The 56308-nt window shown below is 73.0% G+C and carries 53 protein-coding genes, 1 tRNA gene and 1 riboswitch (2 of these 55 cut by a window edge); of the genes, 35 read left to right on the top strand and 19 right to left on the bottom strand.

Annotated elements, in window-relative coordinates; genetic code table 11:
• The 3 genes from ACWCQK_RS16840 to ACWCQK_RS16830 all read right to left on the bottom strand — a co-directional run.
• Nucleotides 1-838 carry the 5' portion of a 3-oxoacyl-ACP reductase gene (locus tag ACWCQK_RS16840; RefSeq protein ID WP_451155898.1) on the bottom strand. It extends 107 nt beyond the left edge of the window, so only the first 838 of its 945 coding nucleotides appear in the window; the start codon lies at nt 836-838; its stop codon lies beyond the left edge, outside the window.
• A gap of 39 nt (nt 839-877) precedes the next feature.
• Nucleotides 878-1954, bottom strand: coding sequence for a Zn-dependent alcohol dehydrogenase (locus ACWCQK_RS16835; RefSeq protein ID WP_451155897.1), 1077 nt, complete (start codon nt 1952-1954; stop codon nt 878-880).
• 170 nt (nt 1955-2124) lie between these two features.
• On the bottom strand, nt 2125-2985 hold the full coding sequence (locus ACWCQK_RS16830) for a MaoC/PaaZ C-terminal domain-containing protein (RefSeq protein WP_451155896.1): 861 nt from the start codon (nt 2983-2985) through the stop codon (nt 2125-2127).
• Nucleotides 2986-3399: 414 nt separating this feature from the next.
• Between ACWCQK_RS16830 and ACWCQK_RS16825 the strand changes: the two genes are divergently transcribed.
• The 9 genes from ACWCQK_RS16825 (at nt 3400) to ACWCQK_RS16785 (ending at nt 13257) form a co-directional block, all read left to right on the top strand.
• Entirely contained in the window at nt 3400-4305 is a 906-nt protein-coding gene (locus ACWCQK_RS16825) for an ABC transporter ATP-binding protein (protein ID WP_451155895.1), read from the top strand.
• Nucleotides 4302-5018, top strand: coding sequence for an ABC transporter permease (locus tag ACWCQK_RS16820; RefSeq protein WP_451155894.1), 717 nt, complete (start codon nt 4302-4304; stop codon nt 5016-5018). The genes ACWCQK_RS16825 and ACWCQK_RS16820 overlap by 4 nt, the downstream gene beginning before the upstream one ends.
• A 16-nt stretch (nt 5019-5034) precedes the next feature.
• Nucleotides 5035-6387 (top strand): sensor histidine kinase, encoded by a 1353-nt coding sequence (locus tag ACWCQK_RS16815; RefSeq protein ID WP_451155893.1) that lies wholly within the window; start codon nt 5035-5037, stop codon nt 6385-6387.
• Nucleotides 6388-6439: 52 nt separating this feature from the next.
• Entirely contained in the window at nt 6440-7072 is a 633-nt protein-coding gene (locus ACWCQK_RS16810; RefSeq protein WP_451156034.1) for a response regulator, read from the top strand.
• Between the two features lie 398 nt (nt 7073-7470).
• Entirely contained in the window at nt 7471-9210 is a 1740-nt protein-coding gene (locus tag ACWCQK_RS16805; RefSeq protein ID WP_451155892.1) for an MFS transporter, read from the top strand.
• 108 nt (nt 9211-9318) lie between these two features.
• Complete coding sequence (locus ACWCQK_RS16800; protein ID WP_451155891.1) at nt 9319-9969, top strand: class I SAM-dependent methyltransferase; 651 nt, start codon at nt 9319-9321, stop codon at nt 9967-9969.
• A gap of 240 nt (nt 9970-10209) precedes the next feature.
• Nucleotides 10210-11142, top strand: coding sequence for an N-acetylmuramoyl-L-alanine amidase (locus tag ACWCQK_RS16795; protein WP_451155890.1), 933 nt, complete (start codon nt 10210-10212; stop codon nt 11140-11142).
• A gap of 159 nt (nt 11143-11301) precedes the next feature.
• The gene (locus ACWCQK_RS16790) at nt 11302-12147 is read left to right on the top strand and encodes a hypothetical protein (RefSeq protein ID WP_451155889.1); all 846 of its coding nucleotides are present in this window, start codon (nt 11302-11304) and stop codon (nt 12145-12147) included.
• A gap of 99 nt (nt 12148-12246) precedes the next feature.
• Nucleotides 12247-13257, top strand: a complete 1011-nt coding sequence (locus tag ACWCQK_RS16785; protein WP_451155888.1) for an LLM class F420-dependent oxidoreductase — start codon at nt 12247-12249, stop codon at nt 13255-13257.
• 27 nt (nt 13258-13284) lie between these two features.
• Here ACWCQK_RS16785 and ACWCQK_RS16780 read toward each other — a convergent pair whose 3' ends face one another.
• Nucleotides 13285-13839: a hypothetical protein gene (locus ACWCQK_RS16780; protein ID WP_451155887.1), complete on the bottom strand. Its 555-nt coding sequence runs from the start codon at nt 13837-13839 to the stop codon at nt 13285-13287.
• A gap of 155 nt (nt 13840-13994) precedes the next feature.
• Here ACWCQK_RS16780 and ACWCQK_RS16775 point away from each other — a divergent pair, with 155 nt between their 5' ends.
• The gene (locus ACWCQK_RS16775) at nt 13995-14288 is read left to right on the top strand and encodes a hypothetical protein (RefSeq protein ID WP_385781309.1); all 294 of its coding nucleotides are present in this window, start codon (nt 13995-13997) and stop codon (nt 14286-14288) included.
• 13 nt (nt 14289-14301) lie between these two features.
• Here the strand turns inward: ACWCQK_RS16775 and ACWCQK_RS16770 are convergent, their stop codons facing one another.
• The 3 genes from ACWCQK_RS16770 to ACWCQK_RS16760 are packed head-to-tail and all read right to left on the bottom strand — an operon-like array spanning nt 14302 to nt 17560.
• Entirely contained in the window at nt 14302-15372 is a 1071-nt protein-coding gene (locus ACWCQK_RS16770) for a prenyltransferase (RefSeq protein ID WP_451155886.1), read from the bottom strand.
• Nucleotides 15369-16139, bottom strand: a complete 771-nt coding sequence (locus ACWCQK_RS16765; protein WP_451155885.1) for a class I SAM-dependent methyltransferase — start codon at nt 16137-16139, stop codon at nt 15369-15371. Before ACWCQK_RS16765 ends, ACWCQK_RS16770 begins: the two co-directional genes overlap by 4 nt.
• On the bottom strand, nt 16133-17560 hold the full coding sequence (locus ACWCQK_RS16760) for a glycosyltransferase family 4 protein (protein WP_451155884.1): 1428 nt from the start codon (nt 17558-17560) through the stop codon (nt 16133-16135). Before ACWCQK_RS16760 ends, ACWCQK_RS16765 begins: the two co-directional genes overlap by 7 nt.
• A gap of 210 nt (nt 17561-17770) precedes the next feature.
• On the opposite strand from ACWCQK_RS16760, the gene ACWCQK_RS16755 reads away from it, so the two are divergent.
• Nucleotides 17771-18409 (top strand): TetR family transcriptional regulator, encoded by a 639-nt coding sequence (locus tag ACWCQK_RS16755; protein ID WP_451155883.1) that lies wholly within the window; start codon nt 17771-17773, stop codon nt 18407-18409.
• Between the two features lie 275 nt (nt 18410-18684).
• Here the strand turns inward: ACWCQK_RS16755 and ACWCQK_RS16750 are convergent, their stop codons facing one another.
• Both ACWCQK_RS16750 and ACWCQK_RS16745 read right to left on the bottom strand, forming a co-directional pair.
• Nucleotides 18685-18918, bottom strand: a complete 234-nt coding sequence (locus tag ACWCQK_RS16750; RefSeq protein WP_451155882.1) for a ferredoxin — start codon at nt 18916-18918, stop codon at nt 18685-18687.
• Between the two features lie 6 nt (nt 18919-18924).
• Nucleotides 18925-20382: an aldehyde dehydrogenase gene (locus ACWCQK_RS16745; protein WP_451155881.1), complete on the bottom strand. Its 1458-nt coding sequence runs from the start codon at nt 20380-20382 to the stop codon at nt 18925-18927.
• 168 nt (nt 20383-20550) lie between these two features.
• On the opposite strand from ACWCQK_RS16745, the gene ACWCQK_RS16740 reads away from it, so the two are divergent.
• From ACWCQK_RS16740 to ACWCQK_RS16705, 8 genes are all read left to right on the top strand, one after another.
• On the top strand, nt 20551-21579 hold the full coding sequence (locus ACWCQK_RS16740; RefSeq protein WP_451155880.1) for an MBL fold metallo-hydrolase: 1029 nt from the start codon (nt 20551-20553) through the stop codon (nt 21577-21579).
• Between the two features lie 135 nt (nt 21580-21714).
• Nucleotides 21715-21785: riboswitch (cobalamin riboswitch) on the top strand.
• A 132-nt stretch (nt 21786-21917) separates the two neighbouring features.
• A complete protein-coding gene (locus ACWCQK_RS16735; RefSeq protein ID WP_451155879.1) occupies nt 21918-23159 on the top strand; it encodes a prenyltransferase/squalene oxidase repeat-containing protein in 1242 nt (413 codons plus the stop codon).
• The gene (locus tag ACWCQK_RS16730) at nt 23156-23818 is read left to right on the top strand and encodes an SCO2322 family protein (RefSeq protein ID WP_451155878.1); all 663 of its coding nucleotides are present in this window, start codon (nt 23156-23158) and stop codon (nt 23816-23818) included. The genes ACWCQK_RS16735 and ACWCQK_RS16730 overlap by 4 nt, the downstream gene beginning before the upstream one ends.
• Nucleotides 23819-23975: 157 nt before the next feature.
• Nucleotides 23976-25013, top strand: coding sequence for an energy-coupling factor transporter transmembrane protein EcfT (locus ACWCQK_RS16725; protein ID WP_451156033.1), 1038 nt, complete (start codon nt 23976-23978; stop codon nt 25011-25013).
• Nucleotides 25010-26833: an ABC transporter ATP-binding protein gene (locus ACWCQK_RS16720; RefSeq protein WP_451155877.1), complete on the top strand. Its 1824-nt coding sequence runs from the start codon at nt 25010-25012 to the stop codon at nt 26831-26833. The genes ACWCQK_RS16725 and ACWCQK_RS16720 overlap by 4 nt, the downstream gene beginning before the upstream one ends.
• Nucleotides 26830-27648 carry an ECF transporter S component gene (locus tag ACWCQK_RS16715; protein WP_451155876.1) on the top strand — a complete coding sequence of 273 codons (819 nt, stop codon included), beginning with the start codon at nt 26830-26832 and terminating at the stop codon, nt 27646-27648. Before ACWCQK_RS16720 ends, ACWCQK_RS16715 begins: the two co-directional genes overlap by 4 nt.
• A 336-nt stretch (nt 27649-27984) precedes the next feature.
• The gene (locus ACWCQK_RS16710; protein WP_451155875.1) at nt 27985-28398 is read left to right on the top strand and encodes an aggregation-promoting factor C-terminal-like domain-containing protein; all 414 of its coding nucleotides are present in this window, start codon (nt 27985-27987) and stop codon (nt 28396-28398) included.
• Between the two features lie 98 nt (nt 28399-28496).
• Complete coding sequence (locus ACWCQK_RS16705) at nt 28497-29186, top strand: YoaK family protein (RefSeq protein WP_451155874.1); 690 nt, start codon at nt 28497-28499, stop codon at nt 29184-29186.
• Nucleotides 29187-29264: 78 nt separating this feature from the next.
• Here ACWCQK_RS16705 and ACWCQK_RS16700 read toward each other — a convergent pair whose 3' ends face one another.
• Nucleotides 29265-30500: a cytochrome P450 gene (locus ACWCQK_RS16700; RefSeq protein WP_451155873.1), complete on the bottom strand. Its 1236-nt coding sequence runs from the start codon at nt 30498-30500 to the stop codon at nt 29265-29267.
• 194 nt (nt 30501-30694) lie between these two features.
• Between ACWCQK_RS16700 and ACWCQK_RS16695 the strand changes: the two genes are divergently transcribed.
• The 3 genes from ACWCQK_RS16695 to ACWCQK_RS16685 all read left to right on the top strand — a co-directional run bounded on the left by ACWCQK_RS16695 (nt 30695) and on the right by ACWCQK_RS16685 (nt 34774).
• The gene (locus ACWCQK_RS16695; protein ID WP_451155872.1) at nt 30695-31864 is read left to right on the top strand and encodes a steroid 3-ketoacyl-CoA thiolase; all 1170 of its coding nucleotides are present in this window, start codon (nt 30695-30697) and stop codon (nt 31862-31864) included.
• A gap of 84 nt (nt 31865-31948) precedes the next feature.
• On the top strand, nt 31949-33583 hold the full coding sequence (locus ACWCQK_RS16690; protein ID WP_451155871.1) for a hypothetical protein: 1635 nt from the start codon (nt 31949-31951) through the stop codon (nt 33581-33583).
• A gap of 60 nt (nt 33584-33643) precedes the next feature.
• Nucleotides 33644-34774, top strand: coding sequence for an acyltransferase family protein (locus tag ACWCQK_RS16685; protein ID WP_451155870.1), 1131 nt, complete (start codon nt 33644-33646; stop codon nt 34772-34774).
• A 17-nt stretch (nt 34775-34791) separates the two neighbouring features.
• Here the strand turns inward: ACWCQK_RS16685 and ACWCQK_RS16680 are convergent, their stop codons facing one another.
• Nucleotides 34792-36834 (bottom strand): bifunctional glycosyltransferase 87/phosphatase PAP2 family protein, encoded by a 2043-nt coding sequence (locus ACWCQK_RS16680; RefSeq protein WP_451155869.1) that lies wholly within the window; start codon nt 36832-36834, stop codon nt 34792-34794.
• 373 nt (nt 36835-37207) lie between these two features.
• On the opposite strand from ACWCQK_RS16680, the gene proP reads away from it, so the two are divergent.
• Both proP and ACWCQK_RS16670 read left to right on the top strand, forming a co-directional pair.
• Entirely contained in the window at nt 37208-38581 is a 1374-nt protein-coding gene (gene proP, locus ACWCQK_RS16675) for a glycine betaine/L-proline transporter ProP (protein ID WP_451155868.1), read from the top strand.
• 157 nt (nt 38582-38738) lie between these two features.
• A complete protein-coding gene (locus ACWCQK_RS16670; RefSeq protein ID WP_451155867.1) occupies nt 38739-39428 on the top strand; it encodes an O-methyltransferase in 690 nt (229 codons plus the stop codon).
• 109 nt (nt 39429-39537) lie between these two features.
• Here the strand turns inward: ACWCQK_RS16670 and ACWCQK_RS16665 are convergent, their stop codons facing one another.
• Entirely contained in the window at nt 39538-39930 is a 393-nt protein-coding gene (locus ACWCQK_RS16665; RefSeq protein ID WP_451155866.1) for a hypothetical protein, read from the bottom strand.
• Nucleotides 39931-40029: 99 nt separating this feature from the next.
• Here ACWCQK_RS16665 and ACWCQK_RS16660 point away from each other — a divergent pair, with 99 nt between their 5' ends.
• Nucleotides 40030-40455: a DnaJ family domain-containing protein gene (locus ACWCQK_RS16660; protein ID WP_451155865.1), complete on the top strand. Its 426-nt coding sequence runs from the start codon at nt 40030-40032 to the stop codon at nt 40453-40455.
• 46 nt (nt 40456-40501) lie between these two features.
• On the opposite strand, the gene ACWCQK_RS16655 is transcribed toward ACWCQK_RS16660, so the two are convergent.
• Complete coding sequence (locus tag ACWCQK_RS16655; RefSeq protein WP_451155864.1) at nt 40502-41194, bottom strand: hypothetical protein; 693 nt, start codon at nt 41192-41194, stop codon at nt 40502-40504.
• 5 nt (nt 41195-41199) lie between these two features.
• Complete coding sequence (locus ACWCQK_RS16650) at nt 41200-41898, bottom strand: hypothetical protein (protein WP_451155863.1); 699 nt, start codon at nt 41896-41898, stop codon at nt 41200-41202.
• A gap of 210 nt (nt 41899-42108) precedes the next feature.
• Here ACWCQK_RS16650 and ACWCQK_RS16645 point away from each other — a divergent pair, with 210 nt between their 5' ends.
• Nucleotides 42109-42627, top strand: a complete 519-nt coding sequence (locus ACWCQK_RS16645) for a GNAT family N-acetyltransferase (protein ID WP_451155862.1) — start codon at nt 42109-42111, stop codon at nt 42625-42627.
• On the opposite strand, the gene ACWCQK_RS16640 is transcribed toward ACWCQK_RS16645, so the two are convergent.
• A complete protein-coding gene (locus tag ACWCQK_RS16640) occupies nt 42620-44656 on the bottom strand; it encodes a DHA2 family efflux MFS transporter permease subunit (RefSeq protein WP_451155861.1) in 2037 nt (678 codons plus the stop codon). The genes ACWCQK_RS16645 and ACWCQK_RS16640 overlap by 8 nt on opposite strands.
• A gap of 161 nt (nt 44657-44817) precedes the next feature.
• Between ACWCQK_RS16640 and ACWCQK_RS16635 the strand changes: the two genes are divergently transcribed.
• Nucleotides 44818-46038 carry a peptidoglycan-binding domain-containing protein gene (locus ACWCQK_RS16635; RefSeq protein WP_451155860.1) on the top strand — a complete coding sequence of 407 codons (1221 nt, stop codon included), beginning with the start codon at nt 44818-44820 and terminating at the stop codon, nt 46036-46038.
• A gap of 175 nt (nt 46039-46213) precedes the next feature.
• On the opposite strand, the gene ACWCQK_RS16630 is transcribed toward ACWCQK_RS16635, so the two are convergent.
• Both ACWCQK_RS16630 and ACWCQK_RS16625 read right to left on the bottom strand, forming a co-directional pair.
• A complete protein-coding gene (locus ACWCQK_RS16630) occupies nt 46214-46882 on the bottom strand; it encodes an HAD family hydrolase (protein WP_451155859.1) in 669 nt (222 codons plus the stop codon).
• A 161-nt stretch (nt 46883-47043) separates the two neighbouring features.
• Entirely contained in the window at nt 47044-47625 is a 582-nt protein-coding gene (locus ACWCQK_RS16625) for a TMEM165/GDT1 family protein (protein WP_451155858.1), read from the bottom strand.
• 400 nt (nt 47626-48025) lie between these two features.
• On the opposite strand from ACWCQK_RS16625, the gene ACWCQK_RS16620 reads away from it, so the two are divergent.
• The 5 genes from ACWCQK_RS16620 (at nt 48026) to ACWCQK_RS16600 (ending at nt 54041) form a co-directional block, all read left to right on the top strand.
• Nucleotides 48026-48670 (top strand): HNH endonuclease family protein, encoded by a 645-nt coding sequence (locus ACWCQK_RS16620; RefSeq protein WP_451155857.1) that lies wholly within the window; start codon nt 48026-48028, stop codon nt 48668-48670.
• 109 nt (nt 48671-48779) lie between these two features.
• Nucleotides 48780-50420: an alkaline phosphatase D family protein gene (locus ACWCQK_RS16615; protein ID WP_451155856.1), complete on the top strand. Its 1641-nt coding sequence runs from the start codon at nt 48780-48782 to the stop codon at nt 50418-50420.
• A 180-nt stretch (nt 50421-50600) separates the two neighbouring features.
• A complete protein-coding gene (locus tag ACWCQK_RS16610) occupies nt 50601-52610 on the top strand; it encodes an FAD/NAD(P)-binding protein (RefSeq protein WP_451155855.1) in 2010 nt (669 codons plus the stop codon).
• 96 nt (nt 52611-52706) lie between these two features.
• A complete protein-coding gene (locus tag ACWCQK_RS16605; RefSeq protein WP_451155854.1) occupies nt 52707-53162 on the top strand; it encodes a DoxX family protein in 456 nt (151 codons plus the stop codon).
• Nucleotides 53163-53426: 264 nt separating this feature from the next.
• The gene (locus ACWCQK_RS16600; RefSeq protein WP_451155853.1) at nt 53427-54041 is read left to right on the top strand and encodes a DedA family protein; all 615 of its coding nucleotides are present in this window, start codon (nt 53427-53429) and stop codon (nt 54039-54041) included.
• A gap of 36 nt (nt 54042-54077) precedes the next feature.
• Here ACWCQK_RS16600 and ACWCQK_RS16595 read toward each other — a convergent pair whose 3' ends face one another.
• Nucleotides 54078-54308: a DUF2277 domain-containing protein gene (locus ACWCQK_RS16595; protein ID WP_451155852.1), complete on the bottom strand. Its 231-nt coding sequence runs from the start codon at nt 54306-54308 to the stop codon at nt 54078-54080.
• Between the two features lie 163 nt (nt 54309-54471).
• On the opposite strand from ACWCQK_RS16595, the gene ACWCQK_RS16590 reads away from it, so the two are divergent.
• On the top strand, nt 54472-54819 hold the full coding sequence (locus tag ACWCQK_RS16590) for a hypothetical protein (protein ID WP_451155851.1): 348 nt from the start codon (nt 54472-54474) through the stop codon (nt 54817-54819).
• Between the two features lie 167 nt (nt 54820-54986).
• On the opposite strand, the gene ACWCQK_RS16585 is transcribed toward ACWCQK_RS16590, so the two are convergent.
• A tRNA-Val gene (locus ACWCQK_RS16585) sits at nt 54987-55061 on the bottom strand.
• Nucleotides 55062-55243: 182 nt separating this feature from the next.
• Between ACWCQK_RS16585 and ACWCQK_RS16580 the strand changes: the two genes are divergently transcribed.
• Nucleotides 55244-56020 carry a DUF4097 family beta strand repeat-containing protein gene (locus ACWCQK_RS16580; RefSeq protein WP_451155850.1) on the top strand — a complete coding sequence of 259 codons (777 nt, stop codon included), beginning with the start codon at nt 55244-55246 and terminating at the stop codon, nt 56018-56020.
• Between the two features lie 73 nt (nt 56021-56093).
• Nucleotides 56094-56308: the 5' portion of a hypothetical protein gene (locus ACWCQK_RS16575; RefSeq protein ID WP_451155849.1), read on the top strand. It continues 1168 nt past the right edge of the window; 215 of the gene's 1383 nt are visible here — the first part of the coding sequence; its start codon is at nt 56094-56096; the stop codon falls past the right edge of the window.

The following is a 56308-nucleotide window of genomic DNA, read 5'->3' as shown; positions in this document are numbered from 1 at the left end:
TGTCCTGCTTGCTGTCGAACTGCGCCCGTACCCGCGGCCGTTCGACGATCGCCACCATGCCGCCGTGCACGACGAGCAGTTGTCCGTTGATCCGCGCGGCGGCGGGCGAGGCCAGATAGCCGACGAGCGGGGCGACGTGCTCGGGGGCGAGCGGGTCGAGGCCCTCGGCCGGGGGCTCGAACCCGGCGCCCGCGAAGACGTCCTCGGTCATCCGGGTGCGGGCGCGCGGGCAGATCGCGTTCGCCGTGACGCCGTACCTGGCCAGGGCGAGCGCCGTGGAGGTGGTCAGGCCGACGATTCCGCCCTTCGCCGCCGCGTAGTTGGGCTGTCCGGCCGAACCGGCCAGGAACGCCTCCGACGAGGTGTTCACGATCCGCCCGTACACCGGGCCGCCGGCCGCCTTCGACCGCTCCCGCCAGTGCGCGGCCGCGAAGCGGGTGGTGTTGAAGTGGCCCTTGAGGTGGACCCGCAGCACGGAGTCCCACTCCTCCTCGGACATCGAGAAGACCATGCGGTCCCGCAGGATGCCCGCGTTGTTGACCAGGATGTCCAGCGCGCCGAACTCCGCGACCGCCAGCTCCACCAGGTCACGGGCCTGCCCGAAGTCGGCGACGTCCCCGGTGTGGGCGAGGGCGCGGCCGCCGGCCGCCCTGATCTGCGCGGCGACCTCCTCGGCGGGCCCGGCGCACGCCGTGCCCGAGCCGTCGCGGCCCGGCTGTCCGTAGTCGTTGACGACCACGGCGGCGCCGAGCCGGGCGAGTTCCAGCGCCTCGACCCGGCCGAGTCCGCGGCCCGCGCCGGTGACGACCGCGGACCGCCCTTCGAGTGGCAGTGCCATCAAGTCCCCTTCCCCAAGTGCTCTCGCACGCCGCCGGGTTCAGATCTCGATGCACGTACGCAGGGCCGTGCCCGTGCGCATCTGGTCCAGTGCTTCGTTGATGTCGGCCAGCGGCACCCGGTGGGTGATCAGGCCCGCCAGGTCGATCCGGCCGGCCCGCCACAGGGCGATGGTGCGTTCGTAGGAGCGCAGGACGTCACCGCCGCCGTACATCGAGGGCAGGATGCGCTTCTCGTCGAAGAACAGCTCGAACATGTTGAGCTGAAGCTGGTCGTCCATGGCTCCGGCGCCGACGACGACGAGCGTGCCGCCGCGCCGTGTGTTGTCGTACGCCGTCCGGGCGGTGGCGGACCTGCCGACGACCTCGAAGACGTAGTCGAAGCCCTCGCCCGCGGTGATCTGCTGCTTGGCGTCGGCCAGTTCGTCCGGCGGGACGGCCTTCGTGGCGCCGAACCGCAGGGCCGCCTCCCGGCGGGCGGCGACCGGGTCCACGGCGACGATCTCGGCGGCGCCCTTGAGCCGCGCCCCCTGGATCGCGGAGATGCCCACTCCCCCGCACCCGATCACGGCGACCGACGAACCGGCCTCCACCTGCGCGGTGTTGAGGGCCGCGCCGAGCCCGGTGGTGACCCCGCAGCCGATGAGGGCGGCGATGTCGAAGGGCACGTCGTCGGGGATCGGGACCGCGCATCCGGCGTCGACGACGACCTCCTCGGTGAAGGTGCCGGTGCCGGCGAAGCCGAAGACGTCGCCGCCGGCCCGGCGGAAGTTGGGCGTGCCCGCGTTCATGAACCCGGCCAGGCACAGTTCGGTCTGGCCGCGCTTGCAGGCCGGACACGCGCCGCAGGCGGGCAGCCAGCAGACCACGACCCGGTCCCCGGCCTTCACATGGCGCACGCCCTCGCCCACTTCGAGGACCTCGCCCGCGCCCTCGTGCCCCGGCACGAACGGCGCGGGCTGCGGCAGCACCCCGCTCATCGCGGACAGGTCCGAGTGGCACAGGCCCGTGGCCCGCACCCGGATCCTCACCCTGCCGGGGCCGAAGCCCACCGCCTCGACGTCGTCGAAGACCTCCAGCTTGTCCTGGCCGATCTCGTGCAGTACGGCTGCGCGCATGGTGCGGCTCCCCTCGGCGGGCGGGTTCGGGAATGACGGTGGGCGGGGCTGGGAGTGGTGACGGCGGGCTCGGAAGTGGTAGTGGCGGGCCAGGTAGTGACGGTGGCGGGCTCGGGAAGGGCGGTGGTGGGCTCAGGGGTGGTGACGTGGTGGTGACGGCGGAACCGGGTTCAGGTGTGCCGGACGACGGTGTCGACGAGGACGGGTGACTCGCCCCGCTCGACGGCGCCCACCGCGACGCGGATCTCCCCGTCGCCGTGCCGCCACATCCGGACGCGCAGGGTCTCGCCCGGGTACACGACCCCGGCGAAGCGGGTGACATAGCCGCGTACCCGGGTCACGTCGCCGTCGAGCAGGGTGTCGACGACCGCCTTCAGCGTCATGCCGTAGGTGCACAGGCCGTGCAGGATGGGCCGTTCGAAGCCGGCGACCTTGGCGAACTCGGGGTCGGCGTGCAGCGGGTTCCAGTCGCCGCAGAGGCGGTAGAGGAGGGCCTGGTCCTCGCGGACGGACCGTTCGACGACCCGGTCCGGCGGCCCGGCCGGGGGTTCGAGGCGCGTGGACGGACCGCGGTCGCCGCCCCAGCCGCCCTCGCCTCGTACGAAGATCTGCGCGTCGTTCGTCCACAGCGGGCCGTCGGCGTCGGCGGCCTCGGTGCGCATGACCAGGACGGCGGCCTTGCCCTTGTCGTACACGGCGGCGATCCGGCCGGTGGTGGCCGCGGTGCCCTGTGCGGGCACCGGGCGGTGGACGGTCAGCGACTGCCCGCCGTGCAGTACGCGGGCCAGGTCGACCTCGATGCCGGGCAGGGACAGTCCGCTGATCACGCCGGGCTTGCCGCCGCCGGCGACGGTGGCGAAGCTGGGCAGGACGTGCAGCCGGGACTCCAGGGTGTAGCGCAGTTCGTCGGGGTCGGTGGCGGGGGTTCCGGCGCCGATGCCGAGGTGGTAGAGCTGGACGTCCTTGCTGTCCCAGGTGATCTCGCCGGAGCGGGGGGCGGCGGCGACTGCCTTGGCTGCGTCGATGGGCATGGGACTCCTGAGGGTGACGGCGGCTGACGCTCGTGGCGGCTGACGCCGGGCGACGGTTGACGCTGGGAGGCGGTTGAAGCTGGGCGGCGGTTGACGCTGGGGGCGGGCGGGCCCCGTACGGACCCTCGTTCGGACTCCCGTACGGACCCGCGGGACCTCGGCAAGACCCCGGCACGGCCGTCCGCACCGTCGGCCGCACCGAGGTCGTCACGGGGCCGCGGAACCCGCCGGTTCTAGAACGCGTTCCAGTACGGCGTCCCCCTGTATAGCCCAGGCCCCAGCACTTGTGAAGACTCCTGACACCGCGTCAGTTCCGGTCCGGCGACCGGTCGTCGCGGGCCGTGACATTTGTCCCGCCGGAGTCCGTACAACCGCATCTGCCCGGCGGCCGTCCGGCTCCGTAGCGTCGAGGGCATGACACAGACTCAGTCGGCCGTGTCCTGCACGGGGGTGGTCAAGGCCTTCGGCGCCGTACGCGCCGTCGACGGCCTCGACCTGGAGATCGCGCGCGGCGAGACGGTCGCGCTGCTGGGCCGCAACGGCGCCGGGAAGTCCACGGCGATCGCGCTGCTGCTCGGCCTGTTCGAGCCCGACGCGGGCACGGTGCGACTGTTCGGCGGCCCTCCGGAGTCGGCCGTGCGCGCGGGCCGGGTGGGCGCCATGCTCCAGGAGGCCCGGGCCGTCCCCCGGGTCACGGTCCGTGAGCTGGTCTCCTTCGTGGCCGGCCGCTACCCGGCGCCGCTGCCCGTCGCCCGCGCCCTGGAGCTGGCCGGGGTGGCGGAGCTGGCCGGGCGGCGGGTGGACCGGCTCTCCGGCGGCCAGATCCAGCGGGTGCGGTTCGCGGTGGCGCTCGCCGGGAACCCCGCGCTGGTCGTCCTGGACGAGCCGACCGCGGCGCTGGACGTGGAGGCGCGGCACGCCTTCTGGGACTCGATGCGCGGGCCGGCCCGCCGCGGGCACACCGTCCTGTTCTCCACCCACTATCTGGAGGAGGCCGACGCCTACGCCGACCGGATCCTCGTCGTCGACCACGGACGGATCGTCGCGGACGGCACGGGCGAGCAGCTCAGACGGGCGGCCGGCGGCAACCTGGTCTCCTTCGACCTGGCCGGCCGCGACACCGAGGGCCTGCCCCTGCTGCCCGGGGTGCGCACGGTGGAGGTGCGCGGGGACCGGGCGCTGCTGCGCTGCGACGACTCCGACGCGACGGTGGTCGCGCTGGCGGAACTGGGGGCGGTGCGTGGTCTGGAGGTCGTCCCGGCGTCGCTGGACGACGCGTTCCTGGCCCTGACGGCACGGACGACGGAGAAGGTGCGATGAGGGACTACCTGTGGCTGGAGGTACGGCGCACCCTGCGTGACCCCGGCTTCGTGATCGGCGGGGTCGCCATGCCGGTGCTGATGTACCTGCTCTTCACCAACCTCGGCGCCCAGGACGGCGGCTGGCGGACGGCCTCGATGGTCGGCATGGCCGCGTACGGCGCCGTCGGCTCCGCCCTCAACACCGGCGGCGGGGTGGCCGAGGACCGGGCGATCGGCTGGCTGCGGCAGCTGAGGGTGACCCCGATGACCCCGCGCGAGGTCGTCACCGGGCGGACGCTCACCGGCTCGGTCACCGTGCTGCCGGCGATCGTCGCGGTGCTCGCGGCGGGCGGCCTGGTCAACGGGGTGCGGCTGGCGGCCTGGCAGTGGGCGGCGCTCGCGGTGCTGCTGTGGCTGGGCTCGGTCCCCTTCACCCTGCTCGGTCTCGGCAACGGCTACCGGCTGACCGGACAGACGACGGGGGTGACGAACATGGCGTGCAACCTGGGTTTCGCGGTGCTCGGCGGCCTGTGGTTCCCCGTCGCCCTGTTCCCCGGCTGGCTGCGCGCCCTGTCCGCCTGGACGCCGACCAACCGCTTCGCCCAGCTCGGCACGTCCGTCGCCGACGGCCACGCGCCCCCGCCCGGTGCGCTGTGCGTGCTGGCGGCCTGGCTCGTGGTGTTCGGTTCGTACGCTGTGCTGTCGTACCGACGGTCCGGCCGGACCGTCTGAACGGGGGAACGCGATGATGTCCTTGCTCCACCAGGCCGGGAACCGGCTCGACGCGCTGCGGACGGCGGCCGGACAGGCGCGGGAGCGGCGGCGCCACCACCGGCGGAACAGCGAACGGCTGACGGCCGGGTACCGCGCCGCGCGCAAGGACGGGAAGGCGTCGGAGCACCCGGGGCCGCCGCCGACGGGCTTCAGCCTGCTGCCGTGGCTGCTGATGGGGATGGGCGCGTTCTCCAACCTCTTCCAGGGCGAGACACCCAATCCGTGGATCGGCGGAATGGGACTGTTCACCTTCAACTCCCTTTACATCTACGTGGTGTTCCGCGCCTTCCACAAGGAGGTGCGGGAGGCCGTGTCGACCCGGGTGGCGCTCGGCCTGCTGGCCGTGGTGACCTGCGGACTCGCCATCGGCTACGGCGGCAACTGGCTGCTGTTCTTCCCGTTGCTGGGCCTCGCGACCGGAGCGGCGCTGCGGCTGACGCACCTGCGGTCCGTCGGTACGGCGGTGGCGGTGCTCGCGGGCGTGGTCTCCTGCGCCCGCGACGGCTGGAGCGGGCTCAACATCGCCTATGCCACCTGGATCTCGACGATGGTGACCGCCGCGATCCTGTCCCTCTCCGAGGCCGTACGCGAACTGCGCGCCGCCCGTGAGGAGTTGGCCCGGCGCGCGGTGGAGAAGGAGCGGCTGCGTTTCTCCCGCGACCTGCACGACCTGCTCGGGCACACGCTGTCGGTGATCGTGGTGAAGTCGGAGGCGGCCCGGCGGCTGGCGCCCCGGGACATGGCGGCCTCGCTGGCCCAGATCGCGGACATCGAGTCCGTCGGCCGTCAGGCGCTGACGGAGATCCGCGAGGCGGTCACCGGCTACCGCGACGGCAGTCTGGCCACCGAACTGGACCGGGCCCGGTCCGCCCTGACCGCGGCGGGCATCGAGCCCTCGGTACGGCAGTCGGGGCCGCCCCTGGTGTCCCAGGCCGAGGCGCTGCTCGGGTGGGTGGTGCGCGAGGCGGTCACGAACGCCGTCCGGCACAGCGGCGCCACCCACTGCGAGATAGCCGTCTCCGGCGGCGAGGACCAGGTCCGCTTGACGGTCACCGACGACGGAACGGGCCCGGCGACCGACCCGGCCACCGATCCGGCCACCGATCCCTCGTCCGCCTCGGGGACGGGTCCGGCGTCCGTTCAAGGGACCGGTCAGGTCCCCGAGATCGGAGGCACCGGTCTCAAGGGACTGACGGAACGCCTCGCGGCGGCGGGCGGCTCCCTGTCGGCCGGTCCCGGACCCCGGGGCGGGTTCGTGGTCCGGGCGGAACTCCCGGTGGACGCGGCGGAACCGGACGAAGTGACGGCGGGACGCACGGGGGCATGAGCGAACCCGCGCCCGGGCGGGCCCCACGACCTACCCTTGCCCCGTGAACGAGATGCCCCGGGACCACCGGCCCGCGAAGTCCATCAGGGTTCTGCTCGCGGAGGACCAGGGAATGATGCGCGGGGCACTGGCCCTGCTGCTGGGGATGGAAGCGGACATCGAGGTCGTGGCCCAGGTGTCCGCCGGGGACCGGATCGTGGACGCGGTGCACCTGCACCGCCCGGACGTCGCGCTCCTCGACATCGAACTGCCGGGCCGCAGCGGCCTGGACGCCGCCGCCGAACTGCGCGACGAGGCGCCCGACTGCCGGGTGCTGATCCTGACCACCTTCGGGCGGCCCGGCTATCTGCGGCGGGCCATGGAGGCGGGAGCCGCGGGCTTCCTCGTCAAGGACGGGCCGGTGGAGGAACTGGCCGTCGCCGTCCGGCGGGTGCTGACCGGGGAGACGGTGATCGACCCGGCGCTCGCCGCGGCCGCGTTGAGCGCGGGACCCAACCCGCTGACCGCCCGCGAGTGCGACGCGCTCAACGCCTCGGCGGACGGCGCGACCGTCGCCGACATCGCCGCCCGGCTGCACCTCTCCGAGTCCACCGTGCGCAACTACCTCTCCGCCGCCATCGGCAAGACCGGCACCCGCAACCGCATGGAGGCGATGCGGGAGGCCCGCCGCCAGGGATGGCTCTGACCGACCCGGACCCACACCCGCACCGGCACCCGCACCAAGGCGGGCGGGGCGCGCGAGACCGGAGAGGCGAGAGAGACTGTAGGGACGGGTGGTGTCAGCGGCCACCGCCGTGGGTGCCATGCCCACGACCGGCCCGCGCCTCTCCTCTCGCATCCGGATGCCGGCCGGGACACGACCCGGGCCACGAGAACCGGGGGGGGCCGGCGGGCGGTCGGGGCCGCTCCGGACCGGCCGCTTCCCCAAGAGAAGGTCAAGAATTCGTTAGTAATCCGAAGCATCGGAATAGTTGCCCCGGTACACGGGTTCGACGTGCACGTATCCCCGCACGGGTCCTCTTACCGCGATCCCCGCACGGATCACTCTCTCTCGACGTTCTTCCGGCCTGGAGGCCTCACTCAATGACGCACACGACGACCGACCAGCCCACCCGGAGAGCGGGCGGGGCCGTCGTCCCGGTCCTCGCCTTCGCGGGCATCGTTGTCGCGGTGATGCAGACCCTGCTCGTCCCGGTGATCAAGGATCTGCCGCAGCTGCTGGGCACCGCGCCCAGCAACGCCACCTGGGTCCTGACCTCGACGCTGCTCTCGGGCGCCGTGGCCACGCCGATCATGGGCCGCCTCGGCGACCTCAACGGCAAGCGGCGCATGCTCATCCTGAGCCTTGCCGTGATGGTGGTCGGCGCGCTGATCAGCGCCCTCACCAGCGACCTGATCACGATGATCGTGGGCCGTTCGCTCCAGGGCTTCGCGATGGGCGCCATCCCGCTCGGCATCGGCCTGATGCGCGACATGCTGCCCCGCGAGAAGCTCGGCTCGGCGATGGCCCTGATGAGCTCCTCGATCGGCGTCGGCGGCGGTCTCGCGCTGCCCGGCGCGGCCCTCGTCGCCCAGCACGCCGACTGGCACGCCCTCTTCTACGGCGCCGCCGGACTGGGCGTGCTGGCCATCGCGCTCACCCTCTTCGTCGTGCCCGAGTCCCCGGCCCGCGCCGCCGGCACCTTCGACCTGCCGGGCGCGATCGGTCTGTCGACCGGCCTGGTCCTGCTCCTGCTGCCGATCACCAAGGGCAGCGACTGGGGCTGGACGGCCGGCACCACGCTCGGTCTGTTCGCCGCCGCGATCGTGGTCCTGCTCCTGTGGGGCCTGATGGAGCTGCGCGTCAAGGCCCCCCTCGTGGACCTGCGCACCACCGCCCGCCGCGAGGTGCTCCTGACCAACCTCGCCTCGATCATGGTCGGCGTCAGCTTCTACGTCGTCTCCCTCGTCCTGCCCCAGCTGCTCCAGCTGCCCACCGCCACCGGCTACGGTCTCGGCCAGTCGATGGTCGTCGCGGGTCTGTGCGTGGCCCCGCTGGGCCTGACGATGATGTTCACGGCACCGGTCTACGCCCGTCTCTCGGCCCGCTACGGCCCGAAGACCACCCTCATCCTCGGCATGCTGATCATCGCCCTCGGTTACGGCGGCGGCCTCGGCCTGATGGACGCGGCCTGGCAGACCATCATCACGTCGGTGGTCCTGGGCGCCGGTATCGGCCTCGCGTACTCCTCCCTGCCCGCGCTGATCGTCGGCGCGGTCCCGGCCTCGGAGACGGGCGCGGCCAACGGTCTGAACACGCTGATGCGCTCCATCGGCACGTCGGTCTCCAGCGCCGTGATCGGCATGGTGCTGGCCAACACGGCGAACAACGTCGGCGGTACGGCGGTCCCGACCCTGCACGGCTTCCACGTCTCCTTCCTGATCGCGACCGCCGCCGTGGCCGTCGGCGTCCTGCTGGCCCTGTTCCTGCCCGGGCAGCGGGCGTCGGCGGTGCCGCGACTGCGGGCGAGCAGCGAGGAGGACGCCAACCTGGAGCGCGCCGAGGAGGTGCTGCGCGGCTTCCGCGGACGCGTCCTGGGCGCCGACGGCGCTCCCGTGGCCCGTGCCAAGGTCACGCTGATCGACCGCCGGGGCCGCCAGGCGGGCGCCACCCTCTCCGCGGAGGACGGCAGCTACACCCTCGCCGTACCCGCCCAGGGTCCCTACGTCCTCGCCGCCAGGGCCGCGGGCCACGCCCCGCTCGCCTCGGCGGCGACCCACCCGGGCGAGGACCGCGCGGTGGACCTGGACCTCTCGCTGCCGGGCGAGACCGTCCCGGCCTGACCCCTTCCGTTCCCTTCCGCCGCACCCCCCGTCGCTCCCGCGCCGGGGGGTGCGGCAGCATGAGCGTCCTCCGCGCCCGGAGCCACCCGTACGACCGAAGAGGCCCCCATGCCCGCAGCACCCAAGCCCGAGACCCTGGCCGCGTTCGAGGCCGCGAAGGGGTTCATGCCCGTGCACGAGGGGCTCGCGCTGTACGCGGCCGCCGTGGCGGCGGGCACGCTCGGGCTGCCGCTGCTGGAGGTCGGCACCTACTGCGGCCGCTCCACGGTGCTGCTCGCCGACGCGGCCCGCTCGGCCAGGGTCACCGCGATCACGGTCGACCACCACCGTGGCAGCGAGGAGCAGCAGCCGGGCTGGGACTACCACGACCCGCAGACGGTCGACCCGGAGATCGGTCTGATGGACACGCTGCCCACCTTCCGGCGCACCCTGCACCGGGCCGGCCTGGAGGACCACGTGGTGGCGGTGGTCGGCCGTTCCCCGCAGATCGCGGCCTTCTGGCGGTCGCCCCTGGGGCTCGTCTTCATCGACGGCGGCCACACCGACGAACACGCCGGCGCCGACTACGAGGGCTGGGCGCCCCACGTCGCCGAGGGCGGCCTGCTGCTCATCCACGACGTCTTCCCCGACCCGGTTGACGAGTTCACCGGCCAGGCGCCGTACCGCGTCTATCTCAGGGCGCTGGAGTCGGGCGCGTTCACCGAGATCTCGGCGACGGACTCCCTGCGGGTCCTGCGCCGCACGGGCCCGGGGATCTGAGGACCCACGGGCCGAGGCCGACGCGGGCCCGCGGACCGGAAGCGGGTGTGGAACGCGACACAGCCGCCCGCCCGGCACCCGGGCTCCCCTGACGGACGGCTCGTGTCCGCGACCCGCGCACCTGGACGGCCACCACGCCGTCCGGACGCGGTCGTGCGGGCACCCGGTTTCCGCGCCGTCCCGCGCGCCTGCGGCGCCGCAGGACCGGGCGCCGGGGACGAGGCGGTTAGGGTGACTGTCGTGTCGTATCAAGGCCCGGAGTTCGAACCCGCACAGCCCCGCCGCTCCCCGCTGCGCCGCCCGCTGGTCGTGGTGCTCGCCGCGCTGGTGCCGGGGACACTGCTCGGCTGGGGGGTGTACGCGGCGACCGGCGGTCCTGGGGATTCGGGCGGCGCGGACACCACCGCGGTGGGGACGCCGACGGGCGGCCCCTCCCCCTCCTCCCCCGTCGGCGCGGGCGACGAGAAGCCCACGCCGACGTCGGCCGCCACGGCGTCCCGCCCGCTCAAGGGCAAGGTCGTCGTCATCGACCCGGGCCACAACCCGACCAACCACCTGCACACCGCCGAGATCAACCGCAAGGTGGACATCGGAACGAACAGCAAGGAGTGCGACACCACCGGGACGGCCACCAACGCCGGTTACGCGGAGGCCGAGTTCACGCTCGACGTCGCCCATCGCCTGCGCGCGCTCCTCCAGTCGCAGGGCGCCACGGTGAGACTGACGCAGGACGGCGACCGTCCGTACGGGCCGTGCGTGGACGAGCGGGCCCGGATCGGCAACGCCGCCCACGCCGACGCCGTCGTCTCCCTGCACGCGGACGGTGCGGCGGCGGGCGACCGCGGTTTCCATGTGATCCTCCCGGCGTCCGTGCACGCCGGGGCCGCCGACACCCGCGCGATCGTCGGCCCTTCGCGCGATCTCGGCGAGCGCGTCGAGGGCGCCTTCGTCCGGGTCACGGGCAGCGCGCCCGCCAACTACCTCGGTGGCGGTACCGGTCTCGTCACCCGTGACGACCTCGGCGGTCTCAATCTGTCAACGGTTCCCAAGGTGTTCATCGAATGCGGCAACATGCGCGATACCAAGGACGCGGCGCTGCTCACCAGTGGCGCCTGGCGGCAGAAAGCGGCACGGGGCGTCTCTGAGGGAATCGTGAGTTTCCTGCGCGGGTAGGCATCAGGGCGCTGCACCAAGCGGACAGCCCGATCGTACGGACGATAATGTCGTTCTTACGATGAGGGGCCACCCCCGCGCTTCACACCAGCGCCTGACGGCGACATGGTGTACAGCGACGCCTCTACCGACGACGTGACGACTGACGAAGGACCTGAAGTGAATATCCGCTCCCTCACTCGAGGCGACGGCGTGGTGATCGGAGCAGCGGTATTGCTGTTCATCGCGTCGTTCTTCGACCTGTACTCGATCGACGGGATCCCTGACAGCTACGACCTCCCGAGCCTGTGGGGCAGTGGAGGGGTCGTCCTCGGGGTCGTACTGGCGGGAATCATCGGCGCCGCGCTCATCGTCGTCTCCCGGGGCCTGCCGCAGCCGCCGAAGGTCGTCGGTCTCGACCTCGGCCAGTTCGGCGTCGCCTTCGCGGTGTTCGCCGTGTGGGCCGCGCTCGGCAACGTCTTCGACCCGGCCGGCGGCTACGACAACGTGGGCAACGACTCCAGCGGAGTCAGCGCGGGCACCGGCCTGGTGCTGGCTCTGGTCGCGACGCTGGTCCTGGCCGGGGCGGCCGTCGCCACCCCGATGGTCCCCGCCCTCCAGGCCCCGCTCGTCCCGGCCCCCACGCCCCAGACCCCGCAGCCCTACGGCGCCCAGCCGCCCGGCGGTTACGGCTACCCGGGCGCGCCGCAGCCGCAGTTCGGCGGCGGTCAGCCCTCGTTCGGCGGCCAGCCGCCGCAGCCGCAGGCCCAGACGCCGACCCCCGCCCCGGCCCCGGCTCCGGCGCAGCAGCCGGCGCCGTCGGGCGGGGACTTCTCCCCGTTCTGGTTCGCCGTGCCGGTGCCGCGTCCGCTGTTCGCGGAGGACGGCTCGCCGACACCGATCGCCGAACTCGCCCCGGGCACCTGGTACCTGGCGGTCGAGCAGAACGGCGCGGCGCTGGTCGCGCAGACGCAGGACGGCCGCCGTGGCGTGCTGCGGGACACCTCAGGGATCCAGCGCGGCTGACCTGTCGGTCGTGAGCGGCCCCTCGCCCTTCCGGGCGGGGGGCCGTTGTCGTACAGTCGCAGCCCTTGACTGACACCCCATCAGGCGCCTGGAGGCGGTATGCGGCTCGGTCTCGCACTCGGCTACTGGGGGCGCGGTCCCGGCGCGGACCAGGTGCCGCTGGCCCAGGAGGCGGAGCGGCTCGGCTACGACTCGGTGTGGACGGCCGAGTCCTGGGGCTCGGACGCCTTCACCCCGCTGACCTGGATCGCCGCGCGGACCTCCCGGATCAGGCTGGGTACGGCGGTCGCGCAGATGGCGGCCCGGCCGCCGACGACGACCGCGATGCAGGCGCTGACCCTGGACCACCTCTCCGGCGGACGCGTGCTGCTCGGCCTCGGTCTGTCCGGCCCGCAGGTCGTCGAGGGCTGGTACGGCCGCCCGTTCCCGAAGTCGCCGCTGACGGCCACCCGCGAGTACGTGGACGTCGTACGGCAGGTGTTGCGGCGCGAGGCGCCGGTGGAGCTGGACGGCCGCTTCCACTCCCATCCCTACCGGGGTGCGGACGGCACCGGCCTCGGGAAGCCACTGAAGCCGATCACTCATCCCCTGCGCGCCGACCTGCCGGTCCTGCTCGGTGCCGAGGGGCCGAAGAACGTGGCGCAGACGGTCCGGATCGCGGACGGCTGGCTGCCGCTGTACTGGGCGCCGAACCGGCCCGAGGCGTACGGGCCCGCGGTCGCCGGCCTGCCCGAGCGCTTCCTCGTCGCGCCGCTGGCCCAGGTGCGGGTCTGTGACGACGTCGGCGAGGGGCTGCTCCCCGTCAAGGCCATGCTCGGCTTCTACATCGGCGGGATGGGCCACGCGGCCCGTAACTTCCACGCCGATCTCATGGCGCGCATGGGCTACGAGGAGGAGGCGCGGCGGATCCAGGAGCTGTTCCTGTCCGGGCGGCGCGAGGAGGCGGTCATGGCCGTGCCGGACGCCTTCGCCGACGAGATCTCCCTGGTGGGACCGCGCGGCCGGATCGCCGAGCGGCTGGAGTCGTGGCGCAAGGGCCCGGTCACGGACCTGCTGGCGCTGGTGCGGGATCCGCACACCCTGCGCGTCCTGGCCGAGCTCAACTCCTAGGGCGCGCGAGGGTCTGTGCGGCGCCGCTCAGCCGCCGGCCAGCTGGCCGGCGGAGGGTACCTGGTTCTTCACGTTCGCGCCCGCGCTCTGGCCGGCGGACTTGACCTGGTTGATGATGTCGTCGAAGGAGCCGACGACCGCGTCGGTCGAGTCGCCCTTGCGCAGCTTGGACGAGAGGCCCTTGAGCGCCTCGATGCCCGCGCCGAGGGGGGCCACGGCCTTGGCGAGCGTGGGGTCGCCCTGGGCGTTGCGCACCGCCGCCTTGAGCCGGTTGTAGGCGAAGGCGCCGGCGACGCCCGCCTTGATCAGGGCGAGCCGTCGGCCCTTGGTGCCCTTCTTGAACTTGCCTGCCTTCCATGGCTTGACGATCCACTGGTAGGTGGCGCCGGCCGCGAGGCCCGCGTTCGCCACGAAGCGGGTCTTGGCGAGTTTCTGCCGCTCGACGGTCGCGCTGGGACTGGCCGCGGCGACGGCGGCGGTGTTCTGGACGGAGTTCCCGGTGCTGCCGCAGGCGGTGGCACCTGCGAGCAGGGCACAGCAGAGGGTGAGTGCCACCGCAAGGCGGCGTATCGGCACAGGCACGGAGTTCTCCCTACGTGTGGGGGTTCTTCCAGCAGGTTCACCCCGTGGCGCCGACTACGCCACTTGGGGGACACCGGCCCGGCCGGCCCCGGACGCCCCTGGGCACTCCGGGATTCTCCAGGTTTCAATCAGGGATCCGGGGCCAGACGGTAGTCATGTCCACTCGATATCGCACGGGTTCCAACTCCGCAGGAACGGTCATAGCGGTGGTCGCCGACATCATGGCCGTGATCCTCGGACTGTGGATCATCATGTACCTGCTGGACGCCAACCGGGGTAACGACCTGGTGCAGTTCGTCCATCACGCGGCCAACTGGCTCGCGGGCTGGTCGCGTGACCTGTTCACGTTCGACGAGGCCTGGGCCCGTGTCGTCGCCGGTTACGGCTTGGCCGCCGTGGTCTACCTGTTCATCGGCCACGCCATCGCCAACCGCGCCCACCGCCACTGACGAGGGGCGCGGCTCAGTCGCAGCAGTCCGGGTCCAGTCCGCCCGGCAGGAACTCGCCGCCGAAGACCGCGCAGGTGGCCTCGTGGCCGCCGAGCGCGGCCACGGCCAGCAGCAGTGAACCGGCCGTCCAGGTGGTCAGTTCCCGCGGCCAGACGGCCTCGTCGTCGAAGACGTAGCCGGTCCAGTACAGGCCGCTCTCCGCGTCGCGCAGATGCTGGATGGACTGGAGGATCTCCAAGGCCCGGTCGGACTCGCCCATCGCCCAGAGCGCGAGGGCGAGTTCGGCCGACTCGCCGCCCGTCACCCACGGGTTGGGAACCACGCAGCGCACCCCGAGACCGGGGACGACGAAGCGGTCCCAGGACTCCTCGATACGGGACTTGGCCTCGGCTCCGGTCAGGGCGCCGCCGAGGACCGGGTAGTACCAGTCCATCGAGTAGCGGTCCTTGTCGAGGAACCGCTCCGGGTGGCACCGGATGGCGTGCCGCAGCGCTCCCGCCGCCAACTCCCAGTCCGGCTGCGGCTCTTCACGCTGCTCGGCGATGGCGAGGGCGCAGCGCAGCGCGTGGTGGATCGAGGAACTGCCGGTCAGCAGCGCGTCCGTGGTGTCCGTGCCGTCGTCCGCGCGCCGCCAGCCGATCTGTCCACCGGGCTGCTGGAGCCCGAGGACGAACTCGACCGCCGCGACGACCGCCGGCCACATCCGTTCCAGGAAGGTGTCGTCGCCGGTGGCGAGGTAGTGGTGCCAGACACCGACGGCTATGTAGGCGACGAAGTTCGTCTCCCGGGCCCGGTCGGTGACCTCGTCGAAGGCGCCGTCGGCGTAGGCCGCGTACCAGGAGCCGTCGGCGTTCTGGTGCCTGGCCAGCCAGGTGTACGCCCGGTCGGCGGCCTCGTGCTCGCCCGCCGCGTCCAGCGCCATCGCGGCCTCGGTGTGGTCCCACGGGTCGAGGTGGTGTCCCCGGAACCACGGGATCGCGCCGTCCTCCCGCTGCGCGGCGAGGATGCCGCGGACGGTCGCGGCGGCCTGCTCGGCGGTGAGGACCCCGGGCAGGACGAGGTGTTCCGTCCGGGGGGTGGTCACGTGGCGTCCGCCTCGGACGCCACGGACGCGTCGGACGCGCCGGCGACCCGGGGCAGGTGCGGCTTGGTCGCGTACGCCACGAAGCTCTTGCCGATCAGCGGGTTCAGCGCCTGCTCGGCGACCCGGGTGGCCAGCGGCTTCTTCATGATGTCCCAGACCAGGAGCTTGTGGTACGCCCGCACCGGCAGCGCCTTGTCGTTGTCGACGCCGAAGGCGCACTTCAGCCACCAGTACGGCGAGTGCAGCGCGTGGGCGTGGTGGGTGCCGTAGGGGCGCAGGCCGGCTTCGCGGATCTTCGCGAGGAGTTCGTCCGCCTTGTAGATGCGGATGTGGCCGCCCTCGACCTCGTGGTACGCGTCGGACAGGGTCCAGCAGACCTTCTCGGGGCCGTAGCGCGGGACCGTGATGGCGATGCGTCCGCCGGGCCTGAGCACCCGGACCATCTCCGCGAGGACACCCTTGTCGTCCGGGATGTGTTCCATGACCTCGGAGATGATCACGACGTCGAAGGACTCGTCGGGGAAGGGCAGGGCGAGCGCGTCGCCCTCCATGGCCGTCGCGGTGGCTCCGGCCGGGGCCTCGCCCGCCTCCTTCATCGCCGCGAACCACTTCGCGACCTCGCGGATCTCGTCGCCGTTCTGGTCCAGGGCCACGACCTGCGCGCCGCGCCGGTAGCACTCGAAGGCGTGCCGGCCCGCTCCGCAGCCGAGGTCCAGGACTCGGTCGCCCGGGGCGAGCGGGAACCGGGAGAAGTCGACGGTCAGCACGTGGCCCTGCTTTCGGGGTAGACGCCGGTAACGCTGGTCGAGGTCGTGGGGCCGGACCCGGGTGAGGCCGCGGCGGGGGTGCCGCCCCCGTCGGCGCGGAGCCGGGTGCCGGGGCGGGCGATCGCCTCGCGGTAGTGGGCGACCGTGCCCTCGGCGGCGCGGGCCCAGGTGAAGCGGGCCAGTACGCGGGCGCGCCCGGCGTGGCCGAGCCGCACCCGCAGCTCCGGGTCGCCGAGCAGCCGGCTCAGCGCGGTGGCCAGCGCCCCCGCGTCGCCGGGCGGTACCGCAAGGCAGGTCTCGCCGTCGCGTCCGGCGACCTCGGGGATGGCGCCGCCGGTGGTGGCGACCAGCGGGGTCGCGGTGGCCATGGCCTCGGCGGCCGGGAGGGAGAAGCCCTCGTAGAGGGACGGCACGCAGGCGACCTCCGCCGAGCGGACCAGGTCGACGAGTTCCGCGTCGGAGATGCCCTTGACGAAGTCGACGGCGCCTTCGAGGCCGTACCGCTCGATGAGCTGGGCGACCGGCCCGTCCTCGGCGCGCCTGCCGACGACGACCAGGTGCGCGTCCGGGTGCTCGGTGCGCACCTTCGCCAGTGCCTCGACGAGGAAGACCAGGCCCTTCAGCGGCACGTCCGCGCTGGACGTGGTCACGATGCGGCCCGGGACCTGCGGCACCGACGGGTCGGGCGAGAACAGGTCGGTGTCGGCGCCGATGTGGACGACGTGGACGCGGTCCTGACGGACACCCAGGTGGTCGACGATCTCCTGGCGCGAGGTGCCGGAGACGGTGAGCACGGACGGCAGCCGGCGCGCCACGCGCCTCTGCATCCGGGTGAAGCCGTACCAGCGGCGCACGGAGAAACGGCGCTGCCAGCCGTCTGCCGCGTCCAGCTCCAACTGGCGGTCCACGGTGATCGGGTGGTGGATGGTGGTGACCAGGGGCGCGCCGACGTCACCCAACAGCCCGTAGCCCAGGGTCTGGTTGTCGTGCACGATGTCGAACTCGCCGCGCCGGGACCGCAGATGGCGGCCGGCACGCAGAGAGAACGTCAGCGGTTCCGGGAAGCCGCCGGTCCACATGGTGGCGACCTCGAGCGCGTCGACCCAGTCGCGGTACTCGCCGCGGCCGGGGGTGCGGAACGGGTCGGGCTGGCGGTAGAGGTCGAGGCTGGGCAGCTCGGTCAGGCTCAGGCGGCCGTAGGCCGGGCCCTCGCCCTCGTCGAGGACGGGATACGGCTGGGAGCCGATGACCTCGACACGGTGACCGAGGCGGGCCAGCTCGCGGGAGAGATGGCGGACGTAGACGCCCTGGCCGCCGCAGAACGGGTTTCCCTTGTAGGTGAGGAGCGCGATGTCGAGCGGTCGCTCGCCGTCCGCGGCGGGATCCTCCGAAGGACCCGCCTGACTGGCCTCAGCGGTCACTCTGGGCCCCCTTCTGCGTGCACTGTCCCGCGAGATTACGCCGGGACGCTAATCTAGAACAAGTTTCAGACTTGATCGTTCGGGAGGCTCTGAATCTACCGGCAGGTAGGGGAGCTGTGAGCAGTGGATCAGGTGATTCACGCCACGGCGGACGGCTTCTGCCATGCTGTCTGATCACTCGCCCTCACCGACCGTCACGGAACAGGATCCATGCCCGCGGAAGCCAAGGTGGTCAAGGTGGAAGCCAGCGCCGACAGACCGGCCCTCCCGCCGCTCACGGAGCGGCAGGCGGCGCGCCGGCGGCGCATCCTGCACGCGAGTGCCCAGCTGGCCAGCCGGGGCGGGTTCGACGCGGTGCAGATGCGCGAGGTCGCGGAGTCCTCGCAGGTGGCACTGGGCACGCTGTACCGCTATTTCCCGTCCAAGGTGCACCTGCTGGTCGCCACCATGCAGGACCAGCTGGAGCACATGCACGGCACGCTGCGCAAGAAGCCGCCGACGGGCGACACGGCCGCCGAGCGGGTCGCGGAGACCCTGATGCGCGCGTTCCGCGCCCTCCAGCGCGAGCCCCACCTGGCGGACGCGATGGTGCGCGCCCTGACCTTCGCGGACCGCAGCGTCTCCCCCGAGGTCGACCAGGTCTCCCGCCAGACCACGGTGATCATCCTGGACGCCATGGGGCTGGAGAATCCCACCCCCGAGCAGCTCTCCGCGGTCCGCGTCATCGAGCACACCTGGCACTCGGCCCTCATCACCTGGCTCTCGGGCCGCGCCTCCATCGCCCAGGTCAAGATCGACATCGAGACGGTGTGCCGGCTGATCGACCTCACGTCCCCCGAGGGGACGTAGAAAACCTACGAGACGGGTTCCCTTCGCCGGCATGGTCCGGATCAGGTGGTGGAGGTCGCCTTCCGGTCCGACTGCTACCTTCCGGCCTCTCAGCCCGACCGTCGACGTCGGCCCCGGCGGATGCCTTTACAGGTGCCTCGGCGTCACGCCCAAGTCGGCTACTCCGGTCGAACTCCCTCACTCGCCTCGTAGGCCTCTACCAGCATAGAACCTTCCCGGCCGGATATAACACCCCAAATCGGAATTTTCTTCTGTCTTGTTCCTTCTTGTTCTTCCTATTCCTCCGGCGGGAACACCGGCTCCCCGCTGCTCAGCAGCGTGATCAGGATGGCCTCCACCGGGCACCCCTCCGCCGCCGCCAGCACCCGCTCGTTGGCGTCCGTGTCGGGCTCGACGGGGTGGGACTGACGCCCTGTGTCGAGCCGGAAGCCGGTCGGGGCGTGGTGGAGGCACTGGGAGGAACCGATGCACAGGGCGCGGTCGACCTCGACGTGCCAGCGGTCACCCATGCCGCCTCACGCCTCCCAGCCGGCCGGGAGGTGGATCATCTTGTGTTCGAGGAACTCGCCGTACCCCTCGGGCCCGAACTCCCGCCCCAGACCGGAGTTCTTGTAGCCGCCGAACGGGCCGAGCATGTCGAGACTGAAGGTGTTGACGGAGTACGTGCCCGTACGGACCCGGCGCGCGACCTCGACGCCGTGCTCGACGTCGGCCGTCCAGACGCTGCCGCTCAGCCCGTACTCGGAGTCGTTCGCGATCCGCACGGCCTCGGCCTCGTCGCCGTAGGGAAGCAGGCAGATCACCGGGCCGAAGATCTCCTCGCGGGCGATACGCATCGCGTTGTCCACATCGCCGAAGAGGGTCGGCTCGACGTACCAGCCGCGCTCCAGGCCCGGCGGGCGGCCGCCGCCCGTGAGGATCTTCGCGCCCTCCTCCTGGCCGATCCGGATGTAGTCGAGGCTGCGCCGCTGCTGGCGCCGCGCCACCAGCGGGCCGACCTGCGTCGCCGGGTCCAGCGGATCGCCCACGACCAGCGCGCTCGCCGCCGCCGCGAAGGCGTCCGCGAACTCGTCGTAGCGCGAGCGCGGCACGAGGATGCGGGTCTGGGCCACACAGGCCTGCCCGTTGTTCATCCAGGCCGCCGAGACGATGCCGGGGACCGCCGTCGCGAGGTCCGCGTCGGGCAGCACCACCGCCGCCGACTTGCCGCCCAGCTCCAGCGTGACCCGGGTGAGGTTGCGCGCGGCCACCTCCATCACCCGCCGGCCGGCCGCGACCGACCCGGTGAAGGACACCTTGTCGATCCCGGGGTGTCCCACCAGGTACTCGCTGACCTCACGGTCCGCCGGCAGGATCGACAGCACACCCTCCGGCAGCCCGGCCTCCCGGGCGATCTCACCGAGGATGTACGCGTCGAGCGGCGACTCCGGCGACGGCTTGAGCACCACCGTGCAGCCGGTGAGCAGCGCGGGGGCCAGCTTCGCGGCGGCGACGAACTGCGGGACGTTCCACGGCACCACGGCCGCGACGACCCCGACGGGCTCGCGCCGCACCAGGATCTTCCCGAGCACGCCGTCGCGCCGTTCCTCGTGGACGAAGCCGCGCGCGACGGTGATCGCCGCGTCCCACACCATCATCGCGCCGAGCGCCTGCGCCAGGACGCTCCAGGAGTACGGCGACCCGTTCTCGGCGGAGATGACGCGGGCGATCTCCTCGTGCCGTACGGCGATCGCGTCCTTGATCCTGGTGACCACCTCCAGCCGCTCGTCGAGCGTCATCCGGGGCCAGGGCCCCTCGTCGAACGCCTTCCGGGCGGCCGCGACGGCCCGGTCCACGTCGGCCGTCGAGGCGTGCGGCACCCGCCCGATGACCTCCTCCGTGTGCGGCGAGATCACCTCGATGACCTCCTTGCCCAGGGGGTCGGTCAACTCCCCGCCGATGAACAGCTGTCCGTGTTCCACGAGCTCGGTCATGGCGACTGCCTCCCCGGGGGCCTGCTCTGACGATCCATCAGATACGGAACTGATAGCAGCTCCGCTCCGAGGAGTCCACGGGCAGGACGGCCGGCACATCGGTCGACCCGGGCTCCCATCGAAACTTGTTCTAGTTATAGTGACCGGGACGCGGCGATTGGGGAGCCCATGACGCAGGTGCACGACCACGGCGGCGGCGTACGGTCCATCGAGGTCCCCATCCCGGACAACCCCCTCGGCCACACCCTCGTGTACGTCGTCGACACCGACCGCGGACCCGTGCTGATCGACACCGGCTGGGACGACCCGGCGTCCTGGGACACCCTCGCCGCGGGCCTCACCGCCTGCGGCACGTCGGCCGCCGCGGTCCACGGCGTCGTGATCACCCACCACCACCCCGACCACCACGGTCTGTCCGGCCGGGTGCGCGAGGCCTCCGGCGCCTGGGTCGCGATGCACGCGGCGGACATCGCCATCGTCCGCAGGACCCGGGAGACCCGCCCCGACCGCTGGTTCACGTACATGCGGGACAAGCTCGCCGCCGCCGGCGCCCCCGAGGAGCACGTGGCACCGCTGCGCACCGCCCGCCCCCGTCGCGCCCTGCCCGGCTTCTCCCCCGCCCTGCCCGACCGGGAGATCGTCCCCGGCGACCTGCTCGACCTGCCGGGCCGCCGGCTGCGCGCCGTCTGGACCCCGGGCCACACCCCCGGCCATGTCTGCCTCCACCTGGAGGAGGAACACCCGTCCCGGCTCCCGGGCCACGGACGCCTGTTCTCCGGCGACCACCTGCTCCCGGAGATCACCCCGCACATCGGCCTGTACGAGGACCCGGACGACGTCACCGTCACCGACCCCCTGGGCGACTACCTCGACTCCCTCGAACGCGTCGGCCGCCTCGCCCCCGCCGACGTGCTCCCGGCCCACCAGTACACCTTCACCGACGCGCCGTCCCGGGTACGGGAGTTGCTGGCCCATCACGAGGACCGGCTCGACGGCCTGCGCGCCCTGCTGGCCGAACCCCTCACCCCGTGGCAGGTGGCCGAGCGGATGGAGTGGAACCGCCCCTGGGAGCAGATCCCCTACGGATCACGGAACATCGCGGTCTCGGAGGCCGAGGCCCATCTGCGGCGACTGGTGAAGCTGGGACGGGCGGAGGCGGTGACGGGGAGCGAGCCGGTGACGTACGTGGCGGTGTGAACCCCCCGTGCCGGCGTGAACCGCCCGCCCCCGTGGCACGGCCGCCCCGCCACCTGCGCGCCCGCCCTCGCGGCCGCCCCTCGGCCCTTTCCTACGGGCCGGTAGAGTGGCGCCGTCGTCATCACACCCGTACGGGGGGAAGCCGGTGCAATTCCGGCGCTGACCCGCAGCCGTGAGCCACCGCAGGGTGGCGAGCCGGATCGCCCCGTACGGTTCGTGACCGGCTTACGCGCACCGGCCGTCCGCCGGTGCACGGCACCGTCGAGGTCTACGGAGCCGAGCCACCCGGGGGTGCCCCGCGTCGCCCGGCTCCCCACAGGGAGAGGCACCCGCCGATCATGAACGTCCCCCGCAGCGCCGCGGTCCTGGCCGCCGCCGCCGTGATCGGCGCCGCCACGCCCGCCGTCGCCGCCGACCCGTCCGCGTCCCCGTCGGCCGCGATACCCGCCGGCCTCTACGGCCGCACCGACCCCACGTACGACGGTGTCTGGCGCCAGTCCCTCGCCCTGTTCGCGCAGCACAGCGTGGGCGTGCGGCCCGCCTCCTCGGCCATCGCCTGGCTGATCGGGCAGCAGTGCGCGAACGGGTCGTTCGCCGCGTTCCGCGCCGACACCGCCAAGGCCTGCGACGCCAAGCTCATGACCGACACCAACAGCACGGCCGCCGCCGTCCAGGCCCTGGCCGCGCTCGGCGGGCACGGCCCCGTCACCGGCAAGGCCGTCACCTGGCTGAAGTCGGTGCAGAACGCGGACGGCGGCTGGGGCTACGCGGCGGGCGGCGCCAGCGACGCCAACTCCACCGCCGTGGTCGTCGGCGCGCTGTCCGCGACGGGCGAGAAGCCACAGGACGTCCGCAAGGGCGGCAAGTCCCCGTACGACGCCCTGCTGAAGCTCGCGCTGCCCTGCACCGCCGACGGAGCGGGCGCCTTCGCCTACCAGCCCGACAAGAAGGGCGCGCTCACGGCCAACGCGGACGCGACCGCGGCAGCCGTGGTCGCCGCCCTCGGCAAGGGCCTGGCGGGCGCCGCCCCGCAGCCGAACGCGACCGACCTCAGCTGCGAGGACGCGGCCGCCGACCCCGCGCGGGCCGCCCGCAACGGCGCCGCCTACCTCGCCAAGGAGCTGGCCTCGGACGGCCACCTGACGTCGGCTCTGCCGGGCGCCGACGACCAGCCCGACTACGGCAACACCGCCGACGCGGTCGTCGCGCTCGCGACCGCCCACCAGGGCGAGGCGGCGGTCCCGGCCGTGCGCTGGCTCCAGGCCGACGCCGGCAAGTGGGCGCGGCAGGGCGGCCCGGCGGCGTACGCGCAGCTGATCCTCGCCGCGAACGCCACCTCCCACGACCCGCGCGACTTCGGCGGCCTGGACCTGGTGAAGCTCCTCAACGCGACCGGCCCGGGTCCCGTGTTCGTGCCCGACGTCAAGGACTCCGAGGCCGCGGACGACTCCGCGAGCCCGGCGGCCTCCGACTCCTCCGGCCCCGGCACGGTCGTGTGGATCGCCGGCGGGGTCCTGCTCGGCGTCGTCGTCGCGGTCGGTTTCCTGCTCTTCGGCCGCGGCAGGAAGCGCCGGTCGTGAGCCGCCGCCGTGCCGCCGTCGCTCTGCTCCTGGCCGTCCTGTTCCCCCTGCTGGGGGCGGCCGGCCAGGCGTGGGCCACCGGCTACCGCTACTGGTCCTTCTGGGACCGCGCGGGCGACGGGTGGGCGTACGCCACCCAGGGCCCGTCGACCACGCGCCCCTCGGACGGCGACGTCCAGGGCTTCCGCTTCGCGGTCAGCGCGGACTCCCAGGACGCGACCCGGCCACGCGGCACGGCCGACTTCGCGACGATCTGCGCGGGGACACCGGCCCAGGGCGGCCAGAAGCGGGTCGCCCTGGTCATCGACTTCGGTACGGCGTCCGACGCGCCCTCCGGCGAGACCCCGCCCGCGAGCCGGACGGCCTGCGCCCGCGTGCCGTCCGCCGCGACCACGGCGGAGGCCCTGGCGGCGGTCGCGAGGCCCCTGCGCTACGACACCAACGCCCTGCTGTGCGCGATCGCGGGCTACCCGGAACAGGGCTGCGGCGAACAGGTGTCGGCGAACGAGGAGCCGGAGAAGACGGCGACCGCGTCGGCGTCGGCGCGGAAGCCCACGTCGGGCGGGGGTCCGTCGGTGGGCCTGATGGCCGGTTCCGCGGCGGTGGCCGCGCTGGCGGCGGCGGCGTTCTGGCAGGTGCGGCGGCGCGGGCGTGACTAGCGGCACGGACCGGCGCGACGGCGGACCCTCGTGCCGCCACGACCGGCCGCACAGCCGCGGGCCGTCGCACCGCTGCGACCGGCCGCACCACTTCCCGCCGTCGCGGGGCCCGGCCGCCCGGCGGCGACCCGCGGCCCTCCACCCGGGCGCCTGGTGGCTGTGGGCGCTGAGCCTCGGCATCGCCGCCACCCGCACCACCAACCCCCTCCTCCTCGCCCTGCTCATCACCGTCTCCGGCTACGTCGTGGCGACCTGCCGTCCCGCCACCGCCCCCTGGTCCCGCTCCTACGGCGCCTTCGCCAGACTCGCCCTCGCGGTGCTCCTCGTGCGCCTGGTCTTCGCCGTCGCCCTCGGCTCGCCCATCCCCGGCACGCACGTGCTGCTCACCCTCCCCGAGGTCCCGCTCCCCCACTGGGCCCAGGGCATCCGTCTGGGCGGCACGGTCACCGCCGAGGCGCTCGTCTTCGCCCTCTACGACGGCCTCAAGCTCGCCACCCTCCTGATCTGCGTGGGCGCCGCGAACGCCCTCGCCGGGCCCACCCGTCTGCTGAAGTCCCTGCCCGGCGCCCTCTACGAGACCGGCGTGGCCGTGGTGGTGGCGCTCACCTTCGCCCCGAACCTCATCGCCGACGCCCAGCGTCTGCGTGCCGCCCGCCGCCTGCGCGGCCGCCCGGACCGGGGCATACGCGGCCTGCTGCACGTGGGACTCCCGGTCCTGGAGGGCGCGTTGGAGCGCTCCGTCGCCCTGGCCGCCGCGATGGACGCCCGCGGCTACGGCCGTACCGCCGCCGTCCCCGCCCCGGTCCGCCGCGTCACCGCCGCGCTCACCCTCGGCGGGCTGCTCGGCGTCTGCGCGGGCACGTACGGCCTGCTCACCGCGGAGGGCGGCACGTACGGTGTGCCGGTCCTGCTGGCCGGACTCGCCGCCGCGCTGGGCGGCCTGTGGCTCGGCGGCCGCCGTACGCCCCGCACCCGCTACCGCCCGGACCGCTGGGACGTACGTGCCTGTCTGGTCGCGGCCTGCGGTGCCGCCGTCGCCGCGCTGCTCACCGTCGCCGCCTCCGCCGACCCGGCGGCGCTGCACCCCGGCGTCGTCCCCCTGGTGGCGCCCTCGCTCCCCCTCGGTCCCGCCGCCGCCGTGCTCCTCGGCCTGCTCCCCGCCTTCCTCGCCCCCGCTCCCAAGGAGCCGTCGTGATCCGCTTCGAGGACGTCTGCGTGACGTACGACGGCGCCGCCGAACCCAGCGTGCGGGGCGTGGACTTCGAGGTGCCCGAAGGTGAACTCGTGCTGCTCGTCGGCCCGTCCGGTGTGGGGAAGTCCACCGTCCTCGGCGCGGTCAGCGGTCTCGTCCCGCACTTCACCGGCGGCACCCTGCGCGGCCGCGTCACGGTGGCCGGCCGGGACACCCGCACCCACAAGCCGCGCGAACTCGCCGACGTCGTCGGCACGGTGGGCCAGGATCCGTCCTCCCATTTCGTGACGGACACGGTCGAGGACGAACTCGCCTACGGCATGGAGTCGCTGGGCCTCGCCCCGGACGTGATGCGCCGCCGGGTCGAGGAGACCCTCGACCTGCTCGGCCTGGCCGACCTGCGCGACCGCCCGATCGCGACCCTGTCCGGCGGCCAGCGGCAGCGGGTCGCGATCGGCTCGGTCCTCACCCCGCATCCCGAGGTCCTGGTCCTCGACGAGCCGACCTCCGCGCTCGACCCGGCGGCCGCCGAGGAGGTCCTCGCCGTCCTCCAGCGGCTCGTCCACGACCTCGGCACGACGGTCCTGATGGCCGAGCACCGCCTGGAACGTGTCGTCCAGTACGCCGACCGGGTCGTCCTCCTGCCGGGCCCCGGCGCCGCCCCGGTCCTGGGCACCCCGGCGGAGGTGATGGCGGTGTCCCCCGTGTACCCGCCGGTCGTCGACCTCGGCCGGCTGGCGGGGTGGTCCCCGCTGCCGCTGACGGTGCGCGACGCCCGCCGCCGGGCGTCCGGCCTGCGGGAACAGCTGGCGGGACGGACCGCACCGGCCGCCCTGTCCGAAGCGACACCCCGCCCCGCACAACCGGCACCAGCACCGACGTCGGCACCGGACTCCTCACCTGTCTCCGTGCCCGGATCGGCACGCATCTCCGTGCCCGGATCGGCACGCATCTCCGCGCCCGTATCCGCGCCCGCTGCGGTGCGGGCCCCCTCGTCCCGCCCGCTCCTCGCCCTCAGGTCCCTCCGGCGCCCGCGCGAGCGGGAGGCGTCCGTCGCCTGCGCCCCGCCGTCCGCCGTCGCCGAGGTCCGTTCCCTCGCCGTCCGCCGCGCGGGCGTCCAGGCCCTCCGCCAGGTCGACCTCACCGTCACCCCCGGCGAGACCCTCGCCCTCATGGGCCGCAACGGCGCCGGAAAGTCCACGCTGCTCAACACACTGGTCGGGCTCGTCGAGCCCACCTCGGGCACGGTCCGCGTCGGCGGCGCGACCCCGCACCGCACCTCGCCCCGCGACCTGGTGCGCCGGGTCGGCCTGGTCCCGCAGGAGCCGCGCGATCTGCTGTACGCCGACACGGTCGCCGCCGAGTGCGCGGCCGCCGACCGGGACGCGCAGGCCGCCCCCGGCACCTGCCGCGCCCTCGTCCACGAACTGCTGCCCGGCGTCGCCGACGAGGCCCACCCCCGCGACCTCTCCGAGGGGCAGCGGCTCGCGCTCGCGCTCGCCGTGATCCTGACCGCGCGCCCTCCTCTTCTCCTGCTCGACGAGCCGACCCGCGGCCTGGACTACGCGGCGAAGGCCCGGCTGGTCGGTGTGCTGCGCGCGCTCGCCGCCGAGGGGCACGCGATCGTGCTCGCCACCCATGACGTGGAACTGGCCGCCGAGCTCGCCCACCGGGTCGTCCTGCTGGCCGACGGCGAGGTGATCGCCGACGGCCCGACCGCCGAGGTGGTCGTCTCCTCTCCTTCCTACGCCCCACAGGTCACCAAGATCCTGGCCCCGCAGCGGTGGCTCACGGTCACCCAGGTCAGGCAGGCCCTGCGATGACCCGGCAGGCACGCGCCGTCCGCCTCGGCCCCCGTTCCCTCGCCGCGCTCGCCCTGGTCAGCGCCGTCGGGGTGGCCGCCTTCACCTGGCCCTTCCTGGCCCCGCCCACCTCGCAGGTCAGTGCCCACGCCCAGGACGCCCCCTGGCTGTTCGCCGGACTGCTGGTGCTGCTGGTCCCGGTCCTGGGGGCGACGATCTCCGAGTCGGGCCTCGGCCCGAAGGCGGTCGCCATGCTCGGGGTGCTCGCGGCGACCGGCGCGGCGCTGCGCCCGATCGGCGCCGGTACGGCCGGTCTGGAGCCGATGTTCTTCCTGATGGTGCTGAGCGGACGGGTCCTCGGGCCCGGCTTCGGCTTCGTGCTCGGCTCGGTCACGATGTTCGCGTCGGCGCTGCTCACCGGCGGGGTGGGGCCGTGGATGCCGTTCCAGATGCTCGCCATGGGGTGGTTCACGATGGGCGCGGGTCTGCTCCCGGGCCCGGACCGGCTGCGGGGCCGCGGCGAGCTGGCCCTGCTCTGCGCCTACGGCTTCCTGGCCGCCTTCGCCTACGGCACGGCGATGAACATGGCCGGCTGGACCTTCATGGACGGCAACGCCTCGAACATCGCCTTCGACCCGCACGCGACCGTCCCCGTGAACCTGGCCCGCTTCGTCGCGTATTGCGTGGCCACCTCGCTCGGCTGGGACCTGGGCCGCGCCCTCCTCACGGTCGTGCTGACCCTCGTCGTCGGTCCCGCGGTGCTGAAGGCGCTGCGCCGCGCCACACGACGGGCCGCGTTCGAGACCGCGGTCACGTTCGACGCCCCCGCACCGTGAGCCCCCGTACGCGGGACGTGACCGAAACCGTGAAGCACCCCACATGACGCACGTCACCTACTAAGAGAGACAGTAGGGACAAAAGGGATATATGCATGCGCTCCTACCGCCTCTGACCTGGGGATTGAGAGCCGGCTCACACGAACGGCGCGGCACGCTGATGCGACCACCACTAGTAAAGGGGGTCATTGCGGACATTCGCCGCGACTGCTTCTCTGGGTGACGTCACCAGGCGCCACGACCTCTCAGGGCCGAGGCGCCGACACATGCCGGCACCGCGCACCACATGGTTCCGGCGAGTGGGTGAGCCCCTGTCCCCGAAGAAAAAGGTTCTCCGTGTCCGTCTCCGTCATCCGCCGCATCGCCAGCCCGAAGAAGGCCCTCACCGTCGCCGCCGTGGCCGCCGCCACCGCCGGCATGGCCCTTACCTCGGCTCCGGCCCAGGCGGCCACCACGTCGTCCTCCTCGGCCCAGGCGATCGCGCACAAGATGATCCCGGACGCCGCGCAGTTCAAGGCCTTCAACAACATCGTGTCGCACGAGAGCGGCTGGAACATGCGCGCCACGAACTCCTCCTCCGGCGCCTACGGCCTGGTCCAGGCGCTGCCCGGCAACAAGATGGCCACCGCGGGTGCCGACTGGAAGACCAACCCGGCCACCCAGATCAAGTGGGGCCTGGACTACATGAAGTCCCGCTACGGCAGCCCCGTCGACGCCTGGAAGTTCTGGCAGGCGAACGGCTGGTACTGAGCCGACCTCCCCCGCTTCACCCGTGAAGGCGGCGGCCCCCGATCCCCGGGGCCGCCGCCTTCACCCGTTTCCCGGCCGCCGCGTGGTCCACTGAGGCGGTGACCACCGACTCCGAGTCCGGGACGTACGACTCCGAGGCGCGGGGCCTGTCGCTGGTGGCGGTGCTGCTGACCCTGACCGTGGTGAGCGGGCTGATCGACGCCGTCAGCTATCTGGGCCTCGGCCATGTCTTCACCGCCAACATGACCGGCAACGTCGTCGTCCTCGGCTTCGCCGCCGCGGGGGCGCCGGGCTTCTCGGTGCCGCACACCGCGACCTCACTCGCCGGCTTCCTGGTGGGCGCGGCCACCGGAGGGCGCGTCGCCCGGCGGCTCGGCGAGGGCTCGCGCCGCACCTGGACCCGGCTGACCCTGGCCGCCGAGGCCGTCCTGGTGGCCGCCTCCGCCGCGGTCGCCTTCGTCGCACCGGGCGCCACGGGCACGACGTACACGCTCATCGCCGTCACGGCCCTGGCGATGGGCCTGCGCAACGCGACCGTACGCAAGCTGGGCGTGCCGGACCTGACGACGACCGTCCTGACGATGACCCTGACCGCGCTGGCCTCCGAGTCCCGGGTCGCGGGCGGCACCGGCGGGCGCTTTCCGCGCCGTGGTGCCGCGGTGGCCGCGATGGCGCTGGGCGCGCTGCTCGGGGCATGGCTGGTGCTGCACCACGGCCTGGGCCTCCCGCTGGCGATCGCGGCGGGAGTGACGGCGGTGCTGGCGGTGACGGCGTCGGGCCGCGAGTGACGGCGCCGACGCCTGGGGGGCAGGAACGGGGCGTGGGGGATGAGGCCGCTCCCGCCTCCCTCGGCGCGGGCCGGGCGCTCAGACCGTGCTGACCGGCAGTTCCTTCACCCCGTTGATCCAGGCGGAGCGCAGCCGGCGCGGGTCGCCGGTCAGCCGCAGGCCGGGCATGGCGTCCGCCACGGCGTTGAAGATGAGGTCGATCTCCAGCACGGCGAGGGACTTGCCGAGGCAGTAGTGCGGCCCGCCGCCGCCGAAGCCCAGGTGGGGGTTCGGATCGCGAGTGACGTCGAACACGTCGGGGTGGTCGAAGACCTCGGGGTCGTGGTTGGCGGAGGCGTAGAAGAGGCCGACCCGGTCCCCCTTCCTGATCAGCTTTCCGCCCAGTTCGGTGTCCTGTGTGGCGGTCCGCTGGAAGGAGTTCACCGGCGTCGCCCAGCGGACGATCTCCTCGGCCGCCGTGGCCGGCCGCTCCCTCTTGTACAGCTCCCACTGCCCGGGGTGGGTGAGGAAGGCGTGCATGCCGTGGGTGATGGCGTTGCGGGTCGTCTCGTTGCCGGCCACGGCCAGCATCAGCACGAAGAAGCCGAACTCGTCGGAGCCCAGGTTGCCCTGGTCCTCGGCCGCCACCAGCGTGGTGACGATGTCCTTGGCGGGGCACTCCTTGCGGGCGGCGGCCATGTTCATCGCGTACGCGATGAGCTCGGTGGCCGACTCCTGGCCGACCTCCTCGGTGATCGCGTACTCCGGATCGTCGTACGAGATCATCCGGTTGGACCAGTCGAAGATCTTCGCGCGGTCGTCCTGCGGTACGCCGATGAGCTCGGCGATGGCCTGGAGGGGCAGTTCGCAGGCGACCTCGGTGACGAAGTCGAAGGGCCCGGAGCGGGCGCGTGCCTGCGCCGCGATCGCCTGCGCGCGCGAGCGCAGGTTGGCCTCCAGGGCGCGGATGGCGCGCGGGGTGAAGACGCGCTGGATGATCTGGCGGACCCGGGTGTGCTCGGGCGGGTCCATGTTGAGCAGGATCAGCCGCTGGGCGTCGATCGCGTCCCGCTCGATGTGCTCGTTGAAGCGGATGATCGCCGTGTTGAGGTACGAGGAGAAGATCTCCGGATGCGTGGAAACGTACTTGACGTCCGCATGCCGGGTGACCGCCCAGTAGCCGTCGTCCTGGAAGCCTGCGAGGTTGGGTGGTTGCGGAATCCAACGGACCGGCTCGGACCGGCGCAGCTCGGCGAACTCCGGCAGGGGCACGCGGTGTTGCAGCACATCGGGGTCGGTGAAGTCGAACCCGTCGGGGAGCGCTGGACAGGGCATCGGCAACTCACTCCAGCCATCTGACGGCCCATCAGGAATAGAGCTGCCGCGAAGGTAGTAACGGGTTCTACAAGTGGCAAGGGGTACGGCGCCCCGAATCTGCCTGCACGACCCTTGCGGCGACGGACGCCTCCTCAGCAGACTGCACACAGAACTAGAACACGTATCAGTTCGGAGGAGAGGACCCCGCACCCATGGCCGCCGAACCCGTGATCGTCGAAGCCGTACGCACCCCCATCGGCAAGCGCGGCGGCGCGCTCGCCAACCTCCACCCGGCGTATCTGCTGGGCGAGACGTACCGCGAACTCCTCGGCCGCACCGGCATTCCCGCCGACTGCGTCGAGCAGATCGTCGGCGGCACGGTGACCCACGCCGGCGAGCAGTCCATGAACCCCGCGCGCACCGCCTGGCTGACCATGGGCCTGCCCTACGAGACGGCGGCGACCACGGTCGACTGCCAGTGCGGCTCCTCGCAGCAGGCGAGCCATATGACGGCCAACATGATCGCGGCGGGTGTGATCGACGTGGGCATCTCCTGCGGCGTCGAGTCCATGTCACGGGTACCGCTGGGCTCGGGCTCCAAGCACGGCCCCGGGAAGCCGTTCCCGGACGAGTGGAACGTGGACCTGCCGAACCAGTTCGAGGCGGCCGAACGCATCGCCCGCCACCGCGGCCTGACCCGCGAGCACGTCGACTCCCTGGGCCTCGCCTCCCAGGAACGGGCGGCGATCGCCTGGTCCGAGGAGCGCTTCAAGCGGGAGACCTTCGCGGTGCAGGTGCCGACGACGGAGGACGAGCAGCGGACGGGCCAGGGCATGTGGCGCCTGGTCGACAAGGACGAGGGCCTGCGCGACACGACACCGGAGGGCCTCGCCGCCCTGAAGCCGATCATGCCGACGGCCGTCCACACGGCGGGCAACTCGTCCCAGATCTCCGACGGCGCGGCGGCCGTCATGTGGGCGTCGAAGCGGATGGCCCGGGCCCTGAAGCTGAGGCCGAGGGCGAGGATCGTCGCCCAGGCTCTCGTCGGCGCGGACCCGCACTTCCACCTGGACGGCCCCATCGACGCCACGAACGCCGTACTGGGCAAGGCCGGCATGTCCCTCAAGGACATCGACCTCGTCGAGATCAACGAGGCCTTCGCGTCGGTGGTGCTGAGCTGGGCGCAGGTCTTCGACCAGGATCTGGCGAAGGTCAACGTCAACGGCGGTGCCATCGCCCTGGGCCACCCCGTGGGCGCGACCGGCGCCCGCCTGATCACCACCGCCCTGCACGAACTGGAGCGCGCCGACAAGGAGTTCGCACTCATCACGATGTGCGCGGGCGGCGGCCTGGCCACCGGGACGATCATCCAGCGGCTGTAGCGCGGTCCGGCTCCCCGGCGTTCCCGGGGGTGCCGTCTCGCGTCGTCACTGAACGTTCCCGCCCCGTGCCACGTCTTCTCCCCCGTGATCCCAGCCGAACAGACCCTGGTCAGGCGGACCCGCGCGGCCGCTCCGCGCGGTCATCGCCTCCGCGAGCTCCTGGTCCGCCATCGTGTCCCGCTCCTGGCGACACTGCCCGTGGTGCCGCTGTACGCGCTGTGGTGGGCGTTCCTGGCCACGGGCGGCGGGGATCTGGCCGCGCAGGAGGCGTGGGCGGGATTCGCGGCCCGGCACGGGGGATCCGCGTACAACCTGTTCTGGTACGGCGGGATGCACACCGCCAACTACAGCCTGGTCTCGCCGTATCTGATGGCCGTGTGCGGCGTGCGGACGGTCACGGTCGGCTCGGGGATCGCCGCCTCCTGGCTGGCGGCCGTACTGATCCGGCGGACGTCGGTCCGCACACCCGTCGGGCCCGCCCTGCTGGCCTCCCTGGCGCTGTGGTGCGACGTCGCCTCGGGACGTACGACGTTCGCGCTGGGCGTGGCGCTAGGGCTCGCGGCCTGCGTGCTGCTGACGGGCGAACGCCGGCCTGTGGCGGCCGGGGTGTACGCGGCGCTCGCGACCGCGGCCAGCCCGGTGGCCGGGCTGTTCCTGGCCGTCGTCGGGGCCGGCTACCTCCTCGGGCCGCGGGACCGGGGCCGGGCGGCGGCCCTCCTCGCGCCGCCCGCGCTCGTCGTCGCGGGGACCACCCTCCTCTTCCCCTTCAGCGGTGAGCAGCTGATGCCGGCGGCCCGGATCTGGCCTCCGGCCGCGCTCGGGCTCGCCGTCGCCGTGCTCGCGCCGCGCGGCTGGCGGGTCGCCCGGTGGAGCGGGGCCGTGTACGCGGCCGGGACCGTGCTCGCATACCTCGTCGCCTCCCCCGTCGGCACGAACGTCGAGCGGTTCGCGGAGCTGTTCGCGCCCGCGGTGCTGCTGGCGGCGCTGCTGAGCGCGCCGCGGGCTCGACGGGTCGCCCGCGCTCTCCTGGTCGTCGCCCTCGTCCTCTCCGTCGGCTGGGTCGGCAGGAAGACGGCCGACGACCTGGAGGTGTCCACCACCGTGCCGGCCTGGGCCGCCGACACGCGACCGGTCGTCCGCGCCCTGCGGGGGCTCGGCGCGGACCGGACCCGGGTCGAGGCCGTCCCGGCCCGCAACCACCGCGAGGCCGCCGCGCTCGCCCCGCACCTCAACCTCGCCCGCGGCTGGAACCGGCAGCTGGACATGGAGCGCGCCCGGCTGTTCTACGACGGCACCTTCTCCGCCACCACCTACCGTGCGTGGCTGGACAGGTGGGCGGTCGGGTTCGTCGTCCTGCCGCTGGGTCAGCCGGACGGATACGCCGAGGAGGAGGCCCGGCTCGTACGCGGCGCCCACCGGCCCGACTGGCTGGAACCCGTCTGGCAGGACGCCCACTGGCGGGTGTTCCGGGTGCGCGACGCCGTACCGCTCGTCTCCGCGCCCGGCACCGTCGTGGGGACGACGAGCGCCGAGGTGGTGGTGCGCGTGGCGCGGGCCGGCGCGGTGACCGTACGGGTCGCCTACTCGCCGTGGCTGGAGTCCGACGGAGGATGCCTCGGCCGGGCCGGCGAGTTCACCCGCCTCACCGTCCCCGCACCCGGCGAGTACCGCATCGGCTCGGCGTACGCCCCGCATCCGTCCCCGGCCTGCCGGGGCTGACACCTTGTCGACGTCCGGTGCTAGTGTCCACTGCTCGCCCGCACGTTCGAAGGACGCCCCTTGACCTCCATACCCGGGACCGGTCGTGACCGGTTGCCGTCGCTGACCGGTCTCCGCTTCTGGGCGGCCCTGCTGGTCGTCCTGTACCACCTGTCCCGACAGGCCGGAACCGTTCCCGGGCTCAGCGACGCCGTCTGGTACGGCCGCAGCGGCGTCACGTTCTTCTTCGTCCTGTCGGGCGTGGTCCTCGCCTGGACCTACGACGGCGCGAACGTACCCACCCGGGTCTTCCTGTGGCGCCGCTTCGCCCGCATCTGGCCGATGCTCGCCGTCAGCGTCGGGGCGTCGGTCGCCGTATGGACGTTCATGCACCAGGCCGTGTCGCTCAAGGCGGTCGGCGCGACCCTGCTGCTCGTCCACGCGTGGTTCCCGGTCCCGGTCATCTTCAAGGGCGGCAATCCGGCGGCCTGGTCGCTCAGCGACGAGGCCTGGTTCTACCTGGTCTTCCCCGCGCTGCTCGCGGTGCTCGCGGGACGGCGTGCGCGGGTCTGGGTCTGGACGGCGGTCGCCGTCACCGGCGCCACGCTGGTGTTGTGGCCCGCCCTGTCCGGCCTGTCCCCCACCACCCGCGCCTGGGCGCTCGACTACCTGCCGCTGACCCGTTCCCTCCAGTTCGTCCTGGGCGTGCTGGCCGGGCTCGCGCTCAAGCGCGGCTGGCGGCCCCGGCTGCCCCTGCCGGTGGCCGTGGGACTGGTGATCGCCTGGCACCTGGCGCTGATCCCCTGGTCGAACGCGGTGCCCGACTCCCTCTGGTACAGCCCCTACTCCGCCTCGCAGTGGCTCTCGGCACCGGTCTTCGCGGCCCTCATCGTCTCGGCCGCCCGGGCCGACCTCGACGGCCGTCGCACGGGGCTGGGCGGACCCTGGATGATCCGCCTGGGCCACTGGTCGTTCGCCTGGTACCTCATCCACGAGATCGTGATCCGCGCGGCCCTCTTCCACTGGGGCAAGCCCGCCCCGGGCGGCGCGACCCTCGTCTTCTGGTCGGGCGCCCTGGCCGTCAGCCTCACCGCGGCGGCCCTGGCCTACCAGTACGTGGAGCGCCCCGCCGAGCGTCGGCTGCGTAACCTCCTGGGACCGGTCGCGTCGGGGCGGGGCCGCGAGGCCGAGCGGGTGCTGAGCTCCCGCTGAGACCGTCGCGGACGTGATCAGGCCGGGGTGCGGGTCCTCTCCGGGGTCGGGCTGCTCGGGGTGGTGGCCGGCGCCGGCCGGGCCCGGGGGCCCTGGAACACGTACGCCAGGCCGAAGCCCGCGCCGACCACCACCGCGCCGCCGACCGCGTCCAGCACCCAGTGGTTGCCGGTCGCGACGATCGCCGACAGCGTGAGGAGCGGGTGCAGCAGGCCCAGGGCCTTCATCCACCCTCTCGGCGCCACGATCGCGATGACGAGCCCGCACCACAGGGACCAGCCGAAGTGCAGCGACGGCATCGCCGCGTACTGGTTGGTCAGGGCCGTCAGCGTGCCGTAGTCCGGGTTGGCGAGGTCCTGCGCGCCGTGGACGGTGTCGATGACGCCGAAGCCGGGCAGCAGGCGGGGCGGGGCCAGCGGGTAGAGCCAGAAGCCGACCAGGGCGAGCAGGGTGGCGAGGCCCAGGGCGGAACGGGCCCAGCGGTAGTCGACGGGGCGGCGCCGGTACAGGACGGCGAGCACGGTCAGCGGGACGACGAAGTGGAACGACTCGTAGTAGAAGTCGAAGAAGTTCCGGAGCCAGCCGACGCCGACCACCGCGTGGTTGACCGCGTGCTCGATGTCGAGGTGCAGGAACCGTTCGAGGTCGAGGATCTCGCGGCCGTGCCGCTCGGCCGTCGCCCGGCCCCCGGTGTCGCTGCCGCCGGTCGCCGCGAGGCGGACCCGCTGGTAGGCGGCGTACGTGACGCGGATGAGGAGGAGTTCAAGCAGGAGGTTCGGGCGGGTCAGGACGCGGCGCAGGAAGGGCAGCGGCGGGACGCCCCAGCGGCGCGCGGGAACGGGCGGGGCGTACCGCGTGGGGATCGGCGACCGGTAGGGCGCGGAGGCGCGGGAGAGGAAGGGGACGGCGAGGGCCGCGGCGAGGGCGGCCAGCAGCACCACGTTGTCCCGCAGCGGGTACAGGAGCGGTGTGTTCGGCACCATCATCTTCGCCGGGAGGGTCATCACCAGGACCACGGCGAGCGGCCACACACAGCGGTCGGAGGCGCGCTTGCCGACCCGGCCCACGACCGCGAGCAGCACCCACAGCAGCTGGTGCTGCCAGGTCGTCGGGGAGACGGCGACGGCCGCGCAGCCGGTGACGGCCACGGCGAGCAGGAGCTGGCCGTCACGGGCGTAGCGGACGGCCCGGCGCAGACCGAGACCGGCCACGGCCACGCCCAGCAGCAGGAAGAGCCCGATCTCCGGGGGACCGGTCAGGCCGAGCCGGAGCAGGGCGCCGTGCAGGGACTGGTTGGCGAGGGCGTCGGCCTCGCCGCCCAGGCCGACGCCGGCCATGTGGTGGACCCAGTAGGTGTACGAGTCGTGCGGCATCGCCGCCCAGGCGACGGCCGTGGAACCGGCGAAGGTTACACCGGCGGCGAGCGCGGCGCGGCGTCGGCCGGTGAACCAGAGCAGCGGCGCGAAGAGCAGCACGGCCGGCTGGAGCGCGGCGGCGAGGCCGATCAGCAGGCCGCCCGCCTTCTCGCCGCGGACGGTGAAGCAGCCGAGCAGGACGAGCAGCACCGGGATGATGCTGGTCTGGCCGAGCCAGAGGGTGTTGCGGACCGGCAGGGACAGCATGAGCAGGCTGATCGCGACCGGCGCGGCGAACAGGGAGGTCCGCCTGCTCACCGGCTGCGGCAGGGCGCGAGCGGCGACCAGGCCGAGGGCGGCGACGAGCAGGAGGGTGCCGAAGGTCCAGCCCCAGCCGAGGGCCTGTTCCGCGGCCCGGGTGAGGGGCTTGAGGACGAGTCCGCCGAACGGCGTCCCGGTGAAGAGCGTGGAGTCGTAGAGCGAGCCCTTGACGTGCAGGACGCCCTCGGGGCCGACCCAGGTCTCCAGGTCCGTCAGCCGCTCTCCCCGGGGGGTCGCGAGCACGACGGCCACCTGTCGTATCGCGAGGATCGTCGCGATCAGCCAGAGGCCGAGGCGGGCCGCGCGCAGTCGTGCTCTGGCCGCTCCCGCGTCCCCCGCTCCGAACGTCTCCGCCGTCGCCCCGCTGTGCTCCGCATTCGCCACGCCTCGTCGGCCTCCCGCCCCGTCCGTCCCGCGCGTCCCGTTCGTCTGTTTCCCGTCACGAACCCTATGAGGCTCGCCACCCCTGGAACAGGACGCCGGAAACCCCCGCTTCACCTGGCGTCCGCTCGCCTTTTGTCCGGATGACGATAGTCCGACCGGGTCCCGGTCGCGCCCGTGGGGGGCGACAAGGATCACAACGCGAGGCCGGGAGAGGCGTCGGGGTGCGGGCATACGTCCCTGCATACACGCCATTTACATGCACAGTGCAATCACTTGCGCACCGCACGTAGGCGGAGCAACGGCTCGTATGGTCGCCTCTCGGCCCGCTGCGGGCCATGCCCCTGTCCCCGTCGAAAGGAAGGCGAGCGAGGTTTTGTCGGCTGCCACCGTCACCGCTCCCCCGGCCACCGAGACCACCGTGTCGACCCGCGAGGTCACCACCACCGACCCCGCCCTCGTCAGGCGTGCCGTGCAGGCCGCCGCGCTGGGCAACGCGATGGAATGGTTCGACTTCGGCGTCTACAGCTACATCGCGGTCACCCTGGGCAAGGTCTTCTTCCCCTCGGGCAACCCGACCGCCCAGTTGCTGTCCACTTTCGGCGCCTTCGCCGCGGCCTTCCTGGTCCGCCCGCTCGGCGGCATGGTCTTCGGCCCGCTCGGCGACCGTATCGGCCGGCAGAAGGTCCTCGCCCTCACCATGATCATGATGGCGGCGGGCACGTTCGCCATCGGCCTGATCCCGTCGTACGGCGCGATCGGCGTCGGCGCGCCCCTGCTGCTCCTCCTCGCCCGTCTGGTGCAGGGCTTCTCGACCGGCGGCGAGTACGCGGGCGCGTCCACCTTCATCGCCGAGTACGCCCCCGACAAGCGGCGCGGCTTCCTGGGCAGCTGGCTGGAGTTCGGCACGCTGGCCGGCTACATCGCCGGCGCGGGTCTGGTGACCCTCATGACCGCGCTGCTGTCCTCGCAGGACCTGGTCTCCTGGGGCTGGCGGATCCCGTTCCTGATCGCGGGCCCGATGGGCGTCATCGGCCTCTACCTGCGGATGCGGCTGGAGGAGACCCCGGCCTTCCGCGCGGAGATCGAGAAGGCCGAGGCGACCCGTACGAAGGTGCCGCTGCGCGAGATGGTCACGGGCCAGTGGAAGGCGCTGCTGCTGTGCGTGGGCCTGGTCCTGGTCTTCAACGTCACCGACTACATGCTCCTGTCGTACATGCCGAGCTATCTGACCAGTGAGCTCCGGTACGACGAGACGCATGGTCTGCTGGTGGTGCTGGGCGTGATGGCGGTGATGATGGTCGTGCAGCCCTTCGCCGGCGCGCTGACCGACCGGATCGGCCGCCGCCCGGTGATCGCGGCCGGCTGCGCGGGCTTCCTGTTCCTGTCGATCCCGGCCGTGCTGCTGATCCGCCAGGGCAGCCTGCTCGCGGTCGCCCTCGGCATGGGCGCGCTGGGCCTGCTGCTGGTCTGCTTCACGGCGGCGATGCCGGCCGCGCTGCCCGCCCTGTTCCCGACGCGGGTCCGCTACGGCTCGCTGTCCATCGGCTTCAACGTGTCGGTGTCGCTCTTCGGCGGCACGACCCCGCTGGTGGTGACCGCCCTCATCGGCGCGACCGGGAACATGATGATGCCCGCGTACTACATGATGGCGGCGGCCGTGATCGGCGGCATCGCGGTCTGGTACCTGGCGGAGTCGGCCGGCCGGCCGCTGCCGGGCTCGGCTCCCGCGGTCGAGTCGGCTGCGTGATCAGGCCGACTGCGTGACGATGGGCGAGGGGCGACTTCGCGCCTCCCGCCGGGCCGCCCCCCGATCGGCCGGAATCCGGCGCCGCGTGACCGGCTGTGACTGCATTCGTGGGCCGGCTAGTTAGCATCCCTAACTAGGTATACGAAAGGTAGAGTTCATGACCGGGTCGCAGCTCTGGGACGACGTCGACTTCTACTTCTCCACTCATCTGGCGCCGGACGACGAGGTCCTCCAGGCGGCCGTGCGTGACAGCGAGGCCGCCGGACTTCCGCACGCGGCCGTCACCCCGCCCCAGGGCAAGCTGCTCCAGCTGCTGGCCCAGATCCAGGGGGCCCGCACCATCCTGGAGATCGGCACGCTCGGCGGCTACAGCACCATCTGGCTGGCCCGCGCGCTCCCGGCCGACGGCCGCCTGGTCTCGCTGGAGTACAGCGCCCGGCACGCCGAGGTCGCGACCCGCAACATCGCCCGCGCGGGCCTCGACCGGCTCGTCGAGGTACGTGTCGGGCCTGCCCTGGAGTCGCTGCCCCAGCTCGCCGACGAGAACCCGGCCCCGTTCGACCTGGTCTTCATCGACGCCGACAAGGCCAACAACCCGCACTACGTCCAGTGGGCGCTGCGCCTCACCCGCGCGGGCAGCCTCATCATCGTGGACAACGTCGTACGGGACGGCCGGGTGATCGACGCCGAGAGCACCGCACCGGACGTCCAGGGCACCCGGGCCGCCATCGACCTGATCGCCGCCCACCCGAGGCTGAGCGCGACGGCGATCCAGACGGTGGGCAGCAAGGGCCACGACGGCTTCGCGCTGGCGCGGGTGCTGGAGCAGACCGAGCCGGACGAGTAGATCCGGACGGCCGGGCAGGTCCGTCCGGACAGCCGAGCGGATCCGGACAGCCGCGGGGAGGCCGGACCGGGCCAAGCGTGCCAGGCGGGCCGGGTGGACGGGCTCGGGGCTACGCCTCGTGGTAGAAGCCCACGTTGACGGTGCGCGGGCCAGTGCGGTCGTGGATGACGATCTCGCCGGCCCCGCCCCGCGGCAGCGGCACGGTCCCGCCGTACGCGACGGGCTGGACGTGCTGCCCGATCGTCAGCCGCACCTCGGAGGACGGGTCGGGCTGTGAGCCGCGCAGCCACGACACGTGCCAGGTGCCCTCGGGGCCGCACAGGAACTCCAGGTGGATCCGGGAGACGAACAGCCAGTCGTCGGGCGTCGCGAGCCGGCACACGGACGCGTCCCGGCCCACCCGCAGCACGGCGCCCGGGTCGCTCGGCGCGTCGGCCATGAGCATGCCGGCCGTGGCGCCGGCGTCTGTCCCGGTGACGGAGGCCATGGTGAGTTCGAGCACGTGCGCTCCTTCTGGAATGTCCTTGTACGGCAGCCGGGTTGGCGCACCGCCGCCGCATGATAAATCGCCCGGCCCTACCGCGTCCGGCACAATGGACTCATGACCGAGCGAAAGCCACCGGGTGTGCCGTTCGAGTCCTGGGTCGACAAGCAGATCCGCGACGCCGAGGCGCGGGGTGAGTTCGCCCGTCTCGAGGGCGCGGGCAAGCCGCTGCCGACGGGCGCGGACACGACGTACGACGAACTGTGGTGGATCAAGCGGAAGATGGTCCGGGAGGGCCTCGCGATGCTGCCGCCCGCGCTGGCCCTGCGCAAGGAGGCCGAGGACGCTCTCGCCGCGGCCTACGCGGCACCTTCCGAGCGGATCGTCCGGAAGATCCTCACCGAGGTCAACGTCAAGATCCGCGACATGATGTTCAGGCCGCCGCCCGGCCCCCCGCTGGGAATGAAGCCGTACGACGTCGAAGAGGTCGCACGGGAGTGGCGGGAGCGCCGGGCGGCGAACGGTGCGGGTGACACGGGGTGACGCGGGTGTGGGGGGTGCGTGGTCCGCGGGGGCTGCCGAGCAGAGGTCACACGCGGAGCAGACGCTCCGCGAGCTCGCGGTAGTCCCGCAGGGCCAGGCGGAGTTGTTCCGTGTCGGCGGCGGTGTCCGTGCCGGAGGCGGAGGTCGTCGTCCGGTCCCGGTCCGTGGAGTGCCCCGCGCCGTGTTCCGCGGACTGCCAGGACGTGCGCAGGCTCTGACGCCGCTTGGTCACGGCCTCCGTGAAGCGGGCGGCGATCTCCTCGAGCACGTGATCGGCCTCCTCCACGGAGCCCCGGGGCGCGTCGACGAACCCGGTGACCGCCTGCTGGAGGCGGAGCGTGAGCTTGTCGGACTCGTCGTGCGGGAAGAGGGCGGTGGTGGAGCCTGCGCGGCTGGTGCCGGTGTTGGTGCTGGTGCCTGTGGTGCGCGCGGCACCGGCGGTGGTGTCGGTCTCCGTGGCGCCGGCAGGAGCGGTGGTGCTCGTGGTGTTCGTGGTGCCGGTAGTACGGCGGTTGCTTTCCGGCCTGGCGGCCGGGACCGCCCCGGTTCCGGTTCCGCTTCCTGCCGTCACCGAGCCGGACGATGCGCGGGCCTCGCGCATCTCGCGGGCCTCGCGCGCCTCGGACGTCTCGCGAGCCTCAGGTGTCCTGTGCGGCTCGGGCGTGCCGGGCGTACCCGTGCCCGTGCTCTCCGCATCCGTGATCCCGCGGTCGCCCGTAGGCCGTTTCCCCTCCGACATGTGACTCAACTCCCCTTCGCGTGACGCTTGTTGAACGTCCACGGAGTACCGTGGCCGTTGGCTCGGGCCGTGGTCCGCCGTGCGTCAGGCGTCGGCCCCGAGTCGTGGTCCGTCCGGTGCCGGCCGGTGTCCTGGCGGCCCGGGGCCACCAGGTCCGCGAAGAGCCCGCGGGCCTCGACCAGCGCCTCCCGCAGCTCCTCGGTGCCCGTGCCGGGACCGTTGCCGTCACCCTTGGTGCCGGTGCGCACGGCGCCGACGCGGTGCACGCGGCGGTAGCCCTGCACATGGTCGGCGTGGTGCACGGAGAGCGCGGCGAGCTGCTCCTCGTACTGCGCGCCGTCCGGGAAGCCGCGGGCGCCGGCCACCTCCGCGAGCAGCCGGTCCGCCTCGGCGACCGCCTCCCGCGGAGAGTCGACGAAGCGCTCCTGGACGGCCGTCCAACGGGCCTCGTACCGCTCGCGCTCCGCGGGCTCCAGCGGGCGTTCACGCAGCCCGCCGTGCCGCTCCACGCGCTCGGTCAGCTCCTTCTCGGCCGCCTGTACGTCGCCGTCGTGCCCGGCCAGCACCCGGTCGTACTCGGGTCCGAAGCGACGCTTCAGACCTCCTCCGTGCCGCGGGCCTCGGGCCCGCAGGGCCAGGGCGACCGCCACCGCGACGACGGCCACCACGATCACGATCAGAGCGATCATCACGCCTGTGGACATGGTTGCCTTCCCTGTATCGGCCCAACGGGCCGGTTCTCACTCCGGGTTACCCCGAAGGCACTGTCCAAACGGTGTCCGGGCGGCGCCCGTCGGGCCGTGGCGCGGCGCGGGGCCGCCCGGACCCGTCACCGGCCCCACGCCTCCAACGCGCCTCTCCGGCCCGCATATTCGGTTGCCGACGGTCCGGGCAAGGTCACGACAATGTCGGTCATGATCTGGACCATCGCCCCCGAACCCTTCGACTCGCCCGTCGCCGCCGGCCTCTGGCGGGCCTACTACACGGAGGTCAGCGACCGCTGGTACCTGCTGCACGAGGGCCGCCGTACCGACCCGGACGAGCTGGAGCGGGAGATCGCCGCGCTGCCCGGCGCCGACCTCGCCCCGCCGGGCGGCCTGCTGCTCGTCGCGCGGTACGGCGGTGAGCCCGCCGGCAGCGCGGGCGTACGGCTGCTGGACGCCACGACGGCCGAGCTGACCCGGGTGTTCCTGTACGCGGGGATGCGGGGCCGGGGCGGCGCCGCGCGGCTGGTGTCCGCCGCCGAGGACGCCGCCCGCGACCTGGGCGCCGCGCGGCTGGTGCTGGACACCCGCGGCGACCTGGTCGAGGCCCGTGCCCTGTACGCCCGGCTCGGCTACACGGAGACCGAGCCCCACAACACCGACCAGTACGCCGAGCACTGGTTCCGCAAGGAGCTCAAGGGACAGCCGGAACTCGACGAGGTCAATTGAACGGCTTGGGCGATCCGTTGTGCGGCTGTTCCTGGTCCGAGCCGCACAGCTCGTCGTTCAGTTCCTTCACCAGCTGGGTCAGATCGGTCGGCCGGTCGGGCCCCCACCAGTCGCCGAGCAGCTCGGCCAGCGACTCCTCACGGGCCTGCGACAGCCGTTCGGCGACCTCGCGTCCCTCCTCGGTCAGGTAGAGGTCGAGGCCCTCCCGGAAGGCGAGGTGCCTCTCCTCCGTCTGCCGGGCCGCCTCGATGACGACGGTGATCGGAACCGTGGCGCGCTCGGCGAGCACGGCGGGCTCGGCCGAGCCGTACTTCTTCATGCGCAGCAGCAGCCAGCTCGTGGCGGGCTGGAGGTCGTAGCCCGCCCGCTCGGTGATCTTCCGGTAGACCTCGCGACGTCCCTCGCGGGTGCCGAGCGTGGACAGCGCGCGGCACACCTCGTCGTACGACGAACGCTGGACGGGGTTGGGGGGCAGGGTCTCCGAGAGGTCGGGGGCCGTGACCGAGCCGCGCAGCCGGTCCTCCTTCAGGAACCACGCCAGGACGAAGCCCGCCAGGGCGACGGGGGCCGCGTAGAGGAAGACGTCCGTGATGGAGGACGCGAACGCGTGCAGAGCGGCCCGGCGCAGGGCGTCGGGGAGGGCGGCGATGCCGCGCGGGTCGGCCTGGAGCGAGTCCACGGAGATACCGGCCGGCAGACGCACCCCTTTGAAGACGTCGTCCAGCTGGTCGGCCAGCCCGTTGGCGAAGATCGAGCCGAAGATGGCGACGCCGAAGGAGGCGCCGATGGACCGGAAGAAGGTCGCGCCGGAGGTGGCGACGCCGAGATCCTGGTAGGAGACCGCGTTCTGGACGATGAGGACGAGTACCTGGATCACCAGGCCGAGGCCCAGACCGAAGACGAAGAAGTAGACGCTCATCTCGGCGGTGGAGCTGTACTCGTCCATCTGGTGCAGGAGGAGCAGTCCGACGGTGGTGAGGCCGAGGCCCAGGATCGGGAACACCTTCCAGCGTCCGGTGCGGCTGACGATCTGTCCGGAGAGGGTCGAGGACAGCAGGAGGCCGACCACCATCGGCAGCATGTGCACACCGGACAGGGTCGGGGAGATGCCGCGGACGACCTGGAGGAAGGTCGGCAGGTAGGTCATCGCGCCGAACATGGCGAAACCGACGATGAAGCTGATGACGGCCGAAAGGGTGAACGTGCGGACGCGGAAGAGCTTGAGCGGGAGCACGGGTTCGGCCGCCCGCCGCTCGACGGACACGAACACCACCGCCAGCACGACACCCAGCACCGCGAGACCTATGAGCTGCGCCGAGTCCCAGTCCCAGGTCGTGCCGCCGAGCGAGGCGACCAGCACCAGGCAGGTGGCGACGGCGGCGATGAGGAGGGTGCCGAGGTAGTCGATGACGTGCCGGGTCGCCTTGCGCGGGATGCGCAGGACCGCCGCGATCACGGCGAGCGCCACGATGCCGATCGGCAGGTTGACGTAGAAGACCCAGCGCCAGCTGAGGTGCTCGGTGAACAGTCCGCCCAACAGTGGGCCGAGCACGCTGGTCGTGCCGAAGACCGCGCCGAACAGGCCCTGGTAGCGGCCGCGTTCGCGGGGCGGCACGAGGTCGCCGACGATCGCCATCGACAGCACGATCAGGCCGCCGCCGCCCAGCCCCTGGAGCGCGCGGAAGGCGATGAGTTCGGGCATGTTCTGCGCCATGCCGCACAGCGCCGAACCGACCAGGAAGATCACGATCGCGGCCTGGAACAGCGGCTTCCGCCCGTACTGGTCGCCCAGCTTGCCCCACAGCGGGGTCGCGGCGGTCGACGCCAGCAGGTATGCCGTGACCACCCAGGACAGGTGCTCCAGACCGCCCAGCTCACTGACGATGGTGGGCAGCGCCGTCGACACGATGGTCGAGTCGAGAGCGGCGAGGAACATGCCCAGCAGCAAGGCGCCCATCGAGACGAACACGTTGCCGGACACCTGCTGCTGCTCCGCGTCGCCCGTCCGGGCGTGCGCGTCCACGGCCATGAAGACCTCCTGAGGCTCTCGCGACACCTCCATCGTGGTGGGTGTGACCGGTTATGGCCTGTTGAGTCCCTACGGAACCTGGCATTCCAGGGGGTTTCGGGTCACGGGTTGTGTAGGGGGTCTGCATAATCTCTGGAGTTCGCATGGGGAGGAACGAACACGTGGACGAACTCTGGACCGAGGGCGGGGCCGGACCGGACCAGCGCGCGCAGGGGCACCGGTGCCCGGAGTGCGGCGCGCCGCGCGGGCCGGACCACACGCCGTCGTGCGCCTGCGCCCAGCAGGCGTCCGACGCCCTGCGCGACGCGCGCACGGCGGAGGCGGCCGCGGCGGAGGCTTTCGACCCGCTGCGGATACGGCCGTACGTGGAGATCGAGACCGATCCGAACACCCCGGCCGACCCGCACCGCACGACGGACGGGCCGGACGGGCTCGACCGGCACACCGCACCACCGCCGGCCGGCGCGACGACGGATCCGGCGGTCCACCCGACGGCCGGTCCGCCGGCGGAATCGACGGAACTGACGCAACCGCCGGCACGGCCGGCGACGCCGACACCACCAGCACCACCGGCACCCCAAGCGCCACCACCGCTGCCCGCGGACATCACCATGTCCCTGCGCCGGATCGAGGCGCCCCCCACGCCCCCCGCGCTCCCCACACCCCTCGCCCCGCCGCCGGGCGCGCCGAGCGCGGGCGACCTGAGCCTGTTCGAGGGCACGGCGAGGGAACCGTACGCGGAGGCGTTCGAGGCTCCCGAGCCGCCGCGCCGCGGCCGTGTCCGGCGCCACGCGGCGCTGCTCGGGGCCGCGGGAGCGGTCGTCGTGGTCGTGGCGGCGGCCGGCTTCGCCGCCGGGCTGTTCTCCTACGAGACGCCGTCGCGCGACACCGCGCCGCCGGAGGACATCCGGGCGGCCGTGCCGGACACCGCGACCAGCGCGGTCTCCGAGCCCTCGGTCACGGCCTCCGCGTCCGTGACGCCGTCCGCCGGGTCGGCGTCGCCGTCCCCGTCGGCCAGTGAGAGCCCGTCGCCCTCGCCGTCCCCGTCGCGCTCCAGCGCCTCCCCGTCACCGTCCCGCTCGACCGAGCCGACCGGCGCCGCGACGAGCGCCGCCCCGACGCCCTCACTGGCTCCCGGCGACGGCGGCCAGGTCACCCCCCAGGTCCTGCGCCGCGGCGACAGGGGCCCCGAGGTGACCGAACTCCAGCAGCGGCTGCGTCAGCTGTACCTCTACAACGACCGGATCGACGGCAGATTCGGCGGCCGCCTCGAGGACGCCCTGCGCACCTACCAGTGGGCGCGCGGGATCCGCAGCGACGATCTGGGGGTGTACGGGGCGGAGAGCCGGGCGAAGCTGGAGGCGGAGACGTCGGAGCCGTAGAGCCGGAGCCGGCGCAGCCGTGGACCGCCGGAGCCGGCGGAGCCGTGGAGCGCCGGAGTCATCGGGGCCCTGGAGCGCCGGAGTCATGGAGAGCGCCGGAGCCGGGCCGCAGGACGGCCGCGGCGGCACCTTCCCGAGGTACCGCCGCGGCCGCACCTTCCAGAGGAAGCCGCGCCTACCCGAGGTGCAGCCGTACCGTCCCGTCGCCCGCCGGCTCCACCCGTACCCGCGTCAGGTCCCGCACCACCGCGTCCGGCCGGTGGAACCCGGCCCGCGGCCCGACCCCGACGACCCGCATCCCGGCGGAGCGGCCCGCCTCGATCCCGGCCTCGGAGTCCTCGAAGACCACGCAGTCGGCGGGAGCGACACCCAGTTCGGCGGCGCCCTTCAGGAATCCCTCGGGGTCCGGCTTGCTCGCCCCGACGGACTCGGCGGTGATCCGGACGGCGGGCAGCGCTAGCCCGGCCGCCGTCATCCGCGCCGTGGACAGCGCGACGTCGGCCGACGTCACCAGGGCGTGCGGCACCTCGCGCAGCGACGCGAGGAACTCCGGCGCCCCCGGCACCGGCACCACGCCGTCCATGTCGGCCGTCTCCTCGGCGAGCATGCGGGCGTTCTCCGCGTGGTTGCGCTCCATGGGCCGGTCGGGCAGCAGCAGCGCCATCGACGCGTACCCCTGCCGCCCGTGAACGACCTTCATGACGTCGTCGCCGTCCAGCCCGTGCCGGTCGGCCCAGCCGCGCCAGATGCGCTCCACGACGGCGTCCGAGTTGACGAGGGTGCCGTCCATGTCGAGCAGGAGGGCACGGGCGGTCAGAACGGTGGGCGCGGTGGTGGCCGTCATCGACGCAGCTCCGGAACGTGGGGTGGGGGGACAAGGCGGCCCCGCCCGCCGGTCAGGGAAAACGGGCGGGAGCCACTTTGTTTCCCTACGGTACAAAACGGATCCGCTATCGCGCCACCGCCCCGCGAAGCGTTCACTCACCGTTCAGCTCGCGCGGACGGTCAGGCGGCGACCGCCTCCCACAGGCTCCATGCCCCCAGAGCCAGCATGAGCAGCGCCGCGATCTTGGTGATGAGCCCCAGCGGAACCCGCTTCATCAGCGCCTTTCCGCCGACGATCCCGAGCCCGGCGACCGCCCAGAGCGCGAGCACCGCGCCGAGACCGACGGAGAGCGGGTCGTCGTAGCGCGCCGCGAGGTTCGCCGTCATGATCTGGGTGAGGTCGCCGAACTCGGCGACCAGGATGAGCATGAACCCGGCCCCGGCGACCTTCCAGAAGGACTGGTCGCGCGGCTTGCGGATCTCCTCGTCGCCGTCGTCCTTCTTCATCAGCAGCACCGCGGCACCACCGAGGAAGAGCACGCCCGTGACCGCGTGCACGATCTGCTGGGGCAGCAGCGTCAGCACGCTGCCCGCCGCGACGGCGAGCGCGACATGCAGCGCGAACGCGGCCGCGACACCGGCGAAGACGTACGAGGCGCGGTAGCGGGTGCCGAGGACGAGGCCGGCGAGCGCGGTCTTGTCCGGCAGTTCGGCCAGGAAGACGACGCCGAAGACGAGCGCCGTCACGGTGATGCTGATCAAAATCCCTCAATCGGTCGGGGCTGCCCCACCGAGAGTGCTGCACGCTGCGTTTCGCGACACCTCGGCACGGCAGCACACGGCTCCCGTGCCGTCGGGCACGGGCCTGCGCTGCTTGCCGAAGGTCTCGCTGGCCGACCCCGTGAACGAGGTCCGCCTCCGGGCGCCGGCTCAGACGAGCTGAGCAGTATGTCGACGGTCCGGCGAAGAGCTACTCCCCTTCTGCGCCATCCATAGTACGCGACTCCCCGGCGCGCCCCGAGGGCCGAAAGTCCCTCCGCACCCCTTGTTGTGTCATGTACACGTCATTAGCTTCTTACCCGGCGCACATCCCCCCGCAATGCGGCGCCGCGAGCATTCCCTCGCTCGCACTCCAACACCCCCACGCCCCAAGGGAGTTCGCATGCCGAAGTTCTACGCGCGTCGACAGGTCAGCGTACTGGCCGCACTCACCGGCCTCATAGCCTCGGTCGGACTTTTCAACTCCCCGACCGCCTCCGCCGCCCTCCCCACACCGGTCAGCGCCGCCACCGCCCGCACCTACCTCGCCTCGCTCACCGTGGCGACCGAGAACCGTACCGGCTACAACCGGGACCTCTTCCCCACCTGGATCACCATCAGCGGAACCTGCAACACCCGTGAGTACATCCTCAAGCGGGACGGTTCCAACGTCACCACCGACTCCGCGTGCGTCGCCACCGGCGGCAGCTGGTACTCCGTCTACGACGGCGCCACCTGGACCGCCGCCTCCGACGTCGACATCGACCACCTCGTCCCGCTGGCCGAGGCCTGGGACTCCGGCGCGAGCGCCTGGACCACCGCCCAGCGGCAGTCCTTCGCCAACGACGTGACCCGTCCGCAGCTGCTCGCCGTCACGGACAACGTGAACCAGTCCAAGGGCGACAAGGACCCGGCCGAGTGGATGCCCTCGCGCAGCGCGTACGCCTGCACCTACGTCCGTGCCTGGGTCCAGGTGAAGTACTACTACAACCTCAAGGTCGACTCCGCCGAGAAGACCAAGCTGAGCTCGGTCCTCAGCGGCTGCTGAGGCCGAGTCGGTCCGCCGGGTCCGCGCGGTCCATCCGGTCCGCGCCGGACCCTCCCCGTTCACCCCCGTCGTTCCGTACCGTACGGGGCGACGGAGGAGGGCGATCACCGTGGCGGAACTACGCCTGGGACCACTGCTGAGGTACGCCGACGGCTCGTCGGCGACCGTCTGGATCGAGGCGAGCCGTCCGTGCGCCGCCGAGGTGCGCTGCGCGGACGGCGCGGACGGCGCGGGCGGCAGCGCCCGCACCTTCCAGGTCGCGGGTCACCACTACGCCCTGGTGCCGGTGACCGGGCTCACACCGGGCGGTTCGCCGTCGTACGAGGTGTTCCTCGACGGCACACCCGTGTGGCCGCTGCCCGGCTCCCCCTTCCCGCCCTCGGTCATCCGCTCCCCCGACACCGGGGACGACGTACGGGTCGCCTTCGGCTCCTGCCGCTGGGCGGCGCCGGCCGCCGACGAGCACGACCCGGCCGGCCCCGACGCCCTGGACAGCCTGGCGGCCCGGATCGCCGCCCACCCGGACGGCGAACGGCCCGACGTGCTGGTGCTGTTGGGCGACCAGGTGTACGCCGACGAGACCTCCGCCGCCACCCGCCGCTGGCTGGCCGCCCGCCGCGATCTGCGGGAGGCCCCGGGCGCCGAGGTCGCGGACTACGAGGAGTACACCCGGCTCTACTACGAGTCCTGGCTCGACCCCGAGGTGCGCTGGCTCCTGTCCACCGTGCCCAGCTGCATGATCTTCGACGACCACGACGTCATCGACGACTGGAACACCTCCGCCGCCTGGCTCGCCGGCATGCGGACCACCTGCTGGTGGCAGGAGCGGGTGGTCAGCGGTCTGATGTCGTACTGGGTGCACCAGCACCTGGGCAACCTGTCCCCGGCCGAACTCGCCTCCGACGCCCTGTACGCGGCCGTCCGCGACACCCCCGACGGCACCGACGTCCTGCGCGACTTCGCCACCCGCGCCGACGCCGACCCGGCCTCCGTGCGCTGGAGCTACCGGCGCGACTTCGGCCGGGTACGGCTGCTGATGGTGGACAGCCGGGCCGCCCGCGTCCTGGAGGAGGGCGAGCGCGCGATGCTCGACCCCGGCGAGGCGCGGTGGCTGCGGGCCCAGGCGCTGGACGCGCCAGGGTCCTGCGACCACCTCCTCATCGGCACCTCCCTGCCCTGGCTGCTGCCGCATCTGGTGCACGACGCCGAGGCGTGGGACGCGGCACTGTGCCGGGGCGAACGCGGCGAGCGCTGGGCCCGGTTCGGGGAGCGGCTGCGGCAGGGCGCCGACCTGGAGCACTGGGCGGCGTTCCCGGCGTCCTTCGAGGAGCTGGCCGAGCTGATCGCCGAGGCCGGTTCCGGGACGGAGGCGCCGGCGACGGTGCTCGTGCTGTCCGGAGACGTGCATCACGCGTATGTCGCCGAGCCGTCGTGGGCCCCGGGGGCCGGACCGGACGCCAGGGTGCTGCAACTGACCTGCTCCCCCGTCCACAACTCGATCCCGCTGTCCATACGGGTGGGCTTCCGCTTCGGCTGGAGCGCCGTCGCGCGGCTGCTCGGCCGTCGTCTCGCCCGGCACGGCCGCTGCGCGCGCCCGTCCGTCGACTGGCGCAAGACCGGCGGCCCGTGGTTCGGCAACCAGCTGATGACGCTGACGCTGCGCGGGCGTTCGGCGGTGCTGCGGCTGGACCAGGCACAGCCGGGCGGGGAGTTGAGGACCGTGAAGGAGTCCGCCCTGACCCTCACCTGAGAGGCGGCCGGGCGCGGCCGGGGCACCTGCCCGCGCGGGGCGTGCGGGGCGGCCGGGGTGAGTGGGGCACGCGTTGGCTTCCGCGGCACGCGACGGCATGATGAGGCGGACCGTCCGCTTCCCTCGGGCGGTCTGCTCCATCTGCGCCCCACACGCCCGGGAGTTACCCTTTTGTTCCCCATGTCCGCGCCGAACCCGCCCCCGTCGCCCGCACCGAACGCGGAGGACGCCGCCGGTCCGGCCGTGACATCGCTCTCCGTGGCCCTGGTCGGGGCAGGCCCCCGCGGCACCAGCGTCCTGGAACGCCTCTGCGCCTCCGCCCCCGAGCTGTTGTCACCCGGCGTCCGGCTGACGGTGCACGTCGTCGACCCGGCGCCGCCCGGCCCGGGCCGCGTCTGGCGCACCGCGCAGTCCGCCGAGCTGCTGATGAACACCGTGGCTTGTCAGGTCACGCTCTTCACCGACGACAGCCTGGACTGCTCGGGCCCGGTCCGCCCGGGTCCGAGCCTGTACGAGTGGGCGGACGGCTCGCTGGGCCCGGACGAGTACCCGACCCGCGCCACCTACGGCCGTTATCTGGAGTGGGTGTTCGCGAAGGTGGCGCGCGAGGCGCCGGAGACCGTGCGGGTGCGGACGCACCGGGCACGCGCCGTACGGCTCGACGACTGCTCCGACGGCCGTCAGCGGCTGACCCTCGACAACGGCGTGGTCCTGCCCGGCCTGTCGGCCGTGGTCCTCACCCAGGGCCATCTGCCGACGGCCACGGACGACTCGCGCCGACGCCTGGCGTCGTACGCCGAACGACACGGCCTGCGTCACATACCGCCCGCCAACCCGGCCGACGTCGATCTCGACGCGCTCGCTCCCGGCGAACCGGTGCTGCTGCGCGGCCTGGGGCTCAACTTCTTCGACCACATGGCCCTGTTGACGACCGGCCGGGGCGGCCGCTTCGTCCGCGACGGGCGGCTGCGCTATCTGCCCTCCGGCCGCGAGCCGCGCCTGTACGCGGGATCCCGGCGCGGCGTCCCGTACCAGGCGCGCGGCGACAACGCCAAGGGCCCGTACGGCCGGCACCTCCCGCTGGTGCTCACGCCGGAGGTCGTCGCGGGCTTCCGCAAGCGCGCGGACTCGGGCGAGGCGCCCGACTTCCTGACGGAGATATGGCCGTTGGTGGCGAAGGAGGTGGAGACGGTCTACTACACCGCGCTGCTGCGGCACCGCCACCCCGACGTCACCGAACGCTTCCTCGCTCTGCCGCCCGGCGCCCCCGAAGAGGTCCTGCTGCTGGACGAGTTCGGCGTGCCGGGTGCCGACCGCTGGTCCTGGAGCCGGGTGTCGCGGCCGTATACGGAACGGGACTTCGCACACCCCGGGCAGTGGCGCGACTGGCTGCTGTCGTATCTGGGCGAGGACGCCGAGCAGGCCGCCCTGGGCAATGTGCGCGGCCCGCTGAAGGCGGCCCTGGACGTGCTGCGGGACCTGCGCAACGAGCTCCGGCTGATCGTCGACCACGGCGGGCTGGCCGGCGCCTCACGACGGGATCACCTCGACCACTGGTACACCCCGCTCAACGCCTTCCTGTCCATCGGCCCGCCCCGGCGCCGCGTCGAGGAGCTCGCGGCCCTGCTGGAAGCGGGCGTCGTCGAGGTGCTCGGACCCCGGCTCCAGGTGCGCCGCGCGGACGGGGCCTGGCTGGCGCACTCCCCCGACGTGCCGGGATCGGCGGTGCGGGTGACCACCCTCGTGGAGGCCCGGCTCCCGGAACCGGACCTGCGCCGCACGGGCGACGACCTGCTCGCCCGGCTGCTGAGGACCGGGGGGTGCCGTCCGCACACGGTCGACGGCTACGAGACGGGCGGACTGGACGTGACCCGGCGCCCTTACCGGCTGATCGACCGCCAGGGCCGCCCGCACGAGCGGAGGTTCGCCTTCGGAGTGCCCACGGAGGGTGTGCACTGGGTGACCGCGGCGGGCGCCAGACCGGGGGTGGATTCGGTCACGCTCTCGGATGCCGACGCGGTGGCCAGAGCGGTCCTCCGCACCGCGGGAGCGGAGACGGAGAGGGAGGAGAGGGAAAGGGCGGAAAGGGCAGAAAGGGAGACAGAAACGGGGACAGAAGCGGAGGCGGAAACGGAGGCGGAAACGGAACCGGCCGCGTGGCCAAATGTTGAACTTGCAAGCACGAATTAGGTGCTCCTAACCTGGGTCGCTCGTTCGGTACCGCCGCCCCCACCGGCCGGTCCGGCTTCGGATCGGCCCGTCCGCAACCGAAGGAGCACCCCCCACATGTCCGCTCGCCTCAACCATGCCCAGCCATACGTCCTCGGCTTCTTCCGCATGGTCGTCGGCCTGCTCTTCGCCGCGCACGGCGCCGCCTCGCTGTTCGGCATCCTCGGCGGTGCCGCGGGCACCGACGGCGGCACGCTCGACGCCGGCGCCTGGCCCGGCTGGTACGCGGCCGTCATCCAGCTCATCGGCGGCACCCTGGTCCTGCTCGGCCTGGGCACCCGCGCCGCCGCGTTCGTCTCCTCCGGCTCCATGGCGTACGCCTACTTCCACGTGCACCAGGAGCACGCCCTGTGGCCGATCCAGAACGGCGGCGAGCCGTCGGCGATGTTCTGCTGGGCGTTCCTGCTGCTCGTCTTCACCGGTTCCGGCGCCTTCGGCCTGGACCGGCTCCTGGTGCGCCGCACGGCGACACGGGGCGAGCGGGCTCCGGAACCGGCGCCGGTCACCGCCTGATCCCCCGCGCGGGCGCCGGTTCCGGCTCCGCCCCCGGCTCCGGAACCGGCGCCGCCAACCGGCACGCCACCCACCCGCCCCCGACCGGGTGAGGGCTCTGCGGTGAAGGCTCTGCGGTGAAGGCTCCGCGCCGAGCACCGGCGCCCCCCGTGAATCCCGTGTCACACCCCAGGCGTACGCTCTATGGCTGTCAATGGCCGCCCCTGCCGCTCCCTCGCGACGTCGCGGTATGCACGGCCACGGGGGAGTAACGCGGGAGTAGCAGTGCTGGAGGATGTGGGGGCGCTGACGGGCAGTCCATGGATCTACGCCATGGTCGCCGTGTCGGTCCTCCTCGACGTGTTCGTACCGGTGCTGCCGAGCGGCGTCCTGGTCATCACGGCCGCCACGGCGGCGGCCGCGGGCTCGGGTGCCGCGGCCGGACAGGTACCGGGCCAGGTCCCCGACATCCTGTTCCTCATCCTGTCGGCCGCCACCGCCTCGGTCGTCGGCGACCTGGCGGCCTACCGGCTGGCCTGGCTGGGCGGCGAGCGGCTGGACCGCGCGATCGCCCGCTCGCGTCGGCTGCGTACCGCGCAGGAACGTCTCGGCGCGGCCCTCGCCCGGGGCGGCGGGGCCCTGGTCGTGCTGGCCCGCTTCGCCCCCGCCGGACGCTCGGTCGTCTCTCTCGGCGCGGGCGCCGCCCACCGCCGGGCCCGCGACTTCCTGCCCTGGTCCGCGCTGGCGGGCCTCTCCTGGGCCGTCTACAGCGTGGCCCTCGGCTACCTCGGCGCCCACTGGCTGGGCGCCACCTGGCTGGCCACCGGCGTGTCCGTCCTGGCGTTGTTCGGGGCGGGCGCGGGAGCCGCGTACGTGATGCGCCGCCGACCGGCGGCCTGACCGGGAAAGCCGCCTCCGGGACCTGACCCGGGGAGCTCAGCCCGGCTGCCGGGCCGCCTGTCCCCGGATCTCCAGGCCGTCCAGGAGGTCGGCCGTGGCCTGCGCGATCACGTCGACGGCACGCTCGAACACCTCCTGGTTGTGGGCGGCGGGAGCACGGAATCCGGAGATCTTGCGCACGTACTGGAGGGCGGCGGCGCGGATCTCCTCCTCCGTGGCCTCCTCGGGCAACACCGGCGGGCGAAGTGTCTTGATGCTGCGGCACATGTCTCCAGTGTGACCCCCCGGGCACCGGCCCGACAGGGGGTCCGGCACCCTGCCCGGCCCTCGGATCACAGCCCCTCAATAGAACTCTTGTTCGGAACACTCGTTCGCATGAACCTCCGGTGGAAACTCGCACCGCAAAATCGAACAGGCGTAGCATTGCCGCGTGGCTACGACCTATGACTTCCCCAGTGACCTCCGCTCCGGCCAGGAGGAGCTGCATCAGGTCCGGGCCGAGCTGTCGGCCCTGCTGAAACGGCTCCCCTGGTCGGTCGAGCCGCTGGACGGCTTCAGCGACGACAACGGCTGGCGCCGGGTGGAGCGCCCCGCTTCGCCGGGCTGGACGGCGGACGAGCAGGCCGAGGTGGAGAAGCTCCGGCAGCGCGAACACGAGCTGGCGGTGTTCGTGAGCGGTCACCGGTTCTGGGCGGAGGTCGGCGCCGCGGACCGGATGGAGGCCCGCACCCGGCTCAAGCACGCGCACGAGATGCCCGCCGGGGACGACGGCGAGTAGCGCGCCCGGCCCGAACGGGACGACTCACCCTCGCCGGAACAGGCACCCCTGGACGACCGGAACACACGCCGCCGACACCACGGAACGCGCGGAACAACGCCTCCGGGCAACGCGAAGGGCCCCCGCGATCACTGCGGGGGCCCTCGCTCCGACGCGTACGCCGGTCCTGGTGGGCGCGGACGGTTTCGAACCGCCGACATCCTGCTTGTAAGGCAGGCGCTCTACCCCTGAGCTACGCACCCAGGACGAGTCGACAGCCTACATTGCCCGGGGCACTGTCCCGCAAACGCGAATCCGGGCCGGTACGGGGGCTACCCCCACCCGCGATCCGGGAGTGCGCCGGATCCCCCGGCGGCGCGCCGGTCCGTACGGTCGTAGTCGTCCGGGTCGGCATCGGCCCGGCGTCCGTCAGGGGGAGATCACCATGAGCCGTACCGTTCCCGCCACCGCCCGCGCGGCCCTCGCCGCCGGTGCCGTCGTGGTCGTCGTCGCCACCGCCGCCGGCTGCGGAGCCTCCGCGGGGGACGACAAGGACCCCGACCACCGGTCGTTCGCCCTGCACGGCCGCACGCTGACCGTCGACTCCGACGACTCGGCGCTGGAGATCGTCGCCGCGGACACGAACCCGGCGGGCCGGATAGCGGTCACCCGGTGGTTCCAGGGATCCGTGGCCATCGGCGGGGACCCCGAGGTGACCTGGTCCATGAAGGACGACCGGCTGGTGCTGCGGATGAAGTGCACCGGCGTCGTGGCCGACTGCGCGGCCAAGCACCGGATCGAGGTGCCGCGCGGAGTGGCGGTGCGGGTCGAGGACGGGGACGGCAGCGTGCGGGCGCGCGGGTTCGAGGACGCGCTGAGCATCCGTACGGGCGACGGGTCCGTGCACGTCAGCGACTCCACCGGGCCGCTGGAGCTGCGCTCGGGCGACGGATCCGTACGGGCCGACGTCACCTCGCGGCGGGTGAGCGCGCACAGCGGCGACGGCTCGATCCGGCTCGAACTCGGCGCCGTACCGGACCTGGTGGAGACCCGCAGCGGCGACGGGTCCGTCACCGTCGCGCTGCCCCGGGCCACCTACCGCGTGACCACCGAGACGGGGGACGGCGCGGTGGACGTCTCGGTGCCCCGGGCCGACGACAGCCCCCATGTCGTGTCCGCCCACACCGGCGACGGGAAAGTCACGGTCCGCATCGCGAACTGACCGGCCCGTGTGTTCGTCCCTAACCGGTGGGAGAATGAACCGGGCAGGGCGGATCACAGCACGGGAGAGGGATGTGACGGCGACACCAGGAAAGCCGTACTCGCCGTCGGTGCCGGGGGCGCCCCCTCCCGCGCGGCGCGCGCTGCGGGACACGCTGACCCTGCTGGGTCTGCCGCTCGTCGTGGCGCTCGCGATGCCCGCCGCCTTCGCCGGCGGCGGCACCCGGCGCTGGTTCGGCGGGCGGTCGGAGAGCCAGCGGGCCGAGGCGCAGGCCGCGAAGGACGCGGC

The sequence above is a fragment of the Streptomyces sp. NPDC002306 genome (assembly GCF_053593435.1).
Note: the sequence above shows the minus strand (reverse complement) of the source record. Positions and strands in the feature narration are given on the sequence as shown.

Coding starts and splice junctions, on each gene's coding strand:
- ACWCQK_RS16835 (WP_451155897.1), bottom strand. CDS start 1,954: ATGCGCGCAGCCGTACTGCACGAGATCGGCCAGGACAAGCTGGAGGTC.
- ACWCQK_RS16830 (WP_451155896.1), bottom strand. CDS start 2,985: ATGCCCATCGACGCAGCCAAGGCAGTCGCCGCCGCCCCCCGCTCCGGC.
- ACWCQK_RS16825 (WP_451155895.1), top strand. CDS start 3,400: ATGACACAGACTCAGTCGGCCGTGTCCTGCACGGGGGTGGTCAAGGCC.
- ACWCQK_RS16820 (WP_451155894.1), top strand. CDS start 4,302: ATGAGGGACTACCTGTGGCTGGAGGTACGGCGCACCCTGCGTGACCCC.
- ACWCQK_RS16815 (WP_451155893.1), top strand. CDS start 5,035: ATGTCCTTGCTCCACCAGGCCGGGAACCGGCTCGACGCGCTGCGGACG.
- ACWCQK_RS16810 (WP_451156034.1), top strand. CDS start 6,440: ATGCCCCGGGACCACCGGCCCGCGAAGTCCATCAGGGTTCTGCTCGCG.
- ACWCQK_RS16805 (WP_451155892.1), top strand. CDS start 7,471: ATGACGCACACGACGACCGACCAGCCCACCCGGAGAGCGGGCGGGGCC.
- ACWCQK_RS16800 (WP_451155891.1), top strand. CDS start 9,319: ATGCCCGCAGCACCCAAGCCCGAGACCCTGGCCGCGTTCGAGGCCGCG.
- ACWCQK_RS16785 (WP_451155888.1), top strand. CDS start 12,247: ATGCGGCTCGGTCTCGCACTCGGCTACTGGGGGCGCGGTCCCGGCGCG.
- ACWCQK_RS16775 (WP_385781309.1), top strand. CDS start 13,995: ATGTCCACTCGATATCGCACGGGTTCCAACTCCGCAGGAACGGTCATA.
- ACWCQK_RS16755 (WP_451155883.1), top strand. CDS start 17,771: ATGCCCGCGGAAGCCAAGGTGGTCAAGGTGGAAGCCAGCGCCGACAGA.
- ACWCQK_RS16750 (WP_451155882.1), bottom strand. CDS start 18,918: ATGGGTGACCGCTGGCACGTCGAGGTCGACCGCGCCCTGTGCATCGGT.
- ACWCQK_RS16745 (WP_451155881.1), bottom strand. CDS start 20,382: ATGACCGAGCTCGTGGAACACGGACAGCTGTTCATCGGCGGGGAGTTG.
- ACWCQK_RS16740 (WP_451155880.1), top strand. CDS start 20,551: ATGACGCAGGTGCACGACCACGGCGGCGGCGTACGGTCCATCGAGGTC.
- ACWCQK_RS16735 (WP_451155879.1), top strand. CDS start 21,918: ATGAACGTCCCCCGCAGCGCCGCGGTCCTGGCCGCCGCCGCCGTGATC.
- ACWCQK_RS16715 (WP_451155876.1), top strand. CDS start 26,830: ATGACCCGGCAGGCACGCGCCGTCCGCCTCGGCCCCCGTTCCCTCGCC.
- ACWCQK_RS16700 (WP_451155873.1), bottom strand. CDS start 30,500: ATGCCCTGTCCAGCGCTCCCCGACGGGTTCGACTTCACCGACCCCGAT.
- ACWCQK_RS16695 (WP_451155872.1), top strand. CDS start 30,695: ATGGCCGCCGAACCCGTGATCGTCGAAGCCGTACGCACCCCCATCGGC.
- ACWCQK_RS16670 (WP_451155867.1), top strand. CDS start 38,739: ATGACCGGGTCGCAGCTCTGGGACGACGTCGACTTCTACTTCTCCACT.
- ACWCQK_RS16660 (WP_451155865.1), top strand. CDS start 40,030: ATGACCGAGCGAAAGCCACCGGGTGTGCCGTTCGAGTCCTGGGTCGAC.
- ACWCQK_RS16655 (WP_451155864.1), bottom strand. CDS start 41,194: ATGTCGGAGGGGAAACGGCCTACGGGCGACCGCGGGATCACGGATGCG.
- ACWCQK_RS16650 (WP_451155863.1), bottom strand. CDS start 41,898: ATGTCCACAGGCGTGATGATCGCTCTGATCGTGATCGTGGTGGCCGTC.
- ACWCQK_RS16645 (WP_451155862.1), top strand. CDS start 42,109: ATGATCTGGACCATCGCCCCCGAACCCTTCGACTCGCCCGTCGCCGCC.
- ACWCQK_RS16640 (WP_451155861.1), bottom strand. CDS start 44,656: ATGGCCGTGGACGCGCACGCCCGGACGGGCGACGCGGAGCAGCAGCAG.
- ACWCQK_RS16630 (WP_451155859.1), bottom strand. CDS start 46,882: ATGACGGCCACCACCGCGCCCACCGTTCTGACCGCCCGTGCCCTCCTG.
- ACWCQK_RS16620 (WP_451155857.1), top strand. CDS start 48,026: ATGCCGAAGTTCTACGCGCGTCGACAGGTCAGCGTACTGGCCGCACTC.
- ACWCQK_RS16610 (WP_451155855.1), top strand. CDS start 50,601: ATGTCCGCGCCGAACCCGCCCCCGTCGCCCGCACCGAACGCGGAGGAC.
- ACWCQK_RS16605 (WP_451155854.1), top strand. CDS start 52,707: ATGTCCGCTCGCCTCAACCATGCCCAGCCATACGTCCTCGGCTTCTTC.
- ACWCQK_RS16595 (WP_451155852.1), bottom strand. CDS start 54,308: ATGTGCCGCAGCATCAAGACACTTCGCCCGCCGGTGTTGCCCGAGGAG.
- ACWCQK_RS16580 (WP_451155850.1), top strand. CDS start 55,244: ATGAGCCGTACCGTTCCCGCCACCGCCCGCGCGGCCCTCGCCGCCGGT.